The following is a 57,671-nucleotide window of genomic DNA, read 5'->3' as shown; positions in this document are numbered from 1 at the left end:
CCTGAAAGTAAGCCACCGTGATCGACTGGCGTTGCTGGCCGTCGAGGGTGTCCAGGCAGCGGTGCAGCGCGTTGGCTTCCCGGCTGCTGTTCAACAGTTCATGCGCCGAAGGGCCTTCGTCGGCGAGGGTGTCCTGTTCGACATCGGTCAGTGGCCGGTCGCGATGTTTGCGCAATTGGTCGATGGCCTGATTGCGGGTGATGTTGATCATCCAGGTCATCGGCGCCGACAAATGGGCCTGGTAGCGCGAGGCGTTGTTCCAGATGCGCACGAAGCTTTCCTGCAGCACTTCCTCGGCCAGATCGGTGCGGCCCATAAAACGAAGGGCCACGCCGTGCAGGCGCGGGCCGACGCTGCGATAAAGGGTTTCGAAGGCACGCCGGTCACCCAGTGAGCACTGGGCCAACAGCTGGCGCAACTGATCGGTGTCGGCGGTGGAAATGACGTTTCTCCAGGCAATGGTCGCACGACGAGGTCTGATCTCGAGCTGTTCACAGGCTAGTTCAGCAACAGCGCTTGTGCCATTCATGACAGGTGTCCGCGGTTTCACGTTTTATATACGTGGCTATCCTGAAAATGGATGCGCCGGCGAGGAACATGCCGGCCGAAACCCGGTCAAACCGGCAGTTTTGCCGCCCATTGAAGGGCGGTTACCACAGCGCAAGAGGATGTCTGAATGAAGATTTCACGCGGTATTGCCTTGGCTTCACTGATGACCCTTGCAGCGAGCCCGGTGTTCGCCGGTTTCAGCCTGGACGACGTGACCAAGGCGGCTTCAAGCATGCAGGGCGGCAACGCTGCCACCGCCGCCGCGCCGACTTCGGAAACCGCCGGTCTGCTGCAAGCCGTCACCGGTCTGGGGGTCACGCCGCAACAAGCCGTGGGTGGCACCAGCGCGATGCTGGGCCTGGCCAAGAACCAATTGAGCAGCGCCGATTATTCGCAGTTGGCCAAAGAAGTGCCGGGCATCGACAAGTTGTCGGGCGGTGGCGGCAATCTGGCGGCGTTGAGCGGTTTGCTCGGTCAGTCCGGCAAATCCGCTGGCCTGGAAAATGCGCTGGGCAACGTCAAGGACACCAATGACCTGAACAACGCCTTCGGCGCACTGGGCATGGACAGCGGCATGGTCGGCCAGTTTGCCCCGGTACTGCTCAAGTACCTGGGTGATCAAGGCGTCGGCGGCCCTCTGCTGCAAAGCCTGGGCAGCATCTGGGGCGCCGGCACCGGTAGCTGATCAGCCGCGCTCGCCGCGCAGTTCGGCAATGCGCTGGTCTTTCTCGGTCCAGAGCTGGTTGACCCAGTTCTGGACCGTCTGGCGAAACGCCGGATCATTCTCGTAATCGCCCTGCCACAACGCCGGGTCGAGTTCGCGGGTCTTGATATCGACGATCACCCGCGGCACGTTGCCGCTGATCAAATCCCAGAAGCCCGGGATGTTCGCCTGTGGATAAACCACTGTCACATCGAGCATCGCATCCAGTTGTTCACCCATCGCCGCCAGTACAAACGCCACGCCGCCGGCCTTGGGCTTGAGCAAGTGGTTGAACGGCGACTGTTGCTGCGCACTTTTCGCCGCGGTGTAGCGGGTACCTTCCAGATAATTCACCACGGTCACCGGCTGGCGCTTGAACAGCTCGCAGGCCTGCCGGGTGATCTCCAGATCCTTGCCGGCCAGTTCCGGGTGTTTGGCCAGAAAGGCCTTGGTGTAGCGCTTCATGAACGGGTAATCCAGCGCCCACCACGCCAGCCCCAGGAACGGCACCCAGATCAGCTCCTTCTTGAGGAAGAACTTGAAGAACGGCGTGCGCCGGTTGAGGGTCTGGATCAGTGCCGGAATGTCGACCCACGACTGGTGGTTGCTGACCACCAGATAGGAGGTGTCACCGCGCAGATTTTCGCCGCCGCGAATATCCCATCGGGTGGGGATGCACAGGCGGAAAATCAGCTTGTCGATCTCGGCCCAGGTCTCGGCGATCCACATCACCGCCCCCGACGCATAGTCACGCCAGCGCCCGGGCGCCATCAGTTTGAGCAGGGCAAAGACCATCAACGGCCCGATCAGGATCAGGGTGTTGAGCAACAGCAGCAGGGTGACGAAACAGCCGGTGAGCAGGCGGCGCATAGGCAACTCTATGACGTTGGATGGGCGCGCCATGATAAGTGGCTTCGGACGACAGGCCAAATCGCGGGTGACAAATGTTTCACTTTTGGCTGGGTATGCTTGGGCCAGATATTGTGTTGAACGGGCTGGCCGCATCGCTGGCAAGCCAGCTCCCACAGGTTTATCGGGTGTGCGCAAGAATTACATTCGCTGAAGCTCCTTGTGGGCGCTGGCTTGCCAGTGATGCGGTCTCAGCGGCGAACGAATTGCTTGCTGGCTGTCTAAAATCTCGCGTCTGACGCCCTCATTTTCCAAGGAAGCCCTCTACGTGAAATCCCTCCTTGCACTGTTTGCCCTCGTCGCCCTGCCGGTCATGGCCGCCGAGCCGACCCTGTACGGGCGTTATGAATACATCGCGCTGCCGGAAATCGGCGGCGAAGTGCTCAAGGCCAAGATGGACACCGGAGCACTGACCGCATCGCTGTCGGCCAAGGACATCGAGACCTTCACCCGCGATGGCGATGAATGGGTGCGCTTCCGCCTCGGCACCAAGGACGCCAGCAACAAGGTCTACGAACACAAAGTGGCGCGGATCAGCAAGATCAAAAGCCGTTCCGATGAAGAAGACGAGGGCGACAGCACCGAAGTCGCCAAGCGCCCGGTGGTCGATCTGGAGCTGTGCCTGGGCAACGTCAAGCGCACCGTTGAGGTCAACCTGACCGACCGCAGCAACTTCAACTACCCGCTGCTGATCGGTGCCAAGGCCCTGCGCGAATTTGGCGCAGCGGTAAACCCGGCGCGGCGCTTCACGGCGGACAAGCCAGACTGCTGAGCCAAGTGGTCTCATTGACGTAACGTCAGGCTTGGGGCAACGTTCGCGCACCTAACCCACGGGCTCGGACGCCATGCCTCATATCCTGATTGTCGAAGACGAAGCGGCGATTGCCGACACGCTGATTTTTGCCCTGCAGGGCGAGGGGTTCACCACCACGTGGCTGAGCCTCGGCGCGGCGGCGCTGGAGCATCAGCGGCAGACCCCGGCCGATCTGATCATTCTCGACATCGGCCTGCCGGACATCAGTGGCTTCGAGACCTGCAAACAGCTGCGGCGCTTCACTGAAGTGCCGGTGCTGTTCCTCAGCGCCCGGGATGCCGAGATCGACCGTGTGGTGGGCCTGGAGATCGGCGCCGACGACTACGTGGTCAAGCCGTTCAGCCCCCGGGAAGTCGCCGCCCGGGTGCGGGCGATTCTCAAGCGCATGGCGCCGCGACCGCTGATCGAAGCCACCTCGACGCTGTTTCGCATCGACCTCGAGCGTGTGTTGATCACTTACCGTGGCCAGCCACTGAGCCTGACCCGCCACGAATTCCGTCTGCTGCAATGCCTGCTTGACCAACCGCAGCGAGTCTTCAGTCGCGAGCAATTGCTCGACGCGCTGGGCGTTGCCGCCGACGCCGGTTACGAGCGCAGCATCGACAGCCATATCAAAAGCGTGCGCGCCAAACTGCGGCTGGTGCAGGCCGATGCCGAGCCGATCCAGACCCATCGCGGCCTCGGTTACAGCTACAGCCCGGGGCACAGCTGATGTCGCTGGGGCTGCGGATCTTCCTGGTGTATGTACTGTTTGTCGGCCTGACCGGTTATTTCGTGCTCAACACGGTGATGGAAGAAATCCGCCCGGGCGTGCGTCAGTCCACCGAAGAAACCCTGGTCGACACCGCCAACCTGATGGCGGAAATCCTGCGCGACGATTTCAAGGCCGGCACCCTCAGCGAAAACCGCTGGCCGCAGTTGCTGCGCGCCTATGGCGAACGCCAGCCGCAAGCGACCATCTGGGGCTTGCCGAAAAACCAGGTCAACCACCGCATCTACGTCACCGACGCCAAGGGCATCGTCGTGCTCGATTCCAGTGGGGTGGCGGTCGGTCAGGATTACTCGCGCTGGAACGACGTTTACCTGACCCTGCGTGGCGAATATGGCGCGCGCTCCAGTCGCAGTGATCCGAATGACGCCAGTTCCTCGGTGATGCACGTCGGCGCGCCGATCCGCGATAACGGCAAGATCATCGGCGTGGTCACCGTGGCCAAGCCCAACAGCTCGTTGCAGCCGTATGTCGATCGTACCGAGCGCCGCTTGCTGTTTTACGGCGCCGGGTTGATCGGGCTCGGCCTGCTGTTTGGCGCCTTGTTGTCGTGGTGGCTGAGCCGTGCGCTGCACCGTTTGACCGGTTACGCCCAGGCGGTGAGCGAGGGCCGGCGGGTAGAAGTGCCGCATTACCGCGGGGGTGAGCTGGAACAGCTGGCGACCGCTGTGGAACAGATGCGCACACAACTGGAAGGCAAGGCCTACGTCGAGCGCTATGTGCACACCCTGACCCATGAATTGAAGAGTCCGCTGGCGGCGATTCGTGGCGCGGCGGAGTTGCTGCAGGGCGACATGCCGCCGGTTCAGCGCCTGCGTTTTGTCAGCAACATCGACAGCGAAAGTGCGCGGATGCAGCAGTTGATCGAACGATTGCTCAATCTGGCGCAGGTCGAACAGCGGCAGGGTCTGGAAGAACGCGTTGCCGTACCGTTGGCGGCACTGGTCGATGAATTGTTGCGGGCGCAGACGGCGCGGATTGAAGGCAAGCAACTGCGGGTCGAGCAGACGATTGCGGCGGATCTGCTGTTGATCGGCGAGCCGTTTCTGCTGCGTCAGGCGTTGGGCAACTTGCTGGAGAATGCGCTGGATTTCACCCCGTCGCAGGGGTTGTTGCGCTTCACCGGCGAGCGGGTTGGCGAGCAGATCGAATGCCGGTTGTTCAATGAGTCGGCAGCGATTCCTGACTACGCTTTGCCGCGTTTGACCGAGCGTTTTTATTCGCTGCCGCGTCCGGACAGCGGGCGCAAAAGTACCGGCTTGGGCCTTAACTTCGTTGAAGAAGTGGTCAAGTTGCATGGTGGGTCGATGCAGATTCGCAATGTCGAGAACGGGGTTGAGGTGACATTACGTCTGCCTTGATACCGAGTTGCGACCATCGCGAGCAGGCTCCACACAATCTCCATATTTCCCCCACATTCCCCTCATACAGCACCAGCAGACTCTGCCCATCCAAACAGGGAGAGTCCCATGAACAAGAATCTGACGATCAAGCTCGGCGCCATCGCCCTGCTGATCCTGCTTTTGTTGATCCCGCTGCTGATGATCGACGGCGTCATCGACGACCGCCAGCAGTTGCGCGACGGCGTGCTCGAAGACATCGCCCGCAGCTCCAGCTACAGCCAGCAATTGCGCGGGCCGGTGATGGTCGTGCCGTATCGCAAGGTGGTTCACAACTGGAAGCTCAACGACAAAACCAATCAGCGCTACGACGAACCAGGCGAGGAACGCGGGCGGTTGTACTTTTTGCCGGAGCGTTTCGAACTCGACGGCCAGGTGCAGACCGAACTGCGTGCCCGGGGGATTTACGAGGCGCGGCTATTCCACGCCGATAACCGTATCAACGGCCATTTCTCGTTGCCGGCACAGCTGGGCATCAAGGAAGACTTCAGCGATTACCAGTTCGATGCGCCGTTTCTCGCGGTCGGCATCAGCGACATTCGCGGCATCGAAAATGCGCTGAAACTGGAACTCGATGGCCAACGCCTGGACTTCGTTCCTGGTACTCAAGTCGGTTGGCTCGGCGAAGGTGTGCGGGTCACGCTGCCGCTGCTTGATACCCGTAAAACCACGGAGCTGGGTTTCGCCTTCGATTTGCGTCTGCAAGGCACCGGTTCGTTGCAGGTGCTGCCAGTGGGCAAGAGCAGCAGCGTCAGCCTTGCCGCCAACTGGCCGCATCCAAGCTTCATCGGCAACTTTTTGCCGGCCAAACGGGAAATCAACGACGCCGGTTTCAGCGCCGACTGGCAGACCACCTTCTTCTCGACCAACCTGCAAGACGCCATGAGCCGGTGCGTCAGCGGCAATGATTGCGAGGCGTTCAACGGTCGCAGCTTCGGCGTGAGCTTCATCGACCCGGTGGATCAGTATCTGAAGAGTGACCGGGCGATCAAATATGCGCTGCTGTTCATTGTCCTGACGTTTGCCGGTTTCTTCCTGTTCGAAGTGCTCAAAAGCCTGGCGGTGCACCCGGTGCAATACGCATTGGTGGGTGTGGCGCTGGCGTTCTTTTATCTGTTGCTGCTGTCGCTGTCGGAGCACATCGGGTTTGCCCTGGCGTATCTGTTGTCGGCCAGCGCTTGTGTGTTGTTGATCGGGTTTTATGTCTGCCACGTGCTGCGCAGTGTGCGTCACGGTCTGAGTTTTTCGGCAGGACTGGCGGCGTTGTATGGCCTGCTCTATGGATTGCTGAGCGCCGAGGATTACGCGTTGTTGATGGGCTCGTTGCTGCTGTTCGGCCTGCTGGGGGTGTTCATGGTGCTGACGCGCAAACTGGATTGGTACGGGATCGGGCAGAAATCGGCCAGGCCGTTGGAGTTTGATGTGGGGGCGATGCAATGAGCGGGTTGCGTGAGGAACAGCGAGAAGTGCAAGTATTGGTGACGCTGATATTTGCGTCACTGCCGCCGGCACCGCGTGGGTGCCATCGCTGGCAAGCCAGCTCCCACAGGATTTGTGTTGAATCAGAATCCTCTGTCATACCCAAATCCAGTGTTGGAGCTTTGCTGAGTCAGGCGTCTCTGCCATAGCCACAACCCCTGTGGGAGTTGGCTTGCCAACGATGAGGCCGGAGCAGGCTCCGCCTATTCAGGGCTTGGGCATCGTCGCGATCATGGACGGTCGCTGACTCACTTCAAAGAACCAGTTGGCCAGTTGCGGGTTGGCATCTCGCCAGCCCAGGTCCGGGAAGCGCAGGTCGAGGTAGCCCAGCGCGCACGCCACGCTGATCGCCGCCACATCAAAGTGGCTGGTCAGCTCGGCAATCGCATCGCGCTCGAACACGGCGAGGGCGCGGCGGATCTTGTCGCGCTGGGCTTCGAGCCATTCGTCCCAGTGTTTTTCCGGAGCACGCAGGACCAACTCATAACGCACCATCACCGACGCATCCATGATCCCGTCGGCCATCGAGGCCAGTGTCAGGCGACGCCAGCGGGCCGCGCCTTCGCGGGGAATCAGTGGGTTGCCGACGTGCTGCTGGTCGAGGTATTCGAGGATCACCCGACTGTCATGGATGACGTTGCCATCGGCCAGACGCAGGGCGGGGATCTTGCCCAGCGGGTTGTCGATATTGAGCTCGGCGCTCGGGCTGACGGGGCTGAGCACGCAGTCTTGCAAGGCGACGCGATCCTGCTGGCCGGTCTCGTGCAGCAACACCATCACTTTGCGCACGAACGGGGAGAGCGTGTTGTGGTACAGGGTCATGCTGGGGGCGGACATTGGCAAACCTCGGTGATCGTCGAAGAGCAGGAGGTTAGCCTAGCCACAAGCCGCGAGGCTGGCGAGGGAATTTAGGGTGCCTTGAGGGTCGCCATCGCTGGCAAGCCAGCTCCCACAGGTTTTTGCAGTGAACACACATTTCGGGTTCACCAGAAGTTCCTGTGGGAGCTGGCTTGCCAGCGATGAGGCCATCACCGACAACACAAAAACTACCCGCGCTGCAGCAATCCCCTGATCGCCAAAAAAGCCGGAACACCGAGTCCGACCCAGCTCAACGCATCCCAAACCCCGTCCCCCAACAACGCCGCAAACAATCCCGCCGCACTGAGCAACGCGATCACGATCGGCGTGCTGAACACTTTCCAGAAACTCGACTGACGCGGCTTCATGCACAAGCCCCCACCTGCAGTGGTTTCGCCGCTTTACGTCGCACCACCCAGAGGTACACCCCGCTGCCGAGGACGATGATGGTCAGCACATCGAGCGTGGCCCAGAGGATCTTCATCGGCATGCCGCCGTAGTCACCGAAGTGCAGCGGCTGTGACATGCCCATGGCGTCCATGTACCACGGGCGTTCGGCCACGGCGGTGACTTGCAGCGTCGTGGCGTCGATCAACACCGGCGTCAGCAGGTGCGAAGTCAGGTGCGTGCCGCCCTTCATGAACACCGAATAATGATGCTCGCTGGAAAAACGCGTGCCGGGAAAGGCAACGAAGTCTGGTTTCATCCCCGGCGCGACGTCGCCGGCGATGTCGAGCAAACGTGTGGCGGGGGCCAGCTGCGTCAGCGGCGGCGCATCGCGATACGGCGCGATCAGGGTGTTCAAGGTGTCCTCGCGCCACGCCGCGATTATCAGGTCGGCGCAGGCACTGATTACCCCGGTCACGCCCACCACCAGCGCCCAGGTCAGGGTGACCACGCCGATCAGGTTATGCAGGTCGAGCCAGCGCAGGCGGGTGGATTTGTCCTGGCGCACGGTGCCGAATTTCAACCGACGCATGAACGGCAGATACAGCACCGTCCCCGAGACAATCGCCACCACAAACAGCAGCCCCATGAACGCCAGCAGCAACTTGCCCGGCAACCCGGCGAACATATCCACATGCAGACGGAGGATGAACAGCATCAAGCCACCGTTGGCCGACGGTGTTTCCAGTGCTTCGCCGGTGCGTGCATCGAGCATGAAGGTGTGCGATGAGTTCGGTTCGGTGCCGGCGGTTTTCGCCATGATCGTCAGCACGGCGTTCGGCTCATCGTCGTCGAAACCGAAATACTGCACCACGTCATCCGGGCGATGTTTTTCGGCGGCTTGCACCAGTTGCGCCAGATTCAGGCGTGGCGTGTCGGCCGGCATCTCGCGGACTTGGGGCGCATCGCCGAGCAGGTGCTCGATCTCGTGATGGAAGATCAACGGCAGACCGGTCAGTGCCAGCATCAGCAAAAACACCGTGCAGATCAGACTGGTCCAGGTGTGGATGAACGACCAGCGGCGAATTGTTTTACTTTTCATTTCATGACCTTCAAAAACACCAAAGCCGTCCACGGAGGACGGCCTGGTCACAGGGCCTGTTTCAGCTCAGACGCTTACCACTTGTAAGTGGCGCTGGCGACGACACTGCGCGTGTCGCCGTAGTAGCAGTAGAAGCTGTCGCAGGTGGAAATGTATTCCTTGTCGAACAGGTTGGTCGCGTTGAGTGCCAGCGACGCGCCTTTGAGGCTGTTGTCCAGACGACCGAGGTCGTAATGCACGCTCGCGTCGAACACGGTGTAGGCGTCCGCCTTGCCCAGCCAGGTATTGGCCTTGTCGCCGTAGGTGTTGCCGGTGTAACGCACGCCGCCGCCAATGCCGAAGCCGTCGAGCACGCCGCTGTGCCAGGTGTAGTCGGTCCACAGCGACGCTTGCTGATTGGGCATCAGTTGCAGGCGATTGCCCTTGTCGACGCCGTTCTGCACTTCGGACTTGGCCAGGGTGTAGGCGGCAATGACTTTGAGGTTTTCGGTCACGTCCGAGGTCGCTTCCAGCTCCAGGCCTTTGACTTTCACTTCGCCGGTCTGGCTGGTGACCGACACGTTGTTGACGAAGGTGTTCACCGAAACGTTTTTCTGGGTCAGGTCATACACCGCTGCGCTCAGCAATGTCTTGCTGCCCGGGGGCTGGTACTTGATACCCAGTTCCCATTGCTTGCCTTCGGTCGGCTTGAGCGAACCGGTGGAGGTGGCATCGGCGCCGGAGGTTGGCTGGAAGGATTCGGCGTACGACAGGTACGGCACAAACCCGTTGTCGAAGACATAGCTGAGCGCTGCGTTGCCGCTGAATGCCTTGTCGCGCTGGGTGTTGGTGGCATCGCCCTTGTTGATGAATCGGGTGCCGGTATGCACCCAGTCTTCACGGCCGCCGAGGGTCAGGCGCCACTGGTCGAGGGCCATCTGATCCTGGATGTACAGGCCGGTCTGGTAGGTCTTCTGATCGTAATCGTAAAACGCGGTGGAGCGCGCTGGGCGCACGATTGGCTGACCGTAGATCGGGGTGATCACGTTGGTGGCCAGGCCGTCACCGAAGATCGAGGTGTAGTTGGTGTTGCTGCGCTGGTGATCAAGACCCAGCAGCAAGGTGTGGCGGATATCGCCGGTGGCGAAGTCGGCCTGGAAGTTGTTGTCCACGGCGAACTGGCTGATGTCTTCGTCGACGCTGGTGCTGGTGCGATTGACGTTGCCCTGATCATCCACTTGCGCGAACGGATAAGAGCCCGGCGTCAGCGACTGGAACGACAGGTCCGACTTGGTGTAGCGCAGGTTCTGCTTGAACTGCCAGACGTCGTTCAGGCGATGTTCGAAGGCGTAGCCCAGCGCGTAGTAGGTGCGGTCGTAATATTCCCAGTCCGGATCGCCGAGGTTTTTGTGGTGGGAAATATCACCGAACGGCGATTTGATCTTGGTGCCCTGCACCGGCAGGAACTGACTGGTGATGCCGGTATCGTCGCGGGTGAACTGGCTCAGCAGAGTGAACTTGGTGTCGTCGTCAATGTTCCAGGTCAGGCTCGGCGCGATGTTGTAGCGCTTGTTGTCGACGTGATCGACCTGGGTGCCACTGTCGCGTACGACACCGCTGACGCCATAGAGGAACTGGCCGGCGTCGTCGATCTTGCCGGTGCTGGCGAAGTTGATCTGGCGATGGTTGTCGCTGCCGTATTGCAGCTGGATTTCGTTGCTGGCGATGTCACTTGGACGGCGGCTGACCATGTCCAGCAGACCGCCCGGCGGGGTCTGGCCGTAAACCGAGGAGGCCGGGCCGCGCAGCAGGGCGAGGCGGTCGAGGTTCCAGGTTTCCTGTTTCGGGTTGGCGTACACGCCTTTGGGCAGCGGCAGGCCGTCGAGGAACTGGGTCGGTTCGAAGCCGCGCACACGCAGCCAGTCGGCGCGGGTATCGCTGCCGTAGCTGCTGGCGGTGATGCCCGGCATGTAACGCACGGCGTCGTCGAGACTATGTACGCTGCGGTCGTCCATTTGCTGGCGGGTCGCGACGGAGATCGAGCGCGGTGCCTCGACCAGCGCGGTGTCGGTCTTGGTGCCGGCGGCGGTGCGCGTGGCGGTGTAGCCCTCGACCGGACCCCAGGCGCTTTCGAGGTTTTCCACGCCGATGACCGAGGTTTCCGGCAGGGCCAATGTCCCTTCGGGCACGGCCACCAGGCTGTAGGTGCCGGCGCTGCTTTGTTCCAGCTGCAGGCCGGTGCCACGCAGGGCTGCACGCAGCGCACCGGCGGCGTCGTACTGACCATTGACCGGCGCCGAGGTCTTGCCCGCTGCCAGCGCCGGATTCAGCGACAGGGCGAGACCGCCCTGGCTGGCGATCTGGTTCAGGGTGGCCGACAGCGGCGCCGCCGGCAGGTTGTAGGCGCGCACGCTGGACGCTTGTTCAGCGGCGAGCAGCGGGCTGCTGATCAGCGGGGCGCCGAGGGCAATGGCGACGGCCAACAGACTGGGGCGCAACAAGGTGTCTAGCGAACGGGACATGCGAAGGCTCCTGAATGGAAATATTTCTCAATTGCCTGTGTGCCGAACGAGAATTGAAAAGTGATAGGGCTGGATGAAAATAATTTCGATTAACTGAAAGTGGAGGCTGTAGGGGCCCCATCGCTGGCAAGCCAGCTCCCACAGTTTTCAGTGCTATTCACAAAATTGATGCTCACTGCCGATCCCTGTGGGAGCTGGCTTGCCAGCGATGGCGGCGGCTCGGGCACCGCGTTACTCAGGCTTGGTATCGGCCTTCGCCACGGTGACCCAATACGGCGTGTGCTGCTCGATCTGCACCGGCAGGGTCGGCAGCAGGGCGCTCAAGGCCTTGTCGGTGTCATGCAGCGGGAAGCTGCCGGTGATCCGCAAGTCCGCCACTTCCGGTGCCACGCCCAAGTGTCCGCGCCGATAACGACTCAGTTCCTGCACCAGGTCGCCCAGTCGCGCGTTGTCCACCACCAGCATGCCGCGGGTCCAGGCATCGGCGCCGGGGTTGAGTGCGACAATCGAATCCAGCCCGTCACGGCGCAACAGCACTTGCTGGCCTTCGCGCAGGATCTGTTCTTCGGGATTTTTTTGCGCATGCGCCGCCACCGCCGACTGCAACACGCTCAGGCGTGTGCCGCTGTTCTCGCGCTTGACCAGGAACCGCGTCCCCAATGCGCGCATGCTGCCCTCGCGGGTCTCGACGATGAACGGACGCGCATCACCATGACCGGTTTCGACGAGGATTTCGCCTTCCTGCAACACGATCAACCGGCGCTGCTCATCGAAGCGCACATCCACCGCACTGTGGGTGTTGAGGTTGAGCACGGTGCCGTCGGCCAGGCGCACGGTGCGCTGTTCGCCGGTGGCGGTGCGTTGATCGGCGAGCCAGTAATCCAGCGGCAGATAACGCTCGCTGGCGAACAGACCGAGACCGATGAGCACCATCACGCTGGCCAGTCCGCTGCCCAGTCTGCGCACCCGGCGGCGAATGCCTTCGCGCGATTGCAGCAATGCACTGCGGGCCGGGCCTTTGGCCGCACTGAAACGCTGATCGAGCATGCCCAACTGGCGCCAGGCCCGGGCGTGTTCTTCGTTGGCCGCGTGCCATTTGGCGAACTCTTCGCGCTCCAGCGCAGTGCTCGAATCGAGCGTCAGTTGCCAGGCAATTGCCGCATCCAGCACATGGGCCGGCACCGGTCTGGAACTGGCCGGGCTCATGTCGGCTCACCGTACAGGGCGATGTAACACTGACGAATGCCTTGAGCCAGATACTGCCGCACGCGCGGCACCGAGACGCCCAGCTTGTCGGCGATCTCGGCATGGCTGAGGCCGTCGAGGCGGTTATACAGGAAAGCGGCGCGCGCCTTGGTCGACAAGGTGCCGAGCAGGCGGTCGATGGCCTTGAGGTCTTCGAGGATCAGTTGCTGTTCTTCCACCGAAGGTTGTTCGCCTTCGGGGATCAGCATCAGTTCGGTGAGGTAGGCCTGTTCCAGTGCGGCGCGACGGAAGTAGTCGAACAACAGCCCTTTGGCGATAGCCAGCAGAAACGCCCGGGGTTCGCGGGGCGTCAGCAGCCCGTCGCGACCGAGCAGGCGCACGAAGGTGTCCTGGCTCAGGTCTTCGGCACGCTGCGGACAGGCCACATTGCGCCGCAACCATGCCAGCAGCCAACCGCGATGGTCGCGATACATCGCACCGACGAGTTCACTGTGAGGGCTTGGGACTGACGACACCAGACGCACCGATTGGGAAATATTAACCAACGAGAATTGTTCGCGATTCTGGCAGAGGTGGGAATGGTTAGCAATTGGCCACTGGTCAGGTGGGTGTTTAAAAGGCAGACCCTCACCCTGGCCCTCTCCCGGCGGGAGAGGGGACCGATCGGGGGGATACTCTGGAGGTCTACCGACCTGAACGCTTTGCGGTGAATCTACAATCGACTCGGTCTTTCAGGTCGATGCAAGGCTGCAGACACCACGGTCGACTCCCTCTCCCGGCGTGAGAGGGGGCAGATCGAGGGATATTCTGGAGGTCTACCGACTGAACGCCTTTCGGTGAATCCAGAACCGACTCGGTCTTTCAGGTCGATGCAAGGCTGCAGACACCGCGGTCGACTCCCTCTCCCTCCGGGAGAGGGCTGGGGTGAGGGTGTTGTTAAAAGGACGGCGCCTGTTGCCGCCGCTTCCACTGGCTCAGCCGCTGCTGCAAATTCAACGGACTGTGAATCTGTTGCTGGCGCGCCCGGCTGAACAGAATCAACGCCAGTTCCGCCGTCGCCAACGCATCGGCACTCGCGTTGTGCCGCTCGAACACTTCGAGCCTGAACCACTCGATCCACTCATCCAGTCCGGCTTCGCGGATGTTCGCCTGCGGGCACAGCAGCGGCGCCATGTCGGCTACATCCAGAAACACGTTCTGCAGCTTGTAGCCCAAGTGCTCCTTCAACGCGCGCCCGAGCATGTGCTGATCGAACGGCGCGTGAAACGCCAGCACCGGGCTGTCGCCGACAAACGTCATGAATTCCAGCAACGCCTCGGCGGGATCGCTGCCCGCCGCAATCGCATTCGGCCCCAGACCATGAATCAACACACTGGGGCTGAGCTTCAGCTCCCGGCATTGCAACGTGCGTTCGAACTGTTGGCTGAAGTCGATCGCGCCATCCTCGATCACCACTGCACCGATCGACAAGACGCGGTCCTTGTTCAGGTTCAGCCCGGTGGTCTCCAGGTCGAGCACCACCCAGCGCTGTTCGCGCAGGCTGCATTCGCTCAGTTGGCCGATCGTCGGCAACTGCGCCAGGCGTTGCTGCACATCCGTCGTCAGGGCAGGGCCGGCTGGACGCAGCCACGAGAACAGGCTCATAGCTGATACCGCAAGGCCAGGCTGCTTTGCAGGCGTTGCGCCTGGCGCAGGGACTCACGCAGGATGCGCCGGTCCAGATGATTGAGGCTGTCGGGATCGACGCGGTTGGAATACGGCAGATTCTCCCGGGTCTGGATCTGATGCTGTTGCATGCGCGTCTGCTGGATGAAGTGATAGGCCTCTTCATACGCCGCGCCATCGAGCGGTTCGATGACGTGCTTATCCACCAGTTGGCGAAAACGTTCGAGGGTGTTGTTGGTGTCGATGCCGTTGGCCAGCGCCAACAGTCGAGCACCATCGACAAACGGCGTCAGGCCCTGGATCTTCAGGTCCAGCGTGGCTTTTTCACCGTTCTTGCGTGCCAGCACAAACTCGCGGAAGCGTCCCACCGGCGGGCGATTGCGCAGGGCATTCTCGGCCAGCATGCGCTGGAACAAACGGTTGTCGCCGACCTGCTCGAGAATGCCGCGGCGCAACTGCTCGCAGCTTTTTTCATCGCCCCAGACCACCCGCAAGTCGAAGTAGATGCTCGAACCCAGCAGGTTCTCCGGCGTGGCCTCGCGGATGAACGCTGCAAAACGCCGCGCCCATTCCGCCCGCGACAGACACAGTTCGGGGTTGCCGGCCATGATGTTGCCCTTGCACAGAGTGAAGCCACACTGCGCCAGGCTTTGATTGATCTGCTGGGCAATCGGCAGCAACTTGCCGCGAATCTGCGCCGCATCCGCCGCATCGCGGGCGTCGAACAGAATGCCGTTGTCCTGATCGGTGTGCAGCGTCTGCTCGCGGCGGCCTTCGCTGCCGAAACACAGCCAGCTGAACGGCACGCCAGGGTCGCCTTTTTCCGCGAGGGTCAACTCGATCACCCGGCACACGGTGTGGTCGTTGAGCAGGGTAATGATGTGGGTGATCTGCGTCGAAGACGCGCCGTGGGCAAGCATGCGCTCGACCAGTTGGCCGATCTCGCCGCGCAGGGTTATCAGTTGTTCGACGCGCTGGGCGCTGCGGATGGTCCGGGCCAGGTGCACCAGGTCAACCCGTTGCAGCGAGAATAGATCGCGCTCGGAGACTACGCCGCACAGGCGCTGATCCTTGACCAGGCAAACGTGGGCGATGTGCCGCTCGGTCATGGCAATCGCCGCGTCGAAGGCGCTGTGATCCGGCGACAGATAGAACGGCGACGGGGTCATGTGCCGCGCGAGCGCTTCGCTGAAATCGCCAATCCCTTCAGCCACCACATGGCGCAGATCGCGCAGGGTGAAGATCCCCAGCGGCGCCTTGTGTTCATCCACCGCGACGATGCTGCCGACCTGCTGGTCGTGCATCAGCTTGACCGCTTCACGCAGCGGCGTGTCGGGGCTGCAGGTCACCGGATGACGCATGGCCAGCTCGCCGAGGCGGGTGTTCAGCGAATACTGGGTGCCGAGGGTTTCCACGGCTTTCTGCTGGACTTGCTGGTTGACCTGATCGAGCAGGCTGCTGACCCCGCGCAAGGCGAAGTCGCGGAAGGTGTTGGAGAGCGCGAACAGTTTGATGAACGCCGGTTTGTTCAATTGCAGGCAGAAGGTGTCTTCGCTCGCCAGGTGCGCCGTGCGGGTCGCCCGTTCGCCTATCAGTGCGGCCAGCGGGAAGCATTCCCCGGTGGTGATCTCGAAAGTGGTTTCGGTGCCGGGCTTGGTGATGTGCTGACGCTCGCCGACCACACGGCCCTGTTTGACAATGTAGAAATATTCGACCGGCCCGTCGGCGGGCTTGATGATGCTCTCGCCCTGAGCATAGAAACGCAGCTGACATTGCTCCACCAGATAAGCCAGGTGGGCATGTTCCATCTGATTGAAGGGCGGGAAGCGCTGGAGGAATTGCAGGGTTCCCTGAATGTTCTGCAACACCGCGGTTTTCCCTGCCTGGGTGAAGGCGTCCGCTTTACTCATAACCATTACCGCAGTCTTTTTTGAATTGTTGTTGTCGGATCGTTGCCGTCATGGTCGGCCCCTGCGAACGGGGTGCCCATTGGACGTAAGTCTAGGTTTGAGCTGCCGTTGGGCACATTTGGGAAGTGCCCTACAAAAACAGTCGGAAATTCGCCCGCCGGCCTCTTGGAAAAAAATCCGACGAAGTGCACATTGAAGCTCTGCTTAGCGATGTCTGACGACTGTGCCAGGTGATTGATTTGAACACGTAGAGAACGCTATGTCCGACCACGATATTTTGAGCGATGCCGAGCGAGAAGCGCTCAGTGCAGTCATGCTCGAGCCTGACTTGCCACCGCAGCGTGTGCTGATCGTCGATGACGACAAGGACGCCCGGGAGCTGTTGTCGGAGATTCTCGCGTTGGATGGCATTCGTTGCATGACCGCCGCCAGTGGCGAGACGGCGCTGAAGATGCTCGAGGAAAAACCTTCGATCGGGCTGGTGATTACCGATCTGCGCATGGGCCATGTCGGTGGGCTTGAGCTGGTCCGTCAGGTGCGAGAGTCGGTAAGGGCGGCGATGCCGATCATCATCGTGTCCGGCGATGCCGATGTGAAAGACGCGATTGCGGCGATGCATTTGAGCGTGGTGGATTTTTTGCTCAAGCCGATTGATACGGGCCAGTTGTTGGCGTTGGTGAAACATGAATTGGGGATCGAGCCTTAGAAGCCCCTCACCCTAGCCCTCTCCCGGAGGGAGAGGGGACTGACCGCGGTGAATGTTTGAGGTACACCGACCTGAGATTCCCGAGTCGAACTCCGGTTTTGAAAGCACAAAGATCGGCTCCCTTTCCCTTCTACCCTTGGCAACTCCTGAGCCGAGCTCAGATTTTGAAAAGCACAGAGATCGGCTCCCTTTCCCCTCTACCCTTGGCAATTCCTGAGTCGAGCTCAGATTTTGAAAAGCATACAGATCTGCTCCCTTTCCCCCTCTACCCCTTGGGGGAGAGGGCTGGGGTGAGGGGGGATGGATCTCAAGCCCACCACAAAAATCCAATCCACAGCACAAACAAAAAAGCCCTGATCTTTCGATCAGGGCTTTTTCATGTCCGGCATTCAGCGCAAGTTACAGGCCGTTGGCCTTCTTGAACTCGCGACGACGACGGTGCAGCACCGGCTCGGTATAACCGTTGGGCTGCTTGGTGCCTTCGATCACCAGTTCGACCGCCGCCTGGAAGGCGATGTTGCTGTCGAAATCCGGCGCCAGCGGACGGTACAGCGGGTCGTTGGCGTTCTGACGGTCGACCACCGGCGCCATGCGCTTGAGGCTTTCCATCACTTGCGCTTCGGTGACGATACCGTGGCGCAGCCAGTTGGCGATGTGCTGGCTGGAAATACGCAGCGTGGCACGGTCTTCCATCAGGCCGACGTCATTGATGTCCGGCACTTTCGAGCAACCGACGCCCTGGTCGATCCAGCGCACCACGTAACCGAGAATGCCCTGGGCGTTATTGTCCAGTTCGTTCTTGATTTGCTCCGGCGTCCAGCTCGGGTTGACCGCCAGCGGAATGGTCAGGATGTCGTCCACCGAGGCGCGGGCGCGTTTGGCCAGTTCGGCCTGACGGGCGAACACGTCGACCTTGTGGTAGTGCAGCGCATGCAGTGCAGCAGCCGTTGGCGACGGAACCCAGGCGGTGTTGGCACCGGCCAGCGGGTGCGCGATTTTCTGCTCGAGCATCGCGGCCATCAGGTCGGGCATCGCCCACATGCCTTTACCGATTTGCGCGCGACCTTGCAGGCCAGTGCTCAGACCGATATCGACGTTCCAGTTCTCGTAGGCGCCGATCCACTTCTCGGCCTTCATGTCGGCCTTGCGCACCATCGGGCCGGCTTCCATCGAGGTGTGGATTTCGTCGCCGGTGCGGTCGAGGAAACCGGTGTTGATGAACACCACGCGCTCGCTGGCGGCCTTGATGCAGGCCTTGAGGTTGACCGTGGTGCGGCGCTCCTCGTCCATGATCCCGACTTTCAGCGTATTGCGCTTCAAGCCCAGCACGTCTTCGATGCGACCGAACAGCTCGTTGGTGAACGCCGCTTCTTCCGGGCCGTGCATCTTCGGTTTCACGATGTAGATGGAACCGGTTCGAGTGTTCTTGCGCGAAGTATTGCCGTTGAGGTTGTGCATCGCCGCGAGGCAAGTGACCAGACCGTCGAGGATGCCTTCCGGCACTTCGTTACCGTGTTTGTCGAGGATCGCGTCGATGGTCATCAAGTGGCCAACGTTACGCACGAACAACAACGAACGGCCGTGCAGGGTCACTTCAGCGCCATTCGGCGTGGTGTAGCTGCGATCCGGGTTCATGGTGCGGGTGAAGGTCTGGCCGCCCTTGGCGACTTCTTCGGACAGGTCGCCCTTCATCAGGCCGAGCCAGTTGCGGTAGATCACCACTTTGTCGTCGGCATCGACGGCGGCCACGGAGTCTTCGCAGTCCATGATGGTGGTCAGTGCCGCTTCCATCAGGACGTCTTTGACGCCGGCGGCATCGGTCTGGCCGACCGGGGTGCTGGCGTCGATCTGGATTTCGAAGTGCAGACCGTTGTGTTTCAGCAGGATCGCGATGGGCGCGTTGGTGTCGCCCTGGAAGCCGATCAGCTGAGCATCGTTACGCAGGCCGGTGTTGCTGCCGCCCTTGAGGGAGACCAGCAGTTTGCCGTCAACGATCTTGTAACCGGTGGAGTCGACGTGGGAGCCGGCAGCCAGTGGCGCGGCTTCGTCGAGGAACGCACGGGCGAAGGCAATGACTTTGTCGCCACGCACCTTGTTGTAGCCTTTGCCTTTTTCCGCGCCACCGTCTTCGCTGATCGCGTCGGTGCCGTAGAGGGCGTCGTACAACGAGCCCCAGCGGGCGTTCGAGGCATTGAGAGCGAAGCGGGCATTCATCACCGGCACCACGAGTTGCGGACCGGCAGTACGGGCGATTTCATCATCGACATTTTGCGTCGTTGCCTGGAAATCAGCCGCTTCTGGCAGCAGATAACCGATTTCTTGCAGGAAGGCTTTGTAGGCTACAGCGTCGTGCGCTTTGCCGGCACGTTCCTGATGCCAGGCATCAATGCGAGCCTGGAAGTCATCGCGTTTGGCGAGTAGGGCTTTGTTCTTCGGTGCCAGGTCGTGAATGACCTTGTCGGCACCTTCCCAGAATTGTTCGGCGGTGAGGCCGGTACCGGGAATGGCTTCGTTGTTCACGAAGTCGAACAGGACTTTGGCGACCTGCAGGCCACCGACTTGAACGTGTTCAGTCATTGCTTGCCTCACTCTGCTCAGCTATTTCGCTTTTCAGCTCTTCAATTTGACAATGAAGCCTCTGGCCATTTAAACCACAAACCTTCCGACCAGTACATGCCATTGCTGGCGGCTGGGCTGGGACCAATCAACGGCTTGGGGCCTTGCTGACGGGGCTTTCAAGGTTGCGAACGTGCCTTGGGCAGACATCGATCCAGCGTTATGTAGTGCGCGCTGCGGCATACTACATGATGAGTTGCGCTTGTGAAAATCAGACTAATAACGTCGTTCTGCGACCTCATGTCGCATTGCGGTCACATCGCGGAACGGGATGTTCTCAAAAAACCATTGGATTGTTCCAGTTAAATATCAAAAGTTGTACACATAAATACGGTTCGCCTGCCAGGGCACCGCTTGGCACGCACCCTCGCCACAAGTACACCGCACTGCAAGCCGATTTGGGCCCCTTGCCTATACTTGCCTTTCTATAACAAAAGTCATGACAAGAGGGCTGCGCCATGGACCATCTCGTACTCACTGTTTTCGCCCCGGACAAGCCCGGGCAGGTCGAGCGCATCGCCCAATGCATCGCCGAGCACGGTGGTAACTGGCTGGAAAGCCGCATGTCACGCATGGCCGGGCAGTTCGCCGGAATTTTGCGGGTGGGCGTGCCGGCGGAGGCTTACGACGAATTAGTCGATTCCCTACAAGCACTGTCGGCGCAGGGCATTCGCGTGCTGATTGCCGAAAGCGGCATCGAGCAATCCTGCACCTGGAAACCGATCGCCATGGAGCTGGTAGGCAATGATCGCCCCGGGATCGTGCGTGACATCACCCGGCTGCTGAGCGAGCAGGGCGTCAACCTTGAACGTTTGGTGACCGAAGTGCGCCCGGCACCGATGAGCAGCGAACCGCTGTTCCACGCCGAGGCGATTCTGGCGGTGCCGCTGACCCTGTCCCTGGACGTGCTGCAATCGCGTCTGGAAACCCTGGCCGATGATCTGATGGTCGAACTGGTGTTACGCACAGAGGTTTAAGGCGTATTCGGGTTATCCAGTTTTAACGTGCACCTGCCTGTGGATAACCTGTAGAGACCGGGCGCAGCGCCAGGCCGGCCGGGGCTTGCGGAGAACTGATCAAAAAACCGCCAGCATTCAGTGACTTGCGCACAAACGGCGGGGATCACGCTGTGGATAACCTTGGGAAGGAATGTTGCAGGCCACGATAACCGTGGCCTGCAAAGCTTTGTGCGTTTTTTGATCAACTGCGTCGACGCAAACTGATCACGGCGTCGACGCTGTAAACGGCCAGACCCGCCCAGATAAAGATGAACGCGACCAGAGTGCTCGACGACAAGTGCTCGCCGAACAGCAATACCGCTTGCAGCAGCACCAGAGTTGGCGCCAGGTATTGCAGGAAGCCGATGGTGGTGTAGGGCAAATGGCGGGTGGCGGCGTTGAAGCACACCAGTGGTACCAGCGTGACCGGCCCGGCGGCGACCAGCCACCAAGCGGCCGAGGTGGTCCAGAATTCGGGTTGCGCGCTGGTCGCGGTCTGGTTGAACAACAGCCAGGCCACGGCGATGGGCACCAGCATCCAGGTTTCCACCACCAGCCCCGGCAGCGCCTTGACCGGCGCCTGCTTGCGGATCAACCCGTAGAAACCGAAGGTCAGCGCCAGCACCAGCGACACCCACGGCAAGCTGCCGACCTGCCACACCTGCTGCGCCACGCCGACCGCTGCCAGGCCGACGGCGATCCACTGCATGCGCCGCAGGCGTTCGCCGAGAATCAGCATCCCCAGCAGTACGTTGACCAGTGGGTTGATGTAGTAACCGAGGCTCGCTTCCAGCATGCGGCCGTTGTTCACCGACCACACGTAAGTCAGCCAGTTGGCCGCGATCAGCGTGCCGCTCAGGGCCAGGATCGCCAGGCGCTTGGGGTTGTCCAGCAACTCGCGCAACCAGCCGGGATGCTTCCACACCATCAGTAACAAGGCGCCGAACAACGCCGACCACAGCACCCGGTGAATGATGATTTCGACCGCCGGGACTTCGGCGATGGCTTTGAAATAGATCGGGAACAGGCCCCAGATGATGTAGGCGCTGAGGCCCAGAATGTACCCGCGACGCGGGTTGGCGGCTTGCATGCAGAGTCCTTGCTTAGGCAGCTATCAAAGCAGGGATTGTAAGGAGATTTGTCGACGAATGCCTGAGCTGATTGGTCAGAAAAGTGTGAACACAGAACCCTGCAGGCGTGAGCCCGCTCGCGATAGCAGTCTGACATTCAACATTTACGTCGACTGATAAAACGCTATCGCGAGCAGGCTCGCTCCTGCAGAGACGGTGGTGGGTCAGAACAGTTTCAACGGCTCTTCGTTGAGCGCCGACAGCTGTTCACGCAATGCCAACACCTGATCGCCCCAATAACGCTCGGTGCCGAACCACGGAAAGCTGTGCGGGAACGCCGGGTCATCCCAACGCCGCGCCAGCCAGGCGCTGTAGTGCATCAGGCGCAGGGCGCGCAGTGGTTCGATCAGCGCCAGTTCACGCGGGTCGAAGTCATGGAATTCGTTGTAGCCGTCCATCAGTTCCGACAGTTGGCCGAGGCATTCCTGACGGTCGCCGGCCAACATCATCCAGATGTCTTGCACCGCCGGCCCCATGCGGCAGTCGTCGAGGTCGACGATGTGGAACATCTCGTCGCGGCACATCATGTTGCCGGGGTGGCAGTCGCCGTGCATGCGGATGTTCTGGTGCGGCGTGGCGGCGTACACATCTTCCACGCGTTTGAGCAGGTCGCGGGCGACGGACTCGTAGGCGGGCAACAGGCTCTTGGGAATGAAGTTGCCTTCGAGCAGCGTGCTCAGCGAATCATGGCCGAAGTTTTTTACTCCCAGCGCTTCACGGTGCTCGAACGGCTTGGTTGCGCCGACCGCATGAATCCGTCCGAGCAACTGGCCGAGGCGATACAGCTGATCGAGATTGCCCGGCTCCGGGGCACGGCCGCCGCGACGGGGAAACAGGGTGAAACGGAAACCGGCGTGTTCGTGCAGGGTCTGGCCGTTGTGGATAAGTGGCGCAACCACCGGGATCTCGACGTCGGCCAGTTCGAAGGTGAACTGGTGTTCTTCGAGGATGGCTTCGTTGGTCCAGCGCTGCGGACGGTAGAACTTGGCGATCAGCGGTTCGGAGTCTTCGATACCGACCTGATAGACACGGTTTTCGTAGCTGTTTAGCGCGAGGATGCGCGCATCGCTCAGGAACCCGATGCTTTCGACGGCATCGAGTACAAGGTCGGGAGTGAGGGTTTCAAACGGGTGGGCCATGCTGACTCCTGCGCGCAGCAGGCTGCTGCGTCCGGCCCGGCATGGTAGCGCAGATGGCAGCGGGGTAGTTGGTTGGTGTCTGATCGGTCCTTTCGCGAGCCAGCTCGCTCCCACAGTGGATTGCATTCCAAATGTGGGAGCGAGCTTGCTCGCGAAGGCGATGGATCAGGCGCCGACTATTCCACCGTCCTCACGGGTAATCGCCATCACCGAAGAGCGCGGCTTGCCATTCGGCAAATGCTCGGGGAAGGTCGAACCGCCGTTCTCGCCCGGATGCTGAATTCCGACAAACAAAGTCTTCTGATCCGGCGAGAAGCTGATCCCGGTCACTTCACAACCAATCGGCCCGACCATGAAGCGGCGAATCTCGCCGGTTGCCGGATCGGCGCAAAGCATCTGGTTGTTGCCCATCCCGGCGAAGTCCCCGGCGTTGCTCGAGTCGCCGTCGGTAAGAATCCACAAGCGCCCGGCCTTGTCGAAACCCAGGCCGTCGGGGCTGTTGAACATGTTCTGCGGGGTGATGTTGGAGGAGCCACCCTTCGGCGTCCCGGCATGCACGCCCGGGTTGCCGGCGACCACGAACAGGTCCCAGGCAAACGTCTTCGACGCGTGATCGTCGCGGTCGGTGCGCCAGCGCAGGATCTGCCCGTAGACGTTCTTCTCGCGCGGGTTCGGGCCGCCCACCGGCTGGCCGTCTTCGCCGCGTTTGGCGTTGTTGGTCAAGGTGCAATAGACCTGGCCGTCCTTCGGACTGACGACGATCCATTCCGGGCGGTCCATGCGCGTCGCGCCAACGACACTGGCAGCGAGGCGGGCGTGGATCAACACTTCGGCCTGATCGGCGAAACCGCTGCTGGCGTCGATGCCGTTCTTGCCGTGGGTCAGTTCGATCCACTGGCCCTGGCCTTTCGGGTGATCGGGATTGCCGTCGCCGGCATCGAACTTGGCCACGTACAGGGTGCCGTGGTCGAGGATGTCGCGGTTAGCCTTGGCGTTGCGGTGGTTGATGCGATCGCGGCTGACGAATTTGTAGATGAACTCGCCACGCTCGTCGTCGCCCATGTACACCACGGCGCGACCGTCGTCGGTCTCGGCCAGGGCGGCGTTTTCATGTTTGAAGCGGCCCAGCGCGGTGCGTTTGACCGGGGTCGATTGCGGGTCGAACGGGTCGATCTCGACCACCCAGCCGTGACGGTTGAGTTCGTTGGGGTTCTTCGCCATGTCGAAACGCGGGTCGAACGGGTGCCAGTTGATCTCGCGGCTGGCGGCCGACACGCCGTAGCGTTTCTGCGCCGGGTCGAACTGCTGCTGGGCGTTGCTGCTGCCGAAGCAGTCGGTGAAGTTCTCTTCGCAGGTCAGGTAGGTGCCCCACGGCGTCTTGCCGTTGGCGCAGTTCTGGAACGTGCCGAGGACTTTCTTGCCGTGCTTGTCGGCGGCGGTTTTCATCAGCTCGTGACCCGCGGCCGGGCCACTGATGCGCAGCGGTGAATTACCGTGAATCCGGCGGTTGTAACGCGAGCCCTGGACGAACTGCCACTGGCCGTTCTTGCGCTGCACTTCGATCACCGACACACCTTCGCAGGCCAGCGCCTTGCGCACGTCTTCGGCCGATTGCGGCATGCCGCCGTGCGGGTAGAGGTAGCGGTAGTTGGTGTATTCGTTGTTGATTGCCATCAACGCGCGGTTTTTGTCGTCGGGGAAGGCGAACAGACTCATGCCGTCATTGTTGTCACCGAACTGCACTTCCTGTGCGGCAGCGGTGCCATTGCCGCTCGGGTCGAAGGCCGGCCCGTTCTTGTGCAGCGGCTGCCCCCAACTGATCAGCACCGAAGATTTGTAGCCCTTGGGCAGGCTGATAACGTCGGTGGTCGCGGCGGGAATGCTCTCGAAACCGAGCAGGCGACTGTTGCCGGCGCTGACGCTGGCTGCCATGACGCTGCGGCTCAGCAAGTTGCCGCCGAGGAACATCGCGGCACCGCACAAGGCCCCGGCGCTGATGAAACCGCGACGGCTGAGGCCGACCATTTTTTCCAGATCGGTGGATTGGTTTTCTTCTAATAGGCTCACATCAGGCTCCCTGCATGGTTTTGGCAGCAACCTTAAAGGGGGGCGATGAAGCTTTTGTGGCAGAAGGTCCGTTACAGCGGCGTGCCGATCAAGACATTGGACGGCGAGAACTGCACCTGCACCGGTTGCTCGATACCCAGCCCGCACGTGCGAAGGTGCAGCGGCTCAGCCAGCGCGCAGAGGGTGTGGCCGTTGGGCAGGGTGATGCGCACTTCGCTGGGGCCGTCCTCGGCGTCGAGAATGGCTTCGAGGGTGCCGCTCAGAAGATTGTGTCCAGATGTTGCAGCTTGATCCGGCGCGAGCAATTCAAGCCAGCCGGCCTTGATCAGTGCCACCACTTCCGTGCCCGGTTGCAGTTCCAGGTGCACAGTGCTGTCGTGGGTGATCTGCGCGTTGATCCACAGGCCTTCGGCCAGTTCCAGGCGAACCAGGTCGTTGCGGCCCTGCGCCTCGATCGCCACGACTTTGCCGTGCAACTGGTTGCGAGCGCTGGTGCGCAGCATCAGCCGACCGAGCAGATCGAGATCGCTGGCGTCTTCCGCCGCTTCCAGAACCTGTGCCTGCAAGGCCTGCAGTTTCTGGTAAAGGCGCAGCACGCGTTCGCCTTCACTGGACAGTTTCGCGCCGCCACCGCCCTTGCCACCGACGACGCGTTCGACCAGCGGTTTCTGCGCCAGGTTGTTCAGCTCATCAATGGCGTCCCACGCCGCTTTGTAACTCAGCCCGGCGCTTTTTGCCGCGCGGGTGATCGAACCCTGTTCGGCAATGTGTTGCAGCAGGGCGATGCGCTGCGGACGGCGGACGATGTGCTGGGACAACAGGGAAGGCATGGACATGAAAGGGCGCTTTTTTTGCTGTGGCGGTGAGGGGGGAAGTTGGTCGCTTGCAACGCCAGAGTCAAGTCGAGCCGAGAGCCCTTGTAGGAGTGTGCTGGCTTCAGCTTCCGGGTTTCGGCGTGCGGGCCAGGCAATAGACATCGACCCGCGCAGCGCCTGCGTTGATCAGCAGACGCGCAAGCGTTTGAGCCGTCGCGCCAGTAGTCAGCACATCATCAACCAACGCCAAATGCCGGCCTTGTACCTGCGAATCTGGCACGAGCTCGAACGCATTGCGCAGATTACCTTTACGCGCCTTGGCGTCGAGATCCTGCTGGGCGTCGGTGTCCTTGATGCGGCGCAGAACCGTTTCTTCACACGGCAGCCCCAGTGACTGACTCAACCAGCGCGCCAACATCGCAGCCTGGTTGAACCCGCGTTGACGCAGACGTTTGTTCGCCAGCGGCACTGGCAACAACACATCCGGACGCGGCAACCCCTCATCGAAACGATGTTGCAGGTATTGTCCGGCAACGTCGGCGAGCAGGTGACCAAACGGCCATTTCGCGTTGTGTTTAAAGCGCGTAATCAAACTGTCGACCGGGAAGCCATAGCGCCACGGCACCACCACTTGTTCGAACGCCGGAGGCTCTAGCAGGCACTCGCCACAGGTCAGGTCGGCGGCGGAGAGTGGCAGGGCGCAGCGCTGGCAATGGTCGCCGAGCCATGGCAGTTCGGTTTCGCAGGCCACGCAGAGGGGCGTTTTTTCGTCTGCAGGCTCATCGCACAGTAAGCAGGTCTGTACGTTTTTTAAACAGATGTAAACCTGTCCTTTGTATCGTGGTTGACAGCGCATGACTCTTCCTTAAATATGCCGAACATCCGTGTAGCGCCTGTGGGTATTCCGTTTCCCCGGTCGCGAGCCAAGCATAACCAAGGAACTACCCATGAGCGCGAGCACTACTGCCACCCTGCGTCACGACTGGTCTCTGGCCGAAGTCAAAGCCCTCTTCGTACAGCCATTCAACGACTTGCTGTTCCAGGCGCAGACCGTGCACCGCGCACACTTCAACGCCAACCGCGTGCAGGTTTCGACCCTGCTGTCGATCAAGACCGGCGCCTGCCCGGAAGACTGCAAGTACTGCCCACAGTCCGGTCACTACAACACCGGTCTGGAAAAAGAAAAGCTGATGGAAGTGCAGAAGGTTCTCGAAGAGGCCGCCCGCGCCAAAGCCATCGGCTCGACGCGCTTCTGCATGGGCGCGGCGTGGAAACACCCGTCGGCCAAAGACATGCCGTACGTGCTGAAGATGGTCGAAGGCGTGAAAGCCATGGGCCTGGAAACCTGCATGACCCTCGGTCGTCTCGATCAGGAGCAGACCGCAGCGCTGGCCAAGGCCGGCCTCGATTACTACAACCACAACCTCGACACCTCGCCTGAGTTCTACGGCAGCATCATCACCACCCGTACTTACAGCGAGCGCCTGCAGACCCTGGCCTACGTGCGTGAGTCGGGAATGAAGATCTGTTCCGGCGGTATCCTCGGCATGGGCGAGTCGCTGGACGACCGCGCCAATCTGCTGATCCAGTTGGCCAACCTGCCGGAGCATCCGGAATCGGTGCCGATCAACATGCTGGTGAAGGTCGCCGGCACGCCGCTGGAAAACGCTGACGATGTTGATCCGTTCGACTTCATCCGTATGCTCGCCGTAGCGCGCATCCTCATGCCGCAATCCCACGTGCGCCTGTCCGCCGGCCGCGAAGCGATGAACGAGCAGATGCAGGCCCTGGCGTTCTTCGCCGGCGCCAACTCGATTTTCTACGGCGACAAGTTGCTGACGACGGCCAACCCGCAGGCCGACAAGGACATGCAACTGTTCGCACGTCTGGGCATTCAACCGGAAGCGCGCGAAGAGCATTCCGATGAAGTGCACCAGGCGGCGATCGAGCAGGCGCTGGTGGAGCAGAAGAGCAGCGAGCAGTTCTATAACGCCGCGGTCTGATTTTTTTGATGCGATACAAAACCCTGTGGGAGCTGGCGCGCCAGCGATAGCGGACTGGATGGCGACATCTATGTCGAATGTGCCGCCGCCATCGCTGGCGAACCAGCTCCCACAGGCGCCGTGTCCATCGTGATTCATGTGATCTGACTGTCGAGGCCTGCATGTCTTTCGATCTCGCCGCACGCCTTGCTGCCCGTCGTGCCGAAAATCTCTATCGCCAGCGACCGCTGCTCGAGTCCCCGCAAGGGCCTGAAGTGGTGGTCGACGGCCAGCCGTTGCTGGCGTTCTGTAACAACGATTACCTGGGCCTGGCCAATCACCCGCAGGTGATCGAAGCCTGGCGTGCCGGCGCCGCGCGTTGGGGCGTGGGGGGCGGGGCGTCGCATCTGGTGATCGGCCATAGCGCCCCGCACCATGCCCTCGAAGAAGCGCTCGCCGATCTCACCGGTCGCCCGCGTGCGCTGCTGTTCACCACCGGTTACATGGCCAACCTCGGCGCGGTCACGGCGCTGGTCGGGCAGGGTGATACGGTGCTGGAAGACCGCCTCAACCACGCCTCGTTGCTGGATGCGGGGCTGTTGTCTGGCGCGCGCTTCAATCGTTATCTGCACAACGATGCCGACAGCCTGGCCAAGCGTCTGGAGAAAGCCACCGGCAATACGCTGGTGGTCACCGATGGCGTGTTCAGCATGGACGGTGATATTGCCGACCTGCCCGCACTGGCCCGTGAAGCCAAAGCCAAAGGCGCGTGGTTGATGGTCGATGATGCCCACGGTTTCGGGCCGCTGGGCGCGAACGGCGGCGGCATCGTCGAGCATTTCGGTTTGAGCCAGGAGGATGTGCCGGTGTTGGTCGGCACCCTCGGCAAAGCCTTCGGCACCGCCGGCGCCTTTGTTGCCGGCAGCGCGGAGCTGATCGAAAGCCTGATCCAGTTCGCCCGGCCCTACATCTACACCACCAGCCAGCCGCCCGCGCTGGCCTGCGCCACGCTGAAAAGTCTGGAGCTGCTGCGCACCGAGCACTGGCGCCGCGAGCATCTTCAAACGTTGATCCGCCAGTTCCGCCACGGTGCCGGGCAGATCGGCCTGCAGCTGATGGACAGTTTCACCCCGATCCAGCCGATTCTGATCGGCGATGCCGGTCGCGCCGTGCGCCTGTCGCAGATGTTGCGCGAACGTGGACTGATGGTCACCGCCATTCGTCCACCGACCGTGCCTGCTGGCAGCGCTCGGCTGCGCGTCACCCTGACCGCCGCCCACAGCGAGGCGCAGGTGCAGCTATTGTTAGAAGGACTGGCGGATTGCTTTGCCCAATTGTCGTCGGAGCCAAGCCATGCGTAATCGCCTGATTCTGTTGCCCGGCTGGGGCCTCGGCGTTTCGCCGCTGGAGCCTTTGGCGGCGGCGTTGCAGGGCCTCGATGAACATTTGCATGTCGAGATCGAGCCGTTGCCAGAGCTGGACTCCAGTGACCCGCAAGACTGGCTCGACGAACTCGATGAGCGCATCGCGCAAGACGTCTGGCTCGGCGGTTGGTCGCTGGGCGGCATGCTCGCGTCCGAACTGGCGGCGCGCCGTGGCGAACGGTGCTGCGGGTTGCTGACGCTGGCGAGCAATCCATGCTTCGTTGTCCATGAGCAATGGTCGAGTGCAATGCCGGGCGAGACGTTCGATGCCTTTCTCGCCGGCTGTAATGCCGACCCGCGCACCACCCTCAAACGCTTCTCGCTGTTGTGTGCCCAAGGCGCGCAGGACTCGCGCGGTCTGTCCCGGTTGATGCTCGGTGGCGCGCCGCACACCGCTGCGCCTGCATTAATGGCCGGGCTGGAATTGCTCGCGCAACTGGACACCCGCGAAGCGTTGCAAAGCTTTCGCGGGCCGCAGTTTCATCTGTTTGCCGGCCTCGATGCATTGGTGCCGGCCGAGGCGGCGGGCGCATTGTTCGCCCTGCTGCCGGATATCGAAATTGGTCTGATCGAACAGGCCAGCCACGGATTTCTGCTGGAAGACCCGCACGGAGTAGCGGGTGCGATCCAGGCGTTTTTACATGAGTGCGCCGATGACTGATCTGTCTCTTGTGCTGCCGGGTGGCTTGCCTGACAAGCGCCAGGTTGCAGCCTCCTTTTCCCGTGCAGCGGCCAGTTACGACAGCGTCGCCGAGTTGCAACGGGATGTCGGTGCGCAGTTGCTGCGGCGCTTGCCGGTAAATTTTGTCCCATCGCGCTGGTTGGATGTGGGCTGTGGTACCGGGTATTTCACTCGCGCACTGGCCGAGCGTTTTGTCGCCGGTCACGGCGTGGCGCTGGACATTGCCGAGGGCATGCTCACTCACGCCCGGCCGTTGGGTGGCGCTCAGCACTTCATTGCCGGTGATGCGGAGCGTCTGCCGCTGCACGATGAAACCTGCGATCTGATCTTCTCCAGCCTCGCCGTGCAGTGGTGTGCGGATTTTGAAGCAGTACTCGGCGAAGCGTTTCGCGTGCTCAAGCCCGGCGGGATTTTTGCGTTTGCTAGTCTTTGTGTCGGGACGCTGTTTGAGTTGCGCGACAGCTGGCGTCAGGTCGATGGCCTGGTGCACGTCAACCGCTTCCGCGAGTTCGCCCGGTATGAGCAGTTGTGCGCAGCCAGTGGTTTGCGCACGGCGAGTCTGCAGACTCAGGCGCACGTGCTGTATTACCCGGATGTGCGCAGCCTGACCCATGAGCTCAAGGCGTTGGGTGCGCACAATCTGAATCCCGGCCGGCCGGGCGGTTTGACCGGGCGGGCGCGGATTCTCGGACTGGTCGAGGCTTACGAGCAGTACCGTCAGGCACAGGGATTGCCGGCGACCTATCAAGTGGTTTACGCCGTGTTGGAGAAACCCTTATGAGCGCAGCCTATTTCATCACCGGAACGGACACGGATGTGGGCAAGACCACCGTGGCTGCCGGGTTGCTGCATGCGGCGCGGTCAGCAGGGTTGAGTACGGCGGCGGGCAAACCGGTGGCGTCCGGCTGCGAGGTGACGCCGAAGGGGTTGCGTAATGCCGACGCCCTGGCGCTGCTCGCCGAGTGTTCGGTGCCGCTGAGTTATCAACAGGTCAATCCGGTCGCGTTCGAGCCGGCCATTGCTCCGCATCTGGCGGCGCGCGAGGCGGGCGTTGCGCTGACGGTGCAGTCGTTGCTGACGCCGATGCGCGCCATTCTGGCCATGAACGCCGACTTCACCTTGATCGAAGGTGCGGGCGGCTGGCGGGTGCCGTTGGCTGATCAGGACAATCTGTCCGATCTGGCGATTGCATTGAAGTTGCCGGTGATTCTGGTGGTCGGCGTGCGGTTGGGGTGCATCAGCCATGCGTTGCTGACGGCCGAGGCGATTGCCCGCGATGGTCTGCAACTGGCGGGGTGGGTGGCGAATATCATCGACCCGAAGACTTCCCGGCTGGAGGAGAACCTTGCCACGTTGGCCGAGCGGATTCCGGCGCCGTGCCTGGGGCGCGTGCCCAAGCTCAAGGCGTTGAGTGCCGAAGCAGTGGCGGAGCATTTGCAACTGGATCTGCTCGACTAGGCTTAGCCCATGAAGGCTGGCTATGAGCAGGCACTGTGCCATTAGTGTTTTTGACGGGTGTTTTTCTGGCGCGTCTGATTCAATGGCGCCTATTGATCCTTCCCAAGGATGAGCACTTTCATGGAAATCTCCGGTAACACAGCTTTTTATGCAGGTTTGAGCTCGATTCAGACCGGGCAGAATCGTGTCGATCAGGCAGCCAGCCAGATCGCCAGCAGCACCATTGAGCGCTCGGTGACCAGCCAGTCGTCCGAAGTTCAGGTCGATCGCCTGCGTGGTGTCGATCGTTCGCAGCAGTCGGATCTGGCCAGCAATATGGTCGAGATGTCACAAGGCAAGATTCAGGCGGAGCTGGGCGTCAAAGTCGCCAAGGCTTCCGATGAAATGCTCGGTACGATCATCGATACGTTTGCCTGATTTTTTGCTGCATGCCTGAACAACGCCGCGCCTTGTCGCGGCGTTTTGCGTTGTAAGTCCTTCTTCCTCAACTAATCTTTTTTCAGTACCTGTGGCGCGTTGGCGTCCATGGCGGTTTGCTGTGTCTGGCGTTTGAAAGAAGGGAAGACGAACGGCAAAAGATCGACGCTTGACAAGATTTCGGCGTAAACGTATGTTTCAAACAACTGTTTGACCGTCACAACAAATCAACACGGTCGTTCATTCCCGGTTACATCAGCAGAGGTTTATCGCTATGCCTGACTACAAGGCCCCCTTGCGTGATATTCGCTTCGTTCGTGACGAACTGCTCGGCTACGAAGCGCACTATCAGAGCCTTCCGGCTTGCGCAGACGCAACTCCAGACATGGTTGACGCCATTCTCGAAGAAGGCGCCAAGTTTTGTGAGCAGGTACTGGCACCGCTGAACCGTGTGGGCGACCTCGAAGGTTGCACCTGGAGCGAGTCCGGCGTGAAAACCCCGACGGGCTTCAAAGAGGCGTACAAGCAATTCGTCGAAGGCGGCTGGCCAAGCCTGGCGCACGACGTCGAGCACGGCGGTCAAGGCCTGCCGGAGTCGCTGGGTCTGGCCGTCAGCGAAATGGTCGGTGAAGCCAACTGGTCGTGGGGCATGTACCCAGGCCTGTCGCACGGTGCAATGAACACCATCTCCGAGCACGGCACCCCTGAGCAGCAAGAAGCCTATCTGACCAAACTGGTTTCCGGCGAATGGACCGGCACCATGTGCCTGACCGAACCGCACTGCGGCACCGACCTGGGCATGCTGCGCACCAAGGCCGAACCTCAGGCCGACGGTTCCTACAAAGTTTCCGGCACCAAGATTTTCATCTCGGCCGGCGAACACGACATGGCCGACAACATCGTCCACATCGTGCTGGCTCGTCTGCCGGATGCACCGGCTGGCACCAAAGGCATTTCCCTGTTCATCGTTCCAAAGTTCCTGCCGAATGCCGATGGCACCCTCGGTGCACGCAACGCCGTGAGCTGCGGTTCGCTGGAACACAAGATGGGCATCCACGGCAACGCCACTTGCGTGATGAACTTCGACGGCGCCACCGGTTTCCTGATCGGCCCGGCGAACAAAGGCCTGAACTGCATGTTCACCTTTATGAACACCGCACGTCTGGGGACCGCGCTGCAAGGTTTGGCCCACGCCGAAATCGGCTTCCAGGGTGGTCTGAAATACGCTCGCGATCGTTTGCAAATGCGCTCCCTGACTGGCCCGAAAGCGCCGGACAAAGCTGCCGACCCGATCATCGTGCACCCTGACGTACGTCGCATGCTGTTGACCATGAAGGCGTTCGCCGAAGGCAACCGCGCGATGGTGTACTTCACCGCCAAACAGGTCGACATCGTCAAATACGGCGTCGATGAAGAAGAGAAGAAGAAGGCCGATGCGCTGCTGGCGTTCATGACGCCAATCGCCAAGGCGTTCATGACCGAAGTCGGTTTCGAAGCAGCCAACCACGGCGTGCAGATCTACGGCGGTCACGGTTTCATCGCCGAGTGGGGCATGGAGCAGAACGTTCGCGACAGCCGCATTTCGATGCTGTACGAAGGCACCACCGGCATCCAGGCACTCGACCTGCTGGGCCGTAAAGTGCTGATGACCCAAGGCGAGGCTCTGAAAGGCTTCACCAAGATCGTCCACAAGTTCTGCCAGAACAACGAAGGCAACGAAGCCGTCAAAGAATTCGTTGCACCGCTGGCAGCACTGAACAAAGAGTGGGGCGAGCTGACCATGAAGGTCGGTATGGCCGCCATGAAAGATCGCGAAGAAGTCGGCGCGGCCTCCGTGGACTACCTGATGTACTCCGGTTACGCCTGCCTGGCCTACTTCTGGGCCGACATGGCGCGTCTGGCAGCCGAGAAGCTGGCAGAAGGCACTGGCGACGCAGCGTTCTACACCGCCAAGCTGCAAACCGCGCGCTTCTACTTCCAGCGCATCCTGCCACGTACCCGTACTCACGTGGCCACCATGCTGTCGGGCGCCAACAACCTGATGGACATGAAAGAAGAAGACTTCGCACTGGGCTACTAAGCCTTAACGCGGTCGCTTGAAAAACCGCTGCCCCTTTAGGGGCAGCGGTTTTTTTTTGCGCTCCTGCCACAAGGTGAGATCGGTGACGAAAACGCCGTAACCCAACGGCCAGCCAGCCCGAAAGTCACCACCCGCCAAGCTTCGGACGCGTTGTTCTCGCTCAAGCCCTATGGCGCCGAAGGACGCAGCCCGGCGGAGGGGCCGCTACTGCCGTTCTACAACGATCTTTGAGGGATAATTCCAGGCCTGGCCATCAGTCATGATGGCCATCCGCTCGCTGGAGGCAAAAAACTTGGCAAATCGCTCAGATAGTCAGGTTTTCTGCCGTTAAAGAGACTGCATGTGATCTGGATCACAATGCGTGTGCTTAACTGGCCACATTGCAGGCACAATGCCATCTCTTTGATATGACGGGTCGGAGCTTTACCCTTGCCGCGTTCTTCCGCTGTACGTTTCAGTCATTTCCTGCCATCACTGCTGTTGTTACTTGCGGGGTTGGCGGCTGCGTACGTCAAAGACCTCAACGTGTTCTTCACTTCGCTGTTCAACGTGTTGCCGACGTTGGTGCTGTTGCTGGGCGGCGCGTATTGCGCAGTTTACCGCCGTCAGCGCGAACTGTTTCTGATGCTCACGGTGTACATCGCCTACTTTCTGCTCGACACCCAGACCGACTATTACCGCGACAACGGCAAGGTGCGCGACGACGCCGCCGTGGTGTTCCATCTGGTCTGCCTGCTGCTGCCCTTGCTGTTCGGTCTGTTTGCGGCGTGGCAAGAACGCACCCACCTGTTTCAGGACATGGTCGCGCGGTTCGCGGTGTTGCTCGCTTTTGGCAGTGTCGCCCTCGGTCTTGAGCAGAGTTATCCACAGGCGCTGCTGATGTGGCTCTCGGAGATCCGCTGGCCAGCGCTGCACGGCGCGTGGATGAGCCTGATCCAGATGTCCTATCCGGTATTCCTCTCGGCATTCCTGCTTTTGGCCTGGCAATACTGGCGTAACCCGCGTCAGCTGCATGCGGCGCAACTGGTCGGCTTGCTCGGTGTGTTCTGGATGCTGCCGAAAACCTTCATCCTGCCGTTCACCCTGAACATCATGTGCAGCCAGGTGATGCTGATGATTGCTGCCGCCGTGGCGCACGAAGCCTATCAAATGGCCTTTCGCGATGAGCTCACCGGTCTGCCGGGTCGGCGCGCACTCAACGAACGTATGCAACGCCTCGGCCGTAACTATGTGCTGGCGATGAGCGACGTCGATCACTTCAAGAAATTCAACGACACCCACGGCCACGATGTCGGTGACCAGGTGTTGCGTCTGGTTGCCAGCAAGCTGTCGAAAATCAGCGGTGGCGGTAGGGCATATCGCTATGGTGGTGAGGAATTTGCCCTGGTGTTCGCAGGCAAAACCCTAGAGGAATGCATGCCGCACCTGGAAGTTATCCGCGAGTCGATTGCGTCCTACAACATTCAACTGCGCAACCAGGAAAACCGTCCGCAGGATGACCAGCAAGGTCGCCAGCGCCGCAGTGGCGCCGGTGCGTCCAGTGTTTCGGTGACGGTCAGCATTGGCGTCGCCGAACGCGTCGAGCAGCGCACGCCGGAAGAAGTGCTCAAATCCGCCGACCAGGCGCTGTACAGCGCCAAAGGTGCGGGGCGTAACTGCGTGATGGCGTTTGGGCAGAACCGCCGTGGCGCGGTGCGTATGGACAACGCTGCAGGTTGAGTGATGACCGCGCATTCAGCGTCTGGACAGTGATTGTGGGGCGTAGTGGCCAGCAGTAGGTTGAAACCATCTGCTGACGGAGAAGCCACCATGCCCGAGTACAAAGCTCCCCTGCGCGATATGCGCTTTCTGATCGACCACGTCTTCGATTTCCACACCCAATACGCCGCGCTCGGCGCCCACGACGCCAGCCCGGACATGATCAACGCGATCCTCGAAGAGGGCGCGAAGTTCTGCGAAAACGTTCTGGCGCCACTCAATCGCAGCGGCGACGAAGAGGGCTGCCACTTCGACAACGGCGTGGTGACAACGCCTGCAGGTTTCAAAGAAGCGTTCGCGCAATACGTCGAGGGCGGCTGGCACGGTCTGGCGGCAGATCCGGCTTACGGTGGCCAGGGCCTGCCGAGTTCGCTGGGGCTGGTGATCAGCGAAATGGTCGGCTCCAGCAATACGTCCTGGGGCATGTACCCGGGCCTGACTCATGGCGCGATGTCGGCCATCCACGCCCACGGCACCGCCGAACAGAAAGACACGTACCTGAGCAAACTCACCGCCGGCCAGTGGACCGGCACCATGTGCCTGACCGAAGCGCATTGCGGCACCGACTTGGGCATCATCAAGACCCGCGCCGTGCCCCAGGCCGACGGCAGTTATGCAGTTACCGGCAGCAAGATTTTCATCTCTGCCGGCGAACACGACATGAGTGACAACATCATCCACTTGGTGTTGGCCAAACTGCCGGATGCGCCCGCTGGGACCAAGGGCATTTCGCTGTTTATCGTGCCCAAGTTCCTGCCGGACGCAGCGGGCGAAGCGGGCGAGCGCAACGGCGTTTCCTGCGGTTCGATCGAACACAAGATGGGCATCAAGGCCTCGGCCACCTGCGTGCTGAACTTCGACGGCGCCAAGGGCTTTCTGATCGGCGAGCCGAACAAGGGCCTCAACTGCATGTTCACCATGATGAACCATGCACGCCTCGGCACCGGGATGCAGGGCTTGTGCCTGGGCGAGGCGAGTTTCCAGGGCGCGGTCAAATACGCCAACGATCGCTTGCAGATGCGCGCCCTGACCGGCGCCAAGGCCCCGGACAAACCGGCCGACCCGATCATCGTTCATCCAGACGTGCGGCGCATGCTGTTGACCATGAAAGCCTTCAACGAGGGCAATCGTGCGCTGACCTATTTCACCGCGCAGCTGCTCGATGTCGCGCACCTGGGCAGCGACGCCGAGGCGCGGCAGGAGGCCGAAGACCTGTTGGCGTTCCTCACGCCGATCTGCAAGGCGTTCATGACCGACACCGGGCTGGAAGTGACCAACCACGGCATGCAGGTGTTCGGCGGTCATGGCTTCATTCGTGAATGGGGCATGGAGCAGTTGGTTCGCGATTGCCGGATTGCGCCGATCTATGAAGGCACCAACGGCATTCAGGCGCTGGATCTGCTCGGTCGCAAGGTGCTGGGCAGTCAGGGCAAGTTGTTGCGCGGCTTCACCAGAATCGTCCACAAGTTCTGCGCGGCCAACGCGGGGCATCCTCAGTTGGGCAGCTTTGTCGCGCAGCTCAATGAACTCAACCAGCAGTGGGGCGAGCTGACCATGCAGGTCGGTATGGCGGCGATGAAAAACCCGGACGAAGTCGGCGCCGCATCGGTGGATTACCTGATGTACAGCGGTTACATCATTCTGGGTTATCTGTGGTTGCGCATGGCGCTGGTGGCGCAGGCGCAGTTGGAGGCGGGTGAGGGGGACGGGGATTTCTGTCGAGGTAAATTGGCGACCAGCGAGTTCTATTTCAAGCGCTTGTTGCCGCGCACGGCTGCGCATCGGGCGGCGATCGAAGCGGGGAGTGAGTGTTTGATGAAGCTGCCGGCGGCGTTGTTTGCACTCTGATACCACTTTCTGTGGCGAGGGCGCTTGCTCCCGCTTGAGTGCGCAGTGCTCACCGATCGGGGGGCGGCTTCGCACCCTAGCGGGAGCAAGCGCCCTCGCCACAGTTTTTTGCGTCCTTTGAGTATCGGCTCAAGCTGGTGACTAAAAATAACAAAACAGTCACCGGTTGACCCTATGTGTCGCAAAAGTTGTTGGGGTACACTCCAGCTCAACGAAAACATCATTCCACGAATCACCTGTTTAGATCTTGCGAGGTTTGCCATGGCTGACTACAAAGCGCCGCTGCGCGATATGCGCTTCGTCCTCAATGAAGTGTTCGAGGTCTCGAAACTTTGGGCCGAACTGCCGGCACTGGCCGAGACCGTCGACGCCGAAACTGTTGAAGCCATCCTCGAAGAAGCCGGCAAGGTCACCAGCAAAAGCATCGCCCCTCTGAGCCGTGCCGCCGACGAAGAAGGCTGCCACTGGGCGGACGGCGCCGTCACCACCCCGGCCGGTTTCCCACAGGCTTATCAGACTTATGCCGAAGGCGGTTGGGTTGGTGTGGGGGGCGATCCGGCCTACGGCGGCATGGGTATGCCTAAAGCCGTGTCGGCCCAGGTCGAAGAAATGGTCAACTCCGCCAGTCTGTCCTTTGGTCTGTACCCGATGCTGACGGCCGGCGCCTGCCTGTCGATCAACGCCCACGCCAGCGAAGAGCTGAAAGCGGCGTACCTGCCGAACATGTACGCCGGCGTCTGGGCCGGTTCCATGTGCCTGACCGAGCCGCACGCCGGCACCGACCTGGGCATCATCCGCACCAAGGCCGAACCTCAGGCCGACGGTTCCTACAAGGTCAGCGGCACCAAGATTTTCATCACCGGCGGTGAGCACGACCTGACCGAAAACATTATTCACCTGGTGCTGGCCAAGCTGCCGGACGCGCCGGCCGGCCCGAAAGGCATTTCGCTGTTCCTGGTGCCGAAGTTCATGGTCAATGCCGATGGCAGCCTCGGCGCGCGCAACCCGGCGAACTGCGGTTCGATCGAACACAAGATGGGCATCCAGGCCTCCGCGACCTGCGTGATGAACTTCGATGAAGCTGTCGGTTATCTGGTCGGCGAGCCGAACAAAGGCCTGGCGGCGATGTTCACCATGATGAACTACGAGCGTCTGGGCGTCGGCATCCAGGGCCTGGCCACTGGCGAGCGCTCGTACCAGAACGCCATTGAATATGCCCGCGATCGCCTGCAAAGCCGTTCACCGACCGGCGCGCAGAATAAGGACAAGGTCGCCGACCCGATCATCGTCCACCCGGACGTGCGTCGCATGCTGCTGACCATGAAGGCGTCCAACGAGGGCGGCCGTGCGTTCTCCACCTACGTGGCGATGCAGCTCGACACTGCCAAGTTCAGCGAGGACGCGACGACGCGTAAGCGCGCTGAAGATCTGGTGGCGCTGCTGACGCCGGTGGCCAAGGCGTTCCTGACCGACCTGGGCCTGGAAACCACTGTCCACGGCCAGCAGATTTTCGGCGGCCACGGCTATATCCGCGAGTGGGGCCAGGAACAACTGGTGCGTGACGTGCGCATCACCCAGATCTACGAAGGCACCAACGGCATTCAGGCGCTGGACCTGGTCGGGCGCAAGATCGTGGGTAGCGGCGGGGCGTTCTACAAGCTGTTCGCTGACGAGATCCGTCATTTCACCGCGACTGCCAGCGCTGACCTGGGCGAATTCACCAAGCCGCTGAACGACGCCGTCGACACCCTCGACGAGTTGACCGCATGGCTGCTGGATCGGGCGAAAACCAATCCGAACGAAATCGGCGCAGCCTCGGTCGAATATTTGCAAGCGTTCGGTTACACGGCTTACGCCTACATGTGGGCACTGATGGCCAAGGCCGCGCTGGGCAAGGAAGCGCAGGATGATTTCTACGCCAGCAAGCTGGGTACCGCGCGTTTCTATTTCGCCCGTCTGCTGCCGCGCATTCACTCGTTGAGCGCGTCGGTGAAGGCCGGTAGCGAGTCGCTGTTCCTGCTGGATGCGGCGCAGTTCTGATGCGATGACGTCGTGTAAGCATTCTCTTACATGACGTGCTGCTGTTCTCCCATAGGCGTAGATTGGATCCAGAGCTAATCTACATTTCATGGACGTCGCGCAGGAAGCGCAAAGCAACAACACGGACACGTAGGATTCTGCCAGGGTGGCGGAGTGAAATGGATGTCAGGGAAACAGTCTGCAAAGCCCCGCTTCGGCGGGGTTTTCTTTTGCCTGAAGAAAAGTGTTCAGGCGATCGGATCCAGCGGCGACTTCACTTCACGCTCCATCACTTCCTCAAGCAATGTCCGCAGCAGCGCCAGTGACGCCTGCTGGCGTTGTACGTCGCGACACACCAGCCCAACCTTCAGCGGCACCCGGGGTTCGCTCAGCGGTTTCCACAGCAGTTCCTGGTCGTCGTACTCCTTCTGCGAACGCCCGGGCAACACCGTCGCCAATTTGGTGTGCGGCAGACTGTCGAGAATCCCCACCATATTGTTCAGTTCAGCCTGTACCTGCGGGCGACGGCCAAGGCTGGTCAGCTGCGCTTGCCAGATCTGACGTATCTGAAACTCTTCGCCGAGCAGCAGCATCGGTAACTCTGCGGCTTGTCGTATCGAGACTTTCTTGAATTCACGCAGCGGGTGATCCGCTGGGATTACAAGCGTCAGTTCATCTTCGTACAGCATCACGCCATGCAACCCTGGCTGACGTGGTGGCAAATAGCTGATGCCGATATCCAGCGAACCGTTCAGCAGACGCCGTTCAATCTCCATCCCGCTCAATTCATAAATCTGCACCACCAGATGCGGTTGCGCCTTGCGCACGCGCTCCAGCATTTGCGGCACCAGGCTGGTGTGCACGGTTTGCAGCACGCCAATTGCCAGGGTGCGCAATGCCTGTCCCTTGAAGTTGCCCAACGCCTCGCGCGCCCGTTGCAGACCATCGAGCAAGGGCAGGGCGTGGTTGTACAAGGTATGTGCAGCCAGAGTCGGTAGCAGGCGTTTGCTGCTGCGTTCGAACAGCGTGACGTCGAGGTTTTGTTCGAGCTGGCGAATCTGTTGCGACAACGCCGGCTGCGAGATCGACAGCCGTTCAGCGGCGCGGCCGACATGGCCTTCTTCGTAGACCGCGACGAAATAACGCAGTTGTTTGAAATCCATAAGTAATGCTTATCGAAAATGCTGGGAAATCGAAATGGCCCGCGGGCCTCGGCGAGCTTAGTCTAACCGCATTCACAAGGCTTACAGGGCCAGAAAGCGCGATGAATAGCGTTTGCTTCGACAGTGTTTGCATAGGCAGTTCAAAACACCTCAAGCGAGGTGTTTTTCAATGAATCTGTTCAGTTTGCGGCGCCAGGCGCCGAGTCTCGACGACCTCGCCTTTGCGGCCGATTCTGCTGAAATCAACGAAAATCTGAGCATCGAGCGGCTGATGCCCAGCGTCGAGCGACCGCAACAGGTGTTCGTTCGCGGTCAGGGTTCCTGGCTGTGGGACAGTAATGATCGCGCTTATCTCGACTTCTCTCAGGCCGGTGGCGCCAACAGTCTTGGGCACAGTCCGTCGGCACTGGTCAAAGCCATTGCCAGTCAGGCTCAGGCACTGATCAATCCCGGTTTCAATCTGCACAACCGCGGCATGCTCAGCCTCACCGAACGCCTGTGCGCGAGTACTTCCAGCGATCAGGCCTACCTGCTCAACAGTGGCAGCGAAGCCTGTGAAGCGGCGATCAAACTGGCGCGCAAGTGGGGGCAACTGCATCGTGGTGGCGCTTCGCGGATCATCGTGGCGCAGCAGGGGTGTCACGGTCGTAGTCTGGCGACGATCTCGGCATCGGACAGTTGTAACCTGCACAACCGTTTCGCGCCATTGCTGCCCGGTTTCGATCCGGTGCCGTTTAACGATTTGCCGGCGCTGCATGCGGCAGTCGATGCGCAGACCGTGGCGATCATGCTCGAGCCGATCCAGAGCGATGCCGGGGTGATTCCAGCCACCGGGCATTACCTTAAGGGCGTTGAGCGTCTGTGCCGCGAACTGGGAATTTTGCTGATTCTCGACGAAGTGCAGACCGGCATGGGGCGCTGCGGCAGCTTGCTTGCCGAACAGTCCTATGGCGTACGCGCCGATATCGTCGTGCTCGGCAAAGGCCTTGGCGGCGGTGTGCCCCTGGCGGCGCTGCTGGCGCGAGGCAAGGCGTGTTGTTTTGACGCGGGTGAACTGGGCGGCACGCATCACGGCAATGCGCTGATGACAGCGGCTGGCCTGGTGGTACTCGACAGCGTGTACGACCGCAGCTTCCTGCAGCAGGTCAACGATAATGGCCAGCATCTGCGCGAAGGCCTCGCACGATTGGCACACCGCTACGACCACGGCGAACTGCGCGGCCAAGGCCTGTTCTACGGACTGACCCTGTCGGGCGATTCCGCCGAGGCCGTGGTCCATGCCGCGCTGCATGAGGGCCTGCTGCTCAACGCCCCGCAAGCCAACTGTCTGCGCTTCACCCCGGCGCTCACAGTGAGTAAAACCAATATCGACGAAATGCTCCTCCGCCTGGGCCGCGCATTCTCGCGAGTGCGCACCGCGCAACTGCAATGTCGCAAAGGGATTGCCGTCTGAGCTGAAGTTTCCTACCCGATTTCCAGAACCGTCTCGCGGTATAACGCACGCCCTACGCCTGATTCTTTTGGCGTGGGGCGTTTTTTTGTGGCCGGGTTTTGCAGATAGCGTTGGTGCTTGAGCGTTCGTCCTGCGAATGGTTTTTTAGAAAGCCCCAGCCGGGCCAGCCGGTATTCGCTCGCTACTTGAACACTAGCGCGTCGACAGTCAAGCAATGGGAGTCGGGAGACAAACACCCCAGCGGCATGGCGCTGAAGTTACTGAGCATCGTGCAGAAGCACGGACTGCAAATTCTCAGCTGAGCTATCAGTTTGATACCGATACCGTGATTAGTACTGAACCCTGACGAGCGGCAAAGGTCGATTAGCTTGTATGGCTCATGTGAGCCAACCCCCATTCAGGAGCTGACCCATGGACTTCATTCGCATCATCATCGCCATTCTGTTGCCGCCACTGGGTGTGTTTCTGCAGGTCGGGTTCGGCGGGGCGTTCTGGTTGAACATTCTGCTGACGCTGTGTGGCTACATTCCGGGGATCGTGCATGCGGTGTACATCATCGCCAAGCGCTGAGTTCAGCGGTGCCAGATAGATAGCTATCGCGGGCAAGCCTGCTCCCCCAGTGTTTTAGGTTGGTCACAAGTTTTGTGTAAACCAGCGAACCTGTGGGAGCGAGCTTGCCCGCGATTGGGTCGACGCTATTTTTAAACAAGCGTGGTGCTCAGTCAGCCAACCCCATCACCCGCCGATAAAACTTCCACTCCTGTTCCAGCGCATGCGCCTGATTGGCGGCGCGGCGGAAGCCGTGGCGTTCTTCGGGGTAATAATGCGCCTCGACCGGGATGCCGTTCTGTTCCAGTGCCGTGACCATGTCGCGGGTCTGTTGCGGAACAACCACGGCGTCCAGTTCTCCCTGAAAGAAAATCACCGGCACACGAATGTTGCTCGCGTGCAGCAAGGGTGTGCGGGCAGCGTAGCGTTCGGCGTCCTGCTCGGGATCGCCGATCAGCCAGTCCAGATAATCACCTTCGAACTTGTGGGTCGCCCGGGCGAGTGCCACCGGGTCGCTGACGCCATAGAGGCTGGCGCCAGCGCGGAACACCTGCTGAAACGCCAGCGCACACAACGTGGTGTAGCCCCCGGCGCTGCCTCCGCGGATAAATGCGCGCTCGCCGTCGATCAAACCTTGTCTGGCCAGATACGCCACCACCGCGCAGGCATCCTCGACATCCACCTCACCCCAACTCAGATGCAACGCCTGACGGTATTCGCGGCCATAGCCGCTGCTGCCGCGATAGTTGAGATCGGCAACGGCGAAGCCGCGTTGCGTCCAGTACTGAATGCGCGGGTCGAGCATCGGGTAGCAGGCCGAGGTCGGTCCGCCGTGGATGAACACCACCAGCGCTGGTTTTGTCTCGTCGCTCATGGCCGGATAAAAGAACCCGTGGGCTTCGCCGGAACCGCTTGGGTAGCGCAGGGTTTGCGGACGGCTGATGCGTTCTGCAGGCAAAGGCGCCACGCCGCCGGCCAACACGTTCACTTTGCGCGTCGCCCGATCAATGGCGATGACCGCCGAAGGACTGATCGGCGAGGCGGCAATGCAGTAGATAAATTGTGCGTCTAAAGCGAGATGACGGAAGCGGCTGTAGTCGCCAGTAAAGTCGTCGTCACCAAGGGTCAGGCGACCAAAACCACCTTCGCTCCAGCTCGCCAAAAACAAATGCTCGACGGGGCGCCAGGTGCAGCCGCCCAGTTGCCACGGCGCGGGTGCATGATCGGCCGGCGCAGCGGGCAATGATCTCAAGCCGTCGGCAGTTTCTACCCACGGTTGCCAGAATCCAGCACGATCGGTCAGGCAATACAGGCGTCCTTCGGCATCGAAGCGCGGTTGTTGAATGGACTCTTCAATCTCGGCGCCGGCAATGCATTGCGGTGCTCCGAATGTGCCATCGGTCAAACGCTCAGCCACCTTCAACCGCGTCGACGTCCAAGGCTGATGCGGGCGGCTCCACTCGATCCAGGCCAGGCGCCGGCCATCCGCACTGATGATCGGCGCCGCATAAAAATCCGCGCCCTCAGCCAGCACATGCCGCGTGCCGTCAGCCAGATCAATCGCTACCAGCCGATGTTGATCACGCCACTCTTCAACCGCCAGAACCTGGCCAAAAGCAAAATGCAGATCGCCATAACGACACTCGCCTGACGTCAGCGCCTCAGGCGCGCCATCCAGGGTCTGTCGATACAACTGCTGGTCCGCCTCATTGACGAAAACCACCCCGTCCAGCGTCAGACAAAACGCACCACCACCATATTCGTACACTCGACTGCGGACACTGAAGCCATTGGGTGTCAGACATTTCGCCACGCCGTCGCGCCACTGCCATATCCGGCACGCGGCATCCTCCGGGCGATATTCATTCCAGAACAGACCGTTGACACCGAGCTGCAGTTCGGCGAAGTCCATTCCGGCGGCGACGGCCTGGGCGGCGCTGAAAGGCTCAGCCCTTGGCGATGAGGCGTGAGTTTCGTTCATTGCGAAAGGCCAGTTGTTCGATGGTCTGGGTGGCGGTCTCGGCTTCTTCGCGGGCCTTGAGGATCACGCCGTGATGTTCGGATTTGCTGCACACCGGGTCGGCGTTGCTTGCGTCACCCGTGAGCATGAATGCCTGACAGCGGCAGCCGCCGAAGTCCTGTTCCTTCTCGTCGCAGGAGCGGCACGGCTCGGGCATCCAGTCATAACCGCGAAAGCGATTGAAGCCGAACGAGTCGTACCAGATGTGCTGCATGCTGTGATCGCGCACGTTGGGAAATTGCACCGGCAGCTGTCGGGCGCCATGACAAGGCAGGGCGGTGCCGTCCGGGGTGACTGTCAGAAAGAGGCTGCCCCAGCCGTTCATGCAGGCTTTCGGGCGTTCTTCGTAGTAGTCCGGGGTCACGAATATCAGCTTGCACGGATGCCCTTCGGCTTCCAGCTTGGCGCGGTATTCGTTGGTGATGCGCTCGGCGCGCACCAGTTGTTCCTTGGTCGGCAACAGGCCGACACGGTTGAGCTGCGCCCAGCCGTAGAACTGGCAGGTGGCGAGTTCGACAAAGTCGGCCTCGAGCGCGATGCACAGCTCGATGATGCGGTCGATCTTGTCGATGTTGTGCCGATGGGTGACGAAGTTCAGCACCATCGGATAGCCGTGGGCCTTCACCGCACGGGCCATTTCCAGCTTCTGCGCGAAGGCTTTTTTCGAGCCGGCGAGCAGGTTGTTCACTTGCTCGTCACTGGCCTGGAAGCTGATCTGGATGTGATCGAGACCGGCCTTCTTGAAATCGCTGATTTTTTGCTCGGTCAGGCCGATGCCGGAGGTGATCAGGTTGGTATAGAAACCCAACTGCCGCGCTTCACGAATCAGCTCGGCCAGGTCCTGGCGCACCAGTGGCTCGCCACCGGAAAAGCCCAGTTGCGCCGCGCCCATCTCCCGCGCTTCGCGGAACACCTTGATCCACTGCTCGGTGCTCAGCTCTTTGCCCTGCTCGGCGAAATCCAGCGGATTGGAGCAGTACGGGCATTGCAGCGGGCAGCGGTAGGTCAGCTCGGCGAGCAGCCACAGCGGCAGGCCGACCTCCGGCTTGGGCGGCAGATCAGTCAAGGGTGATCCAGTGCTGTGCACGGGCAACCTCCATGAATTGCTCGATGTCGTCACCGAGCTCAGGCACGCCGGGGAACTGCTCATCGAGTGTGGCGATGATCGCTGCGACATCGCGTTCACCGTCGATCAAACCACCGATCAGCGCGGCGCTGTCGTTGAGTTTGATCATGCCTTCGGGGTAGAGCAGTACGTGGCCTTTTTGCGCCGGTTCGTACTGGAAACGGTAGCCGGGACGCCAGGTCGGGGTCTTGCTGCGATCGAAACTCATAAGGTGATTCCTTTGTGCCAGACCCGTTGCTCGGTGACGCCGTGATACGGCGGGCGGTTCAGTTCGTAAGCCATGCTCATGGCATCGAGCATGCTCCAAAGAATGTCCAGTTTGAACTGGAGAATTTCCAGCATGCGCTCCTGGCCTTCGCGGGTCTTGTAGTGCTCGAGCGTGATCGCCAGACCGTGCTCGACATCGCGCCGCGCCTGACCGAGGCGGGTGCGGAAATATTCGTAACCGGCCGGGTCGATCCACGGGTAATGCTGCGGCCAGCTGTCGAGGCGTGACTGGTGGATCTGCGGCGCGAACAGTTCGGTCAGCGAGCTGCTGGCGGCTTCCTGCCAACTGGCGCGGCGGGCGAAGTTGACGTAGGCGTCGACCGCGAAACGCACACCGGGCAGCACCAGTTCCTGGGAGCGCAGTTGATCGGGGTCGAGGCCGACCGCCTGACCAAGGCGCAGCCACGCTTCGATACCGCCGTCTTCGCCGGGGGCGCCGTCGTGGTCGAGCAGGCGTTGAATCCACTCGCGGCGGATCTCGCGATCCGGGCAATTGGCGAGGATCGCCGCGTCTTTCAGGGGGATGTTCACCTGATAGTAGAAGCGGTTGGCGACCCAGCCCTGAATCTGTTCGCGGGTGGCACGGCCTTCATACATCGCCACGTGGTACGGGTGGTAGATGTGGTAATAGGCGCCTTTGGCGCGCAGGGCCGCTTCGAATTCGCTGGGGGACATAGGAGTGTCAGTCATATCTGTTCTCCGGGAACAAGCATTGGGATCTCAGGCGTCTGGTCTTCAGTCATCGCTGGCAAGCCAGCTCCCACAGGGTTTTGCGGTGTTCACAACACCGGTGGGAGCTGGCTTGCCAGCGATGGGGCCATCAGTTACAGCACAATACTCATGCCATCGAACGCCACTTCAACATTACGCCGCGCCAGTTCCGCACGCTCCGCCGAATCCTCATCGAGAATCGGGTTGGTGTTGTTGATGTGGATAAGCACCTTGCGCTGCTCGGGCAACTGCTCCAGCACTTCGAGCATGCCGCCGGCGCCGTTCTGCGCCAGGTGGCCCATCTCGCGACCGGTGCGGGTGCCGACGCCACGGCGCTGCATTTCATCGTCGTCCCACAGCGTGCCATCCACCAGCAGGCAATCGCTGCCAGCCATGATTTCCAGCAGCGGCGCATCAACCTTGCCCAGGCCCGGCGCGTAGAACAGTTTGCCGCCGGTGTTCAGGTCTTCGACGATCAGGCCAATGTTGTCGCCCGGGTGCGGGTCGAAGCGGTGCGGCGAGTACGGCGGCGCAGCGCTGCGCAACGGCAGCGGGGTAAAGCGCAGGTTCGGGCACGCGGCGACGGTGAAGCTCTGGTCGAGTTCGATGCGGTTCCAGTTCAACCCGCCGTTCCAGTGGGTGAGCATCTTGAACAGCGGGAAACCGGTGCTCAGGTCTTCGTGAACCATGTCCGTACACCAGACCTGATGCGGGCAGCCTTCGCGCAGGCTGAGCAGACCGGTGGTGTGGTCGATCTGGCTGTCCATCAGGATGATCGCGCTGATGCCGGTGTCACGCAGGGCGCGGCCCGGTTGCATCGGGGCGAAGCTTTGCAGTTGTGCGCGGATATCCGGCGAGGCGTTGCACAGCACCCAGTTCACGCCATCATCGGAAATCGCAATGGACGATTGGGTGCGGGCCTTGGCGTTCAGGCTGCCGTCGCGAAAACCTGCGCAGTTGACGCAGTTGCAGTTCCACTGCGGAAATCCGCCACCGGCGGCCGAACCCAGAATCTGGACGAACATGAACGCTCCCATCTTTCAACGCTGAAAATAAAACGCCCCGGCGAGCCGAGGCGTTGCACTGCAAGTCTGCGTAGGCAGAACTCAGCGGCTGGCGAAGTACATGGTGACTTCGAAGCCGATACGCAGGTCGGTGTAAGCCGGTTTTGTCCAGGACATGGGTGTCTCCTTCAGGGTGGGTGGGATAGCGCTGTCCATAGTTATAGTCCACGGCAGCGCAGGGATGTTCCAAATAGTTAGGCTGCTATGTTACTCAAAATTTCCAGGTGATTGCCCGTGAATCTTTGAGAAAGCTCCTTGCAGCCTGAGTAATGATCAATTTCCCGCTTGCCACGGCATGCCCGGTGCCGCGCTGCTGGCCAGACAGTGCCAGCCGCCTTCGGCCTGGATCAGTCGCTGTGCCGCCGCCAGCAGGAAAGGGCGATCGAGCTGACCAATGGCGTCGATCAACTGCGCACGATAATCCGATGAGTGGCCGGCGAGTTTCGCTTGCCACAGCAGCTCGGCCGCGTTTGTGAACGACATTGAGGTGTCGTCGAACTGCTCGGCCAGAGACTGGCGCAGTTGCTCAAGGTTGGCGTCATCGAAGGTTTCGATCAGCGCGGGAATGCTTTGAAGAAACTGCCGGATGTGATCGAGCAGCGCAACCGGGTCGGACGTCGGCGATTGCACGCCAAACAGCAAGCCGGTCTGGCCGTGCAGCTGGCGCAAGGCGCTGAACACCGCGTAACCCAGCTGCAATTCGACCCGCAGGCGCTGATAGAACGGTGTCTGGCAGAGCTGCGCGAGCAGGCGCCAGGCGGCTTCGTCGGCGATCTCGTGGCTTGCGGTCGGGCAGAACAACAGCAGCGCATGCTCGCTGGAGGCGCTGTCGATGTGGCTCCAGATCTGTCGAGCATTGCTCACTGGCGGGGCGGGGAGTTGATTGTCCGGGATACCGGGGATGCGACTCAGAGCCAGGCCCAAGGCGGATTGAGTCTGTGCGCTGAGGCCAAGGGCCAGTCCGTCCCAGCGGGAAGTTGTCCACAGCTCCTTGATGTCGTCCGAGCGCGGCGCCGCTGGCAGGCAACTTTCCGGCAATGCCTTGAGCAACTGGCGGATCGGTATCAACGGTGCTTCTGGCTCGGCGCTCGCAGAATCGGCGTCAACTTGCGTCAGACATTTCAGCGCATGCTCCAGGACACTGGGCATCGGTTCTTGCAGGCCGGTCAGTTTCAGCAGCCATTGAGCACCGCTGGTACTCAACGACAGCTCAACCCCGGCCTGACGTGCGTCTTCCCGGGTTTCGCGCAGACTGCGTTGCAGCTTCCCATGCAGCTCGGCCGTTGCCGCGGCTTCCAGTTGCCAGCGCAGGTAAATCGCACCTTCTTCACCCGTGTCCGCCAAGGCCTGGCTGAATTGCATCGGCGAGCGTTCGCGGCGGCTGCGTGAGCGATCCTGAGCGAACGTGCGCAGGCCTCGGTGGGCGCTGGTTTGACCGCGAATCAGCCCGGCGTTGGCCAGTGGTTCGCTGGAACCGAGGAAAGGATTGGCGGCAGGCAGGTGCCAATGCGCGCTGAAGTTATCCACAACGCCGATGTCGCGCAGGATCTGTTTGAGGGCGACGACGCCGTGTTCCGACAAGCCGTGTTCGAGCTGTTCGCAGTCGAGCTGTGCCAGGTGCAGTGCGCCGCCGACCTGCTGCTGACGTTCAAGCAGCCTGGCGTATTCGTCACGCAACGCTGGCCAGTCCTGTTGCGCGGCGAAGAAACTCAGCCAATCCAGCACATGCTCGCGAATCACATTCAGGCATTCGGCGGGCGCGGTGAGTTGCAGGTGCAGCAAGGCCTGTCCGGCAAAGTGGTACAGCGGCGTGGCTTTCAGGCTGTCCGCGAGCTTCTGTTGCTGCAGATGGGCGAGCAGGCCGCCGGGTTTGGCGTTGTTCAAGCAGTGGCAGAGGAACGCCAGCGCTTCGGCGCAGGTGTCGGGCAGCGCTTCGAAGGCAAACAGCAGATTGCAGTGCTGTTCGCCGACCTGTTGATAACTTTTCGCCTGCAACGGCTGGGTTGCCGTTTGCGCAACGTTATCCCCAACCGGCAGCGCCGCGGCGAACTGCTGAGCCAGTGCACGCAACGCCTCCAGGCTCTGCGGCCCGACCAGACTCAAGGTCATTTGGCCGGTGCGATAGAAGCGCTGATGGAAGTCCTTCAACGCCTGCTGAAACGCCGGTTGCTCGACCTTCAGGCTGTCGCGATTACCTGCATGAAATCCGCGCAATGGATGCTCTGGCGGCAAACCCTCGTACAAGGACAGTGCCTGCTGCGCTGTGGGATCCTGCGACCACGCGACAAATTCCGCCTCCAGCACTTCGCGTTCACGCAACTGATCGTCCTTATTCATACGCGGCTGGGCGAGCATGTCTGACAGTCGATCCAGCCCGGCGCTGAAGGCCGTAGTCGGCAGTTCAAAGAAAAAATCGGTCGCGCGCTCGCGGGTGCTGGCATTCACTAGGCCGCCATGCCTTTGCACGTAGGCCATCAGTGCCTGATCGGCAGGAAAACGTGCGGTACCGAGAAACAGCAAATGCTCAAGAAAATGCGCCAGCCCCGGCCATTCGAGCGGCACATCATGGCTGCCGGCAGCCACCCGCAACGCAGCCGCGCTGCGCTTGAGGTCAGGCACCTGACGCAGGGTCACGCGCAAGCCGTTGGCCAGGGTTTCAGAGTGAAGGCGGGGGTGAGTCGGCGCAGGCATGGGCACTTCCAGAACAGTGAAGTGCCAATGCTAGCGGATTAACGCTTGTTGAGCGCGCCGTAAAGCTCCGGACGGCGGTCACTGAGGTAGCGATTGGCGGCGCGGGAATCGACCATCAACTGCCGATCTAGCTCCCCGACGATCAGCGCTTCATCCAGGCCAGCCTGGGCGATACGACTGCCGTCCGGCGCGGCGATGCTGCTTTGCCCGCAATAGTGGATCTCGCCTTCCTGCCCGCAATAGTTGGCGTAGGCCACGTAGCACTGGTTTTCGAAGGCGCGGGAACGCACGGTGACGTCGGCGACGAAATCGAATGGAATCATGTTCGCCGTCGGCACCAGAATCAGCTCGGCGCCGGCCAGGGCCAGACGCCGCGCGTTCTCCGGAAACTCCAGGTCGTAGCAGATCAGGAAACCGAGCTTCCAGCCGTTGAGCTCGACCACAGGAAATGCATCGTCGCCGGGGCTGAACATCGACCGGTCCAGATCACCGAACAGGTGGGTCTTGCGGTAATTGCACAAACGCTCGCCGTGCGAGTCGATCAACTGCACGGCGTTGTAGATCTGCCCGTCGGCAGTACGCTCCGGGTAGCCGTAGACAATCGCCAGACCGGCAGCCTTGGCGATACGGCCGATCTGTTGCGCCCATTCACCGTTGTAGACCTCGGCCAATGTGCTGACCGCCTCGGCACCAATGTTGTAGCCGGTCAGAAACATCTCCGGCAACACCAGCAAGTCGGCGCCCTTGGCCTCCATCGCCACTTGGTGCAAACGGTGCAGGTTGGCGGCGGGGTCCAGGGGCAGCGGTGGACATTGGTAAAGGGCTACACGCATCTCGGATTCCTCTTACTCGGGCAGGGCGATAGGGCCGATGTCTTTGAACACATCACCCGGGCCCGGGTTCGCTTTATGTGTCGAGCCACCAAAGTGCTTCATGATGCCCCACACCGCGTTGAGCGAGGTCTGCACCGCGCCTTCGACCCACGCCGGGGTCCACGATACGTCGTCACCGGCGATGAAAATCCCGCGCTGCTCGGCGGGCATGTCGTCCTGCATGAAGTGCGCGTACATGCGCTGGTTGTAGCGATAGTGGCCGGGCAGGGCGCCCTTGAACGCACCGAGGAAGTACGGGTCGGCTTCCCACGACACGGTGATCGGGTCGCCGATGATGCGCGCGGCGATGTCGACTTTCGGGTAGATCTTTTTCAGTGCGTTCAGCGCCAGTTCCACACGTTTTTCCACCGGGTGCGGCAGCATCTTCAGTGCGTCGCTCATCCACGAGTACGACAGGCAGATCACGCCGGGCTTGTCGTCGCCGTTGTCGAACAGGTAGGTGCCACGGGTCAGGCGATCGGTGAGGGTCATGCTCATCAGGTCGCGGCCGGTTTCCGGATCCTTGTCCTTCCAGAACGGGCGGTCGACCATCACGAAGGTCTTCGACGACTGCATGTAGCGCGTGCGATCCAGCGCCATCCACATCTTTTGCGAGAACAGGCTTTCGTCGCATTCGATCTGGGTGGTCAGCAGCCAGCTCTGGCAAGTGGTCAACACGGCGGCATATTCGCGGGTGTCGCCGTTGTTGTCGGTGACGGCGAAACGGCCATCCGGTGCGTGGGCGATTTTCTTCACGCCGGAACGCGGCGCGCCACGGTGCAGGGATTTCAGGCTGGTGCCTTCCGGCCAGTGCACGCAACGCTCCGGCACATGGCGCCAGATGCCTTGTGGCACTTGTTCCACGCCGCCGACCACCAGATGCTGGTGATCGTCGCAGTTGGTCATCACCACGCGGAAGATTTCCAGCATCGAGTTGGGGAAGTCCGAGTCCCAGCCGCCGGTGCCGAAACCGACCTGACCGAACACTTCGCGGTGATGAAACGACAGTTTGGCAAACGCCTTGGACGTGGCCACGAAGTCGTAGAAGGTGCGGTCGTCCCACAGCGGCACGAGTTTGTTCCACAGTTCCTTGAGGCGTGGCACGTCGCGGTCGCGGATCGCTTGCTGGATATCGGCGAACTGCGAGCCGGCCTCCAATGCATCCGCCCAGGCGTCAGCCACTTCCTGGAACAGTGCAGGAAGATCCTTCAGGCTTTGTGCGTAATGGGTTTTGCCTTCCAGGTCGATCACCGTGCTGCCGGAGGCCGGCGTCAACGGATTCGGGAACGGTTTGGTCTCGAGGCCGAGCTTGTCGACGTAGTGGTAGAACGCGGTGGAGGACACCGGGAAGCGCATGCCGCCGAGTTCCGCGACGATGCCGTCAGTGCCGTTGAACGCTTGCGAGCGCAGGCGCCCGCCGAGCTTCGAAGCCTCGTAGACCACCGGTTTCAAGCCGAGCTTCATCAGTTCGTAAGCAGCTACCAGACCGGCGATACCCGCGCCGACAATCGCCACTTCAGCGCCGTGATGGTGTTCAGGAATGCTGCCGAGACCTGCCGGGTGTTCGATCCAGTCGTCGAAAGCGAAGGGAAAGTCCGGACCGAAAATGGTGACTGGCTTTTTACCGTCTGCAGGATGGCGATTGTTCTTGTTCATGGCTGACCTTGCTGGCGACCCGACGCTGAGTGCGCGTCTGAGTATAGGAAAAGATGCCAGCCATTCTAGGGAGCGTAGAACACGTTAATAAGACGCAAAGTGTCGTCGTTTTGCTAATTAACTGAACAATATGACGATTGGAGACTACATACCGACCAATATGTAGGAGCGAGCCTGCTCGCGAAGAGGCCTGTAATCCACCCGGGAAGTCCGGACACGACCTTAAACCGGCTGCCCCCGATCAATCTTGCTACTCAAAATAATCGACGTGGTTGTCTTCTCCACCCCATCCACACTGCCAATCTGATCCAGTAACTGATCCAGCTGCTCCGGCGAATCCGTGCGCAACCACGCCACATAGTCAAATTCGCCACTCACCGCACACAACTGCTGCACCTGCGCCATCGCACTCAAGCGCCGCAACACCTCTTTGCCGGAACGCGGCTGCACCTTGATCCCGACATACGCCTGCAACCCGCCATCGACCACCCGCTGCCCCAGGCGCACGCCATACCCGGTGATCACTTTGGCCTTTTCCAGCCGCGCCAGTCGGGAAGTTACGGTGGTTCGCGCAATGCCTAGCTGCCGGGCAAGCATCGCCACGCTCTCGCGGGCGTTGATCTGCAGGGCGGCGATTAGCTGGCGGTCGATTTCATCAAGCACGGGCGGGCGGATGTCGGGCAAGGGAGGCTCCATGGGGCGCGGATCTTGGTGGAGCATGTTACAGCGTCAACCGGCTGGATATGTAAGCCCCTTATCGTTGTCGGGGGCTGAACGCGGAAACGAAAAAGCCGCGCAATGCGCGGCTTTCAAATGTGGTGGGCCCACACGGACTTGAACCGTGGACCAAAGGATTATGAGTCCTCTGCTCTAACCAACTGAGCTATAGGCCCTCAGTAGGTCGCGGATTATAGCGACGGTTTCTCTGCTGTGCTATCCGAATAATCCGATACGGTTGCGCGAAGAAACGTCGCGGCGAATTCTTCCGGTGGCAGCGGCAGGCTGACGATGTAGCCCTGGATCTGTTCGCAGCCTTCGGCGGCGAGGAATTGTTGCTGGGCCTGGGTTTCGACGCCTTCGGCGATCACGGTGAATTGCATGCTCCGGCCCAGGGCGATGATCGCCCGCACAATCGCCGCGTCGTGGGGATCGTCCGGCAGGCCGCGGACGAACGACTGGTCGATCTTGAGGATGTCCAGCGGCAGGCGCTTGAGGTAGCTGAGTGAGGAATAGCCGGTGCCGAAGTCGTCGATGGCCAGTTGTACGCCGAGGCGTTTGAGTTGGTGCAGCACGGCCAGGGCCTCCTCGGCCTGACTCATGATGAAGTTCTCGGTAATTTCCAGTTGCAGTAAATCCGGCATCAGACGGTTGTCTTTGAGCAGTTGCTCAATGCGTCCGAGCAGATTTGGCTGGCGCAGTTGCGCACCGGCGAGGTTGACCGAGAGCGGGCCGAGGCTGTCGTAGACCTGGTTCCACTCGAACATCTGCCGGCACGCGGTCTCCAAGACCCAGTCGCCAATCTGCAGGATCATGCCGTTCTCTTCGGCCAGCGGGATGAAGTGCTCGGGCGGCACCTCGCCAAAGGTCGGGTGGCGCCAGCGAATCAGCGCTTCGGCGCCGACCAGACGATGGTCGTCGAGGCTGATCTTGGGTTGGTAGTAGAGGTGCAATTCATCGCGCTCGATGGCCCGGCGCAACTCGTGTTCCAGCGCCACGCGCTCGCTGGCCTGGGCGGTGAGGTCGCGGGTGTAGCTTTCGACGCGGTTGCGGCCCTTGGCCTTGGAGCGGTACATCGCCGCATCGGCGTTTTTCACCAGAGTGGCGACATCGCAACCGTCGCGCGGATACAGGCTGGTGCCGATGCTGGCGCTGATGAAGAACTCGTGTTCGCCGGCCTGGAACGGTGCGCCGAAGCAGTTGAGCAGTTTGGTGGCGATATGGTCGGCATCGCTGGCCTGGTGCAGGCCAGGCAGCAGGATGATGAATTCATCGCCCCCCAGACGGGCGACGGTGTCGATGTCGCGCAGCTGTTCTTTCAAACGCACCGCGATGCCCTTGAGCAGCAGGTCGCCGACCGGGTGACCGAGGCTGTCATTGATGTGCTTGAAGCGGTCGAGATCGAGAAACAGCACCGCGCCCTGACCGCCGTTTTCCTGCTGGCTGTTCAACGCGGTGAGCAGGCGACTTTCAAACAGGGTGCGGTTCGGCAGGCCGGTCAGCGGGTCGTGATGCGCCTGGTAATCGAGTTTGGCCTGGGCGTGCTTGAGGCTGGAAATATCGGCAAACACCGCGACGAAGTGGGTGATGAATTTGTCGCGATTGCGCACGGCACTGATGGTCAGCCAGCTCGGATACAGCTCGCCGTTTTTACGCCGGTTGGAGATTTCGCCTTGCCAGTGTCCCTCGTCGGTCAACTGGTGCCACATCGCTGCATAAAACGCGCTGTCGTGCAGGCCGGAGGCGAGCAGGCGCGGTGTATGGCCGAGGGCTTCGCTTTCGCTGTAGCCAGTGATTTCGGTGAAGGCGCGATTGACTGCGCTGATGTGTTGCTGGGTGTCGGTGATCAACACGCCTTCGGCGGTGCTCTCGAACACGGTCGCAGCCTGTTGCAGTTTTTCCTGCATCAAATGACGTTCGGTGATATCGCGGGCGATGGTCAGCATGCAGTCTTCTTCGCCAATCGGCAGCGGTCGGCTGGACACTTCGCACAGGCGAATCTGCCCGTCGCTGCGGCGGATATGGCAGGTGAAGTCGCGGACGAAGCCGTCGCGGTGCAGCAGGTCGAGCATCTGCTTGCGTTCGTTGAGGTTGACCCAGATGCCCAGATCCAGCGCCGAGCGATCCACCGACATGGCGCTATTGAAACCGGTGATGCGACTGAAGCCTTCGTTGACCTCCAGCAGCAAGCCGTCGCTCTGGCGCGACAGCAGCAAACCGTCCGGCGAGGCATGGAAGGCCTTGGCGAACTTTTCTTCGGAAGTTTGCAGTTGTTGCTGGGTTTCCTTGAGCTGGGTGATGTCGCGCACCACGACCACGAGCGCCGGCGTGGTGTCGAGGTCGAACGGCTCGGCAGAGATCAGGCCGGTGAACACCTGGCCATTGTGGCGGCGAAAGGGCATCTCCAGGTTGCGGATGCTGCCGGCCTGCAATCGCTGCAACAACCCCGGCCCGACCCCGGGAATGCCCCAGATGTTGAGCTCGGTGGCGGTCTGGCCGATGACCTCTTCGGCTTTCAGGCCGATCTGTTCTTCAAAGGCTTCGTTGACCTCCAGCAGGCAGCCGTCCGACAGCCGTGCAATCACCAGAATGTCCGGGCATTGCTGGAACACCGAGGCGAACTTCTGCTCCGACAGGCGCAGGGCTTCTTCCGTGCGCTTGGTTTCGCTGATATCAATCATCAGGCCGCGCATCACGGGTTCATGGCCGTGCTCGATCAGGCTGACGATATCGCGTACCCACAGGCAGCGGCCGTCGGCGGTGATCACCCGGTAATCGAGGCTGTGATCGCGGCCGGCCAACACTTCGTGGTCGCAGAACGCTTGTGCGCGGGTCAGGTCCGCCGGGTGAATGATGTTGCGCCAGAACCCCGGGATCAGCCAATGGGACAGGGGATAACCGAGCAAATCTTCAGCGTGGGGCGACACATAGCTGTAGGTGAAGTCGCTCATCCGCGCTTCCCAGGCAATCGCCGACAAACTCTCTACCAGTCCGCGATAGTGGTATTCGCTGCTGCGCAGCTCCTGTTCGAGGTCGATGCGGCGAGCGATTTCCGAGCTCAGGCGGCGGTTGATGCGGATCACCACGGCCAGCACGATGATCAACAGCGCCAGACCCGGCAAACCGTAGACCAGTAGATCTGACCAGAATGTCCGATGATCGAGGACGTTGCCGACCCAATGTTCCTGAATGCTGCTGATTTCGGCAGGACTCATGTCGGCGAGCACTTTGTCGAGAATACCCACCAGCATCTTGTTTTCGCGTGGCACGGCCATCGCCAGTTGATAGCGATACGGCGTTTCGCCGCTGACGTACAGGCCGTCGAGTTTCAGTTGGCGCAGGCTCCAGACGCTGGAGGCGAGGTCGCCGACGACGGCATCCACCTCGTCGGTCGCCAGCGCCTGCAGCGCCGAACTGACGTTGGGCATGGCCACCAGGTTCAGATCCGGATGGTGGGTGCGCAGGAGCTCATGGGGCGCGTAGTTTTCCACCACGGCAATCTTCAGGCCGTACAGGTCTTCGAGTTTGCGTGGTTGCGCGCCGCCGACGTGGGCGAGGATGACGATCGGGAAGTCGAGATAGGGCCGGGTGAACGACAAATAGGTCTGGCGCTCCGGCGTGGACATGATGCCCGGCAGCAGGTCGATCTTGCCTTGCTTGACCTGCTCCAGCACCACGGTCCAGCTCACGGGCTCGATGGGCGTGAGTTTGACCGCCAGGCGCTGGCGGATCACATCAATATAGTCCGCCGCCAGCCCCTGATAGCGGGACTGATCGTCGCGAAACTCAAAGGGCGGCCACGACGCATCTACACCCAGGCGCAAGTCCGGGTGAGCCGCCAGCCAGCTACGTTCTTCATCGGTCAGAGTCAGCGCGTCAGCCGTTGCGGTCCAGATCATCAGTGACAGCAAAAAAAGCACGGACGCCAGTCTGGGCATAACGCTCTCGTTATGGCACGGGGGTGATTGTTTCGAGTGTAGACGGGCTATGC

At 61.1% G+C, this 57,671-nt stretch carries 47 protein-coding genes, 1 tRNA gene and 1 pseudogene (1 of these 49 cut by a window edge); 20 read left to right on the top strand and 29 right to left on the bottom strand.

Going from position 1 to position 57,671, the window contains the following annotated elements:
• Nucleotides 1–529: the 5' portion of a sigma-70 family RNA polymerase sigma factor gene (locus PseuLF5_RS23130; protein WP_340134815.1), read on the bottom strand. It extends 107 nt beyond the left edge of the window; only the first 529 of its 636 coding nucleotides appear in the window; its start codon is at nucleotides 527–529; its stop codon lies off the left edge, out of view.
• A gap of 147 nt (nucleotides 530–676) precedes the next feature.
• Between PseuLF5_RS23130 and PseuLF5_RS23125 the strand changes: the two genes are divergently transcribed.
• Nucleotides 677–1,234, top strand: coding sequence for a DUF2780 domain-containing protein (locus PseuLF5_RS23125; RefSeq protein WP_123469370.1), 558 nt, complete (start codon nucleotides 677–679; stop codon nucleotides 1,232–1,234).
• Here PseuLF5_RS23125 and PseuLF5_RS23120 read toward each other — a convergent pair whose 3' ends face one another.
• On the bottom strand, nucleotides 1,235–2,122 hold the full coding sequence (locus PseuLF5_RS23120; protein WP_267803825.1) for an acyltransferase: 888 nt from the start codon (nucleotides 2,120–2,122) through the stop codon (nucleotides 1,235–1,237). It lies immediately after the preceding gene.
• Nucleotides 2,123–2,429: 307 nt separating this feature from the next.
• Between PseuLF5_RS23120 and rloA2 the strand changes: the two genes are divergently transcribed.
• The 4 genes from rloA2 (at nucleotide 2,430) to creD (ending at nucleotide 6,584) form a co-directional block, all read left to right on the top strand.
• Nucleotides 2,430–2,933, top strand: coding sequence for a retropepsin-like aspartic peptidase RloA2 (gene rloA2, locus PseuLF5_RS23115; RefSeq protein ID WP_095189559.1), 504 nt, complete (start codon nucleotides 2,430–2,432; stop codon nucleotides 2,931–2,933).
• A gap of 73 nt (nucleotides 2,934–3,006) precedes the next feature.
• Entirely contained in the window at nucleotides 3,007–3,687 is a 681-nt protein-coding gene (creB, locus tag PseuLF5_RS23110; RefSeq protein ID WP_123469366.1) for a two-component system response regulator CreB, read from the top strand.
• Nucleotides 3,687–5,105 (top strand): two-component system sensor histidine kinase CreC, encoded by a 1,419-nt coding sequence (creC, locus tag PseuLF5_RS23105; RefSeq protein ID WP_267803827.1) that lies wholly within the window; start codon nucleotides 3,687–3,689, stop codon nucleotides 5,103–5,105. Before creB ends, creC begins: the two co-directional genes overlap by 1 nt.
• A 108-nt stretch (nucleotides 5,106–5,213) precedes the next feature.
• Nucleotides 5,214–6,584, top strand: coding sequence for a cell envelope integrity protein CreD (gene creD, locus PseuLF5_RS23100; protein ID WP_186746501.1), 1,371 nt, complete (start codon nucleotides 5,214–5,216; stop codon nucleotides 6,582–6,584).
• 246 nt (nucleotides 6,585–6,830) lie between these two features.
• Here the strand turns inward: creD and PseuLF5_RS23095 are convergent, their stop codons facing one another.
• The 8 genes from PseuLF5_RS23095 to PseuLF5_RS23060 form a co-directional block, all read right to left on the bottom strand.
• Nucleotides 6,831–7,460: a glutathione S-transferase gene (locus PseuLF5_RS23095; RefSeq protein WP_340134814.1), complete on the bottom strand. Its 630-nt coding sequence runs from the start codon at nucleotides 7,458–7,460 to the stop codon at nucleotides 6,831–6,833.
• Between the two features lie 209 nt (nucleotides 7,461–7,669).
• A complete protein-coding gene (locus tag PseuLF5_RS23090; RefSeq protein WP_222834160.1) occupies nucleotides 7,670–7,849 on the bottom strand; it encodes a hypothetical protein in 180 nt (59 codons plus the stop codon).
• A complete protein-coding gene (locus PseuLF5_RS23085) occupies nucleotides 7,846–8,970 on the bottom strand; it encodes a PepSY-associated TM helix domain-containing protein (RefSeq protein WP_340134813.1) in 1,125 nt (374 codons plus the stop codon). Before PseuLF5_RS23085 ends, PseuLF5_RS23090 begins: the two co-directional genes overlap by 4 nt.
• A 74-nt stretch (nucleotides 8,971–9,044) precedes the next feature.
• A complete protein-coding gene (locus PseuLF5_RS23080) occupies nucleotides 9,045–11,471 on the bottom strand; it encodes a TonB-dependent siderophore receptor (protein ID WP_128613993.1) in 2,427 nt (808 codons plus the stop codon).
• A gap of 231 nt (nucleotides 11,472–11,702) precedes the next feature.
• On the bottom strand, nucleotides 11,703–12,677 hold the full coding sequence (locus tag PseuLF5_RS23075) for a FecR family protein (protein ID WP_340134812.1): 975 nt from the start codon (nucleotides 12,675–12,677) through the stop codon (nucleotides 11,703–11,705).
• Nucleotides 12,674–13,150 carry an RNA polymerase sigma factor gene (locus PseuLF5_RS23070; protein WP_256591901.1) on the bottom strand — a complete coding sequence of 159 codons (477 nt, stop codon included), beginning with the start codon at nucleotides 13,148–13,150 and terminating at the stop codon, nucleotides 12,674–12,676. The genes PseuLF5_RS23075 and PseuLF5_RS23070 overlap by 4 nt, the downstream gene beginning before the upstream one ends.
• Nucleotides 13,151–13,613: 463 nt before the next feature.
• Nucleotides 13,614–14,321 (bottom strand): 3'-5' exonuclease, encoded by a 708-nt coding sequence (locus tag PseuLF5_RS23065; RefSeq protein WP_340134811.1) that lies wholly within the window; start codon nucleotides 14,319–14,321, stop codon nucleotides 13,614–13,616.
• Entirely contained in the window at nucleotides 14,318–16,252 is a 1,935-nt protein-coding gene (locus tag PseuLF5_RS23060) for a DUF294 nucleotidyltransferase-like domain-containing protein (protein WP_302467484.1), read from the bottom strand. Before PseuLF5_RS23060 ends, PseuLF5_RS23065 begins: the two co-directional genes overlap by 4 nt.
• 259 nt (nucleotides 16,253–16,511) lie before the next feature.
• Between PseuLF5_RS23060 and PseuLF5_RS23055 the strand changes: the two genes are divergently transcribed.
• Nucleotides 16,512–16,958, top strand: coding sequence for a response regulator (locus tag PseuLF5_RS23055; RefSeq protein WP_123469346.1), 447 nt, complete (start codon nucleotides 16,512–16,514; stop codon nucleotides 16,956–16,958).
• A gap of 399 nt (nucleotides 16,959–17,357) precedes the next feature.
• Here PseuLF5_RS23055 and PseuLF5_RS23050 read toward each other — a convergent pair whose 3' ends face one another.
• Nucleotides 17,358–19,535, bottom strand: a complete 2,178-nt coding sequence (locus PseuLF5_RS23050; protein ID WP_222834164.1) for a malate synthase G — start codon at nucleotides 19,533–19,535, stop codon at nucleotides 17,358–17,360.
• 497 nt (nucleotides 19,536–20,032) lie between these two features.
• Between PseuLF5_RS23050 and PseuLF5_RS23045 the strand changes: the two genes are divergently transcribed.
• The gene (locus PseuLF5_RS23045) at nucleotides 20,033–20,551 is read left to right on the top strand and encodes a glycine cleavage system protein R (protein WP_123469342.1); all 519 of its coding nucleotides are present in this window, start codon (nucleotides 20,033–20,035) and stop codon (nucleotides 20,549–20,551) included.
• Between the two features lie 223 nt (nucleotides 20,552–20,774).
• Here PseuLF5_RS23045 and rarD read toward each other — a convergent pair whose 3' ends face one another.
• The 5 genes from rarD to PseuLF5_RS23020 form a co-directional block, all read right to left on the bottom strand.
• Nucleotides 20,775–21,662 (bottom strand): EamA family transporter RarD, encoded by an 888-nt coding sequence (gene rarD, locus PseuLF5_RS23040; protein WP_123469340.1) that lies wholly within the window; start codon nucleotides 21,660–21,662, stop codon nucleotides 20,775–20,777.
• Nucleotides 21,663–21,866: 204 nt separating this feature from the next.
• A complete protein-coding gene (locus PseuLF5_RS23035) occupies nucleotides 21,867–22,841 on the bottom strand; it encodes a serine/threonine protein kinase (RefSeq protein WP_123469338.1) in 975 nt (324 codons plus the stop codon).
• A 165-nt stretch (nucleotides 22,842–23,006) separates the two neighbouring features.
• Nucleotides 23,007–24,908: a PhoX family protein gene (locus PseuLF5_RS23030; RefSeq protein ID WP_322375924.1), complete on the bottom strand. Its 1,902-nt coding sequence runs from the start codon at nucleotides 24,906–24,908 to the stop codon at nucleotides 23,007–23,009.
• Between the two features lie 71 nt (nucleotides 24,909–24,979).
• The gene (locus PseuLF5_RS23025) at nucleotides 24,980–25,744 is read right to left on the bottom strand and encodes a TOBE domain-containing protein (protein ID WP_123469334.1); all 765 of its coding nucleotides are present in this window, start codon (nucleotides 25,742–25,744) and stop codon (nucleotides 24,980–24,982) included.
• A 100-nt stretch (nucleotides 25,745–25,844) separates the two neighbouring features.
• Nucleotides 25,845–26,579, bottom strand: coding sequence for a ComF family protein (locus PseuLF5_RS23020; RefSeq protein WP_322375925.1), 735 nt, complete (start codon nucleotides 26,577–26,579; stop codon nucleotides 25,845–25,847).
• Nucleotides 26,580–26,670: 91 nt separating this feature from the next.
• On the opposite strand from PseuLF5_RS23020, the gene bioB reads away from it, so the two are divergent.
• The 10 genes from bioB (at nucleotide 26,671) to PseuLF5_RS22970 (ending at nucleotide 39,412) form a co-directional block, all read left to right on the top strand.
• Nucleotides 26,671–27,726 (top strand): biotin synthase BioB, encoded by a 1,056-nt coding sequence (gene bioB / locus PseuLF5_RS23015; protein ID WP_128616182.1) that lies wholly within the window; start codon nucleotides 26,671–26,673, stop codon nucleotides 27,724–27,726.
• 161 nt (nucleotides 27,727–27,887) lie between these two features.
• A complete protein-coding gene (gene bioF, locus PseuLF5_RS23010) occupies nucleotides 27,888–29,066 on the top strand; it encodes an 8-amino-7-oxononanoate synthase (protein ID WP_123469328.1) in 1,179 nt (392 codons plus the stop codon).
• Nucleotides 29,059–29,790 (top strand): alpha/beta fold hydrolase, encoded by a 732-nt coding sequence (locus PseuLF5_RS23005; RefSeq protein WP_322375927.1) that lies wholly within the window; start codon nucleotides 29,059–29,061, stop codon nucleotides 29,788–29,790. Before bioF ends, PseuLF5_RS23005 begins: the two co-directional genes overlap by 8 nt.
• The gene (gene bioC / locus PseuLF5_RS23000; RefSeq protein ID WP_340134810.1) at nucleotides 29,783–30,592 is read left to right on the top strand and encodes a malonyl-ACP O-methyltransferase BioC; all 810 of its coding nucleotides are present in this window, start codon (nucleotides 29,783–29,785) and stop codon (nucleotides 30,590–30,592) included. The genes PseuLF5_RS23005 and bioC overlap by 8 nt, the downstream gene beginning before the upstream one ends.
• On the top strand, nucleotides 30,589–31,269 hold the full coding sequence (gene bioD, locus PseuLF5_RS22995) for a dethiobiotin synthase (protein WP_123469322.1): 681 nt from the start codon (nucleotides 30,589–30,591) through the stop codon (nucleotides 31,267–31,269). The genes bioC and bioD overlap by 4 nt, the downstream gene beginning before the upstream one ends.
• Nucleotides 31,270–31,389: 120 nt before the next feature.
• Nucleotides 31,390–31,686 (top strand): pyrroloquinoline quinone biosynthesis protein PqqE, encoded by a 297-nt coding sequence (locus tag PseuLF5_RS22990; protein ID WP_123469320.1) that lies wholly within the window; start codon nucleotides 31,390–31,392, stop codon nucleotides 31,684–31,686.
• Between the two features lie 274 nt (nucleotides 31,687–31,960).
• The gene (locus tag PseuLF5_RS22985; RefSeq protein WP_123469318.1) at nucleotides 31,961–33,766 is read left to right on the top strand and encodes a phenylacyl-CoA dehydrogenase; all 1,806 of its coding nucleotides are present in this window, start codon (nucleotides 31,961–31,963) and stop codon (nucleotides 33,764–33,766) included.
• A gap of 429 nt (nucleotides 33,767–34,195) precedes the next feature.
• The gene (locus PseuLF5_RS22980) at nucleotides 34,196–35,485 is read left to right on the top strand and encodes a GGDEF domain-containing protein (protein ID WP_340134809.1); all 1,290 of its coding nucleotides are present in this window, start codon (nucleotides 34,196–34,198) and stop codon (nucleotides 35,483–35,485) included.
• A gap of 90 nt (nucleotides 35,486–35,575) precedes the next feature.
• A complete protein-coding gene (locus PseuLF5_RS22975) occupies nucleotides 35,576–37,372 on the top strand; it encodes an acyl-CoA dehydrogenase C-terminal domain-containing protein (protein WP_340134808.1) in 1,797 nt (598 codons plus the stop codon).
• A 261-nt stretch (nucleotides 37,373–37,633) separates the two neighbouring features.
• Complete coding sequence (locus tag PseuLF5_RS22970; RefSeq protein ID WP_123469308.1) at nucleotides 37,634–39,412, top strand: acyl-CoA dehydrogenase C-terminal domain-containing protein; 1,779 nt, start codon at nucleotides 37,634–37,636, stop codon at nucleotides 39,410–39,412.
• Nucleotides 39,413–39,639: 227 nt separating this feature from the next.
• Here PseuLF5_RS22970 and PseuLF5_RS22965 read toward each other — a convergent pair whose 3' ends face one another.
• Nucleotides 39,640–40,554 carry a LysR family transcriptional regulator gene (locus PseuLF5_RS22965; protein ID WP_123469306.1) on the bottom strand — a complete coding sequence of 305 codons (915 nt, stop codon included), beginning with the start codon at nucleotides 40,552–40,554 and terminating at the stop codon, nucleotides 39,640–39,642.
• 169 nt (nucleotides 40,555–40,723) lie between these two features.
• On the opposite strand from PseuLF5_RS22965, the gene PseuLF5_RS22960 reads away from it, so the two are divergent.
• The 3 genes and pseudogenes from PseuLF5_RS22960 to PseuLF5_RS22950 all read left to right on the top strand — a co-directional run bounded on the left by PseuLF5_RS22960 (nucleotide 40,724) and on the right by PseuLF5_RS22950 (nucleotide 42,577).
• Nucleotides 40,724–42,007 carry an aspartate aminotransferase family protein gene (locus PseuLF5_RS22960; protein WP_340134807.1) on the top strand — a complete coding sequence of 428 codons (1,284 nt, stop codon included), beginning with the start codon at nucleotides 40,724–40,726 and terminating at the stop codon, nucleotides 42,005–42,007.
• A gap of 164 nt (nucleotides 42,008–42,171) precedes the next feature.
• Nucleotides 42,172–42,309: pseudogene (locus tag PseuLF5_RS22955) on the top strand (helix-turn-helix domain-containing protein); the annotation flags it as partial.
• Nucleotides 42,310–42,418: 109 nt separating this feature from the next.
• Nucleotides 42,419–42,577 carry a YqaE/Pmp3 family membrane protein gene (locus PseuLF5_RS22950; RefSeq protein ID WP_003228885.1) on the top strand — a complete coding sequence of 53 codons (159 nt, stop codon included), beginning with the start codon at nucleotides 42,419–42,421 and terminating at the stop codon, nucleotides 42,575–42,577.
• 148 nt (nucleotides 42,578–42,725) lie between these two features.
• Here PseuLF5_RS22950 and PseuLF5_RS22945 read toward each other — a convergent pair whose 3' ends face one another.
• The 12 genes from PseuLF5_RS22945 to PseuLF5_RS22890 all read right to left on the bottom strand — a co-directional run bounded on the left by PseuLF5_RS22945 (nucleotide 42,726) and on the right by PseuLF5_RS22890 (nucleotide 57,618).
• On the bottom strand, nucleotides 42,726–44,537 hold the full coding sequence (locus tag PseuLF5_RS22945; protein WP_340134806.1) for a S9 family peptidase: 1,812 nt from the start codon (nucleotides 44,535–44,537) through the stop codon (nucleotides 42,726–42,728).
• A complete protein-coding gene (pqqE, locus tag PseuLF5_RS22940; protein ID WP_177490424.1) occupies nucleotides 44,503–45,642 on the bottom strand; it encodes a pyrroloquinoline quinone biosynthesis protein PqqE in 1,140 nt (379 codons plus the stop codon). Before pqqE ends, PseuLF5_RS22945 begins: the two co-directional genes overlap by 35 nt.
• Entirely contained in the window at nucleotides 45,635–45,910 is a 276-nt protein-coding gene (gene pqqD, locus PseuLF5_RS22935; protein WP_128613999.1) for a pyrroloquinoline quinone biosynthesis peptide chaperone PqqD, read from the bottom strand. Before pqqD ends, pqqE begins: the two co-directional genes overlap by 8 nt.
• Nucleotides 45,907–46,659: a pyrroloquinoline-quinone synthase PqqC gene (pqqC, locus tag PseuLF5_RS22930; RefSeq protein ID WP_340134805.1), complete on the bottom strand. Its 753-nt coding sequence runs from the start codon at nucleotides 46,657–46,659 to the stop codon at nucleotides 45,907–45,909. Before pqqC ends, pqqD begins: the two co-directional genes overlap by 4 nt.
• Nucleotides 46,660–46,793: 134 nt before the next feature.
• Nucleotides 46,794–47,705: a pyrroloquinoline quinone biosynthesis protein PqqB gene (pqqB, locus tag PseuLF5_RS22925; RefSeq protein ID WP_128613998.1), complete on the bottom strand. Its 912-nt coding sequence runs from the start codon at nucleotides 47,703–47,705 to the stop codon at nucleotides 46,794–46,796.
• 81 nt (nucleotides 47,706–47,786) lie between these two features.
• Nucleotides 47,787–47,861: a pyrroloquinoline quinone precursor peptide PqqA gene (gene pqqA, locus PseuLF5_RS22920; protein WP_003422658.1), complete on the bottom strand. Its 75-nt coding sequence runs from the start codon at nucleotides 47,859–47,861 to the stop codon at nucleotides 47,787–47,789.
• Nucleotides 47,862–48,017: 156 nt separating this feature from the next.
• A complete protein-coding gene (pqqF, locus tag PseuLF5_RS22915; protein ID WP_340134804.1) occupies nucleotides 48,018–50,435 on the bottom strand; it encodes a pyrroloquinoline quinone biosynthesis protein PqqF in 2,418 nt (805 codons plus the stop codon).
• Between the two features lie 38 nt (nucleotides 50,436–50,473).
• Nucleotides 50,474–51,268: a carbon-nitrogen hydrolase family protein gene (locus tag PseuLF5_RS22910; RefSeq protein WP_123469290.1), complete on the bottom strand. Its 795-nt coding sequence runs from the start codon at nucleotides 51,266–51,268 to the stop codon at nucleotides 50,474–50,476.
• A 12-nt stretch (nucleotides 51,269–51,280) separates the two neighbouring features.
• Nucleotides 51,281–52,963, bottom strand: coding sequence for a flavin monoamine oxidase family protein (locus PseuLF5_RS22905; RefSeq protein ID WP_123469288.1), 1,683 nt, complete (start codon nucleotides 52,961–52,963; stop codon nucleotides 51,281–51,283).
• 222 nt (nucleotides 52,964–53,185) lie between these two features.
• On the bottom strand, nucleotides 53,186–53,647 hold the full coding sequence (locus PseuLF5_RS22900; RefSeq protein WP_007910086.1) for an Lrp/AsnC family transcriptional regulator: 462 nt from the start codon (nucleotides 53,645–53,647) through the stop codon (nucleotides 53,186–53,188).
• A gap of 132 nt (nucleotides 53,648–53,779) precedes the next feature.
• Nucleotides 53,780–53,856 (bottom strand) — tRNA-Ile (locus PseuLF5_RS22895).
• A 15-nt stretch (nucleotides 53,857–53,871) separates the two neighbouring features.
• On the bottom strand, nucleotides 53,872–57,618 hold the full coding sequence (locus tag PseuLF5_RS22890) for a bifunctional diguanylate cyclase/phosphodiesterase (RefSeq protein WP_340134803.1): 3,747 nt from the start codon (nucleotides 57,616–57,618) through the stop codon (nucleotides 53,872–53,874).
• Between the last annotated feature and the right edge of the window lie 53 nt (nucleotides 57,619–57,671).

Origin of the sequence: Pseudomonas sp. LF-5 (assembly GCF_037626295.1) — a bacterium.
Lineage (GTDB): Bacteria > Pseudomonadota > Gammaproteobacteria > Pseudomonadales > Pseudomonadaceae > Aquipseudomonas > Aquipseudomonas monsensis.
The sequence above is the reverse complement of the archived record's forward strand: the minus strand, read 5'-3'. Positions and strand labels throughout refer to the sequence as shown.

Bases quoted from the DNA above. Each gene is read 5' to 3' on its own strand.
- PseuLF5_RS22990 (WP_123469320.1), top strand. From the start codon at position 31,390: ATGGAAATCTCCGGTAACACAGCTTTTTATGCAGGTTTGAGCTCGATT.
- PseuLF5_RS23065 (WP_340134811.1), bottom strand. From the start codon at position 14,321: ATGAGCCTGTTCTCGTGGCTGCGTCCAGCCGGCCCTGCCCTGACGACG.
- PseuLF5_RS23125 (WP_123469370.1), top strand. From the start codon at position 677: ATGAAGATTTCACGCGGTATTGCCTTGGCTTCACTGATGACCCTTGCA.
- PseuLF5_RS22950 (WP_003228885.1), top strand. From the start codon at position 42,419: ATGGACTTCATTCGCATCATCATCGCCATTCTGTTGCCGCCACTGGGT.
- creB (WP_123469366.1), top strand. From the start codon at position 3,007: ATGCCTCATATCCTGATTGTCGAAGACGAAGCGGCGATTGCCGACACG.
- PseuLF5_RS23020 (WP_322375925.1), bottom strand. From the start codon at position 26,579: ATGCGCTGTCAACCACGATACAAAGGACAGGTTTACATCTGTTTAAAA.
- pqqF (WP_340134804.1), bottom strand. From the start codon at position 50,435: ATGCCTGCGCCGACTCACCCCCGCCTTCACTCTGAAACCCTGGCCAAC.
- PseuLF5_RS22905 (WP_123469288.1), bottom strand. From the start codon at position 52,963: ATGAACAAGAACAATCGCCATCCTGCAGACGGTAAAAAGCCAGTCACC.
- rarD (WP_123469340.1), bottom strand. From the start codon at position 21,662: ATGCAAGCCGCCAACCCGCGTCGCGGGTACATTCTGGGCCTCAGCGCC.
- PseuLF5_RS23045 (WP_123469342.1), top strand. From the start codon at position 20,033: ATGGACCATCTCGTACTCACTGTTTTCGCCCCGGACAAGCCCGGGCAG.
- pqqC (WP_340134805.1), bottom strand. From the start codon at position 46,659: ATGACTGACACTCCTATGTCCCCCAGCGAATTCGAAGCGGCCCTGCGC.
- PseuLF5_RS23095 (WP_340134814.1), bottom strand. From the start codon at position 7,460: ATGTCCGCCCCCAGCATGACCCTGTACCACAACACGCTCTCCCCGTTC.
- PseuLF5_RS23090 (WP_222834160.1), bottom strand. From the start codon at position 7,849: ATGAAGCCGCGTCAGTCGAGTTTCTGGAAAGTGTTCAGCACGCCGATC.
- PseuLF5_RS23075 (WP_340134812.1), bottom strand. From the start codon at position 12,677: ATGAGCCCGGCCAGTTCCAGACCGGTGCCGGCCCATGTGCTGGATGCG.
- creD (WP_186746501.1), top strand. From the start codon at position 5,214: ATGAACAAGAATCTGACGATCAAGCTCGGCGCCATCGCCCTGCTGATC.
- PseuLF5_RS22890 (WP_340134803.1), bottom strand. From the start codon at position 57,618: ATGCCCAGACTGGCGTCCGTGCTTTTTTTGCTGTCACTGATGATCTGG.
- pqqB (WP_128613998.1), bottom strand. From the start codon at position 47,705: ATGTTCGTCCAGATTCTGGGTTCGGCCGCCGGTGGCGGATTTCCGCAG.
- PseuLF5_RS23070 (WP_256591901.1), bottom strand. From the start codon at position 13,150: ATGTATCGCGACCATCGCGGTTGGCTGCTGGCATGGTTGCGGCGCAAT.
- PseuLF5_RS23005 (WP_322375927.1), top strand. From the start codon at position 29,059: ATGCGTAATCGCCTGATTCTGTTGCCCGGCTGGGGCCTCGGCGTTTCG.
- PseuLF5_RS23120 (WP_267803825.1), bottom strand. From the start codon at position 2,122: ATGCGCCGCCTGCTCACCGGCTGTTTCGTCACCCTGCTGCTGTTGCTC.
- pqqD (WP_128613999.1), bottom strand. From the start codon at position 45,910: ATGAGTTTCGATCGCAGCAAGACCCCGACCTGGCGTCCCGGCTACCGT.
- bioF (WP_123469328.1), top strand. From the start codon at position 27,888: ATGTCTTTCGATCTCGCCGCACGCCTTGCTGCCCGTCGTGCCGAAAAT.
- PseuLF5_RS22945 (WP_340134806.1), bottom strand. From the start codon at position 44,537: ATGAACGAAACTCACGCCTCATCGCCAAGGGCTGAGCCTTTCAGCGCC.
- bioB (WP_128616182.1), top strand. From the start codon at position 26,671: ATGAGCGCGAGCACTACTGCCACCCTGCGTCACGACTGGTCTCTGGCC.
- PseuLF5_RS22970 (WP_123469308.1), top strand. From the start codon at position 37,634: ATGGCTGACTACAAAGCGCCGCTGCGCGATATGCGCTTCGTCCTCAAT.
- bioD (WP_123469322.1), top strand. From the start codon at position 30,589: ATGAGCGCAGCCTATTTCATCACCGGAACGGACACGGATGTGGGCAAG.
- PseuLF5_RS23080 (WP_128613993.1), bottom strand. From the start codon at position 11,471: ATGTCCCGTTCGCTAGACACCTTGTTGCGCCCCAGTCTGTTGGCCGTC.
- PseuLF5_RS22965 (WP_123469306.1), bottom strand. From the start codon at position 40,554: ATGGATTTCAAACAACTGCGTTATTTCGTCGCGGTCTACGAAGAAGGC.
- PseuLF5_RS23085 (WP_340134813.1), bottom strand. From the start codon at position 8,970: ATGAAAAGTAAAACAATTCGCCGCTGGTCGTTCATCCACACCTGGACC.
- bioC (WP_340134810.1), top strand. From the start codon at position 29,783: ATGACTGATCTGTCTCTTGTGCTGCCGGGTGGCTTGCCTGACAAGCGC.
- PseuLF5_RS22975 (WP_340134808.1), top strand. From the start codon at position 35,576: ATGCCCGAGTACAAAGCTCCCCTGCGCGATATGCGCTTTCTGATCGAC.
- PseuLF5_RS22910 (WP_123469290.1), bottom strand. From the start codon at position 51,268: ATGCGTGTAGCCCTTTACCAATGTCCACCGCTGCCCCTGGACCCCGCC.
- PseuLF5_RS23055 (WP_123469346.1), top strand. From the start codon at position 16,512: ATGTCCGACCACGATATTTTGAGCGATGCCGAGCGAGAAGCGCTCAGT.
- PseuLF5_RS23035 (WP_123469338.1), bottom strand. From the start codon at position 22,841: ATGGCCCACCCGTTTGAAACCCTCACTCCCGACCTTGTACTCGATGCC.
- PseuLF5_RS23050 (WP_222834164.1), bottom strand. From the start codon at position 19,535: ATGACTGAACACGTTCAAGTCGGTGGCCTGCAGGTCGCCAAAGTCCTG.
- PseuLF5_RS23025 (WP_123469334.1), bottom strand. From the start codon at position 25,744: ATGTCCATGCCTTCCCTGTTGTCCCAGCACATCGTCCGCCGTCCGCAG.
- PseuLF5_RS23060 (WP_302467484.1), bottom strand. From the start codon at position 16,252: ATGAGTAAAGCGGACGCCTTCACCCAGGCAGGGAAAACCGCGGTGTTG.
- PseuLF5_RS22985 (WP_123469318.1), top strand. From the start codon at position 31,961: ATGCCTGACTACAAGGCCCCCTTGCGTGATATTCGCTTCGTTCGTGAC.
- PseuLF5_RS22960 (WP_340134807.1), top strand. From the start codon at position 40,724: ATGAATCTGTTCAGTTTGCGGCGCCAGGCGCCGAGTCTCGACGACCTC.
- creC (WP_267803827.1), top strand. From the start codon at position 3,687: ATGTCGCTGGGGCTGCGGATCTTCCTGGTGTATGTACTGTTTGTCGGC.